The 54,982-nt window shown below is 65.2% G+C and carries 63 protein-coding genes and 1 tRNA gene (2 of these 64 only partly in view); 8 read left to right on the forward strand and 56 right to left on the reverse strand.

From position 1 onward, the window contains the following. From radA to BT183_RS02875, 8 genes are all read right to left on the reverse strand, one after another. Window positions 1-199, reverse strand: partial view of a DNA repair protein RadA gene (gene radA, locus BT183_RS02840; protein ID WP_072338878.1) — the 5' end (the start) only. It extends 1,190 nt beyond the left edge of the window; only the first 199 of its 1,389 coding nucleotides appear in the window; its start codon is at window positions 197-199; the stop codon falls past the left edge of the window. A 77-nt stretch (window positions 200-276) separates the two neighbouring features. Next, window positions 277-1,398, reverse strand: a complete 1,122-nt coding sequence (gene alr, locus BT183_RS02845; RefSeq protein ID WP_244545238.1) for an alanine racemase — start codon at window positions 1,396-1,398, stop codon at window positions 277-279. 2 nt (window positions 1,399-1,400) lie between these two features. Then, window positions 1,401-2,888 (reverse strand): replicative DNA helicase, encoded by a 1,488-nt coding sequence (locus BT183_RS02850; RefSeq protein ID WP_072338880.1) that lies wholly within the window; start codon window positions 2,886-2,888, stop codon window positions 1,401-1,403. Window positions 2,889-3,131: 243 nt separating this feature from the next. After that, complete coding sequence (gene rplI, locus BT183_RS02855) at window positions 3,132-3,701, reverse strand: 50S ribosomal protein L9 (protein ID WP_072338881.1); 570 nt, start codon at window positions 3,699-3,701, stop codon at window positions 3,132-3,134. Between the two features lie 140 nt (window positions 3,702-3,841). Then, the gene (rpsR, locus tag BT183_RS02860; RefSeq protein ID WP_072338882.1) at window positions 3,842-4,096 is read right to left on the reverse strand and encodes a 30S ribosomal protein S18; all 255 of its coding nucleotides are present in this window, start codon (window positions 4,094-4,096) and stop codon (window positions 3,842-3,844) included. Window positions 4,097-4,114: 18 nt separating this feature from the next. Continuing rightward, window positions 4,115-4,507, reverse strand: a complete 393-nt coding sequence (rpsF, locus tag BT183_RS02865; protein WP_072338883.1) for a 30S ribosomal protein S6 — start codon at window positions 4,505-4,507, stop codon at window positions 4,115-4,117. A gap of 259 nt (window positions 4,508-4,766) precedes the next feature. Further along, window positions 4,767-6,236 carry an ArnT family glycosyltransferase gene (locus BT183_RS02870; RefSeq protein ID WP_072338884.1) on the reverse strand — a complete coding sequence of 490 codons (1,470 nt, stop codon included), beginning with the start codon at window positions 6,234-6,236 and terminating at the stop codon, window positions 4,767-4,769. Continuing rightward, the gene (locus BT183_RS02875; protein ID WP_072338885.1) at window positions 6,233-7,729 is read right to left on the reverse strand and encodes an ArnT family glycosyltransferase; all 1,497 of its coding nucleotides are present in this window, start codon (window positions 7,727-7,729) and stop codon (window positions 6,233-6,235) included. The genes BT183_RS02870 and BT183_RS02875 overlap by 4 nt, the downstream gene beginning before the upstream one ends. Before the next feature lie 164 nt (window positions 7,730-7,893). On the opposite strand from BT183_RS02875, the gene BT183_RS02880 reads away from it, so the two are divergent. Next, the gene (locus tag BT183_RS02880) at window positions 7,894-8,211 is read left to right on the forward strand and encodes an ArsR/SmtB family transcription factor (RefSeq protein ID WP_072338886.1); all 318 of its coding nucleotides are present in this window, start codon (window positions 7,894-7,896) and stop codon (window positions 8,209-8,211) included. Between the two features lie 65 nt (window positions 8,212-8,276). Here BT183_RS02880 and BT183_RS20190 read toward each other — a convergent pair whose 3' ends face one another. Further along, complete coding sequence (locus BT183_RS20190) at window positions 8,277-10,544, reverse strand: OmpA family protein (RefSeq protein ID WP_084603209.1); 2,268 nt, start codon at window positions 10,542-10,544, stop codon at window positions 8,277-8,279. Between the two features lie 269 nt (window positions 10,545-10,813). Between BT183_RS20190 and BT183_RS02895 the strand changes: the two genes are divergently transcribed. Next, window positions 10,814-11,638 carry a sulfite exporter TauE/SafE family protein gene (locus BT183_RS02895; RefSeq protein ID WP_072338887.1) on the forward strand — a complete coding sequence of 275 codons (825 nt, stop codon included), beginning with the start codon at window positions 10,814-10,816 and terminating at the stop codon, window positions 11,636-11,638. 47 nt (window positions 11,639-11,685) lie between these two features. Here BT183_RS02895 and BT183_RS02900 read toward each other — a convergent pair whose 3' ends face one another. Further along, window positions 11,686-12,408 (reverse strand): SIMPL domain-containing protein, encoded by a 723-nt coding sequence (locus tag BT183_RS02900; protein WP_072338888.1) that lies wholly within the window; start codon window positions 12,406-12,408, stop codon window positions 11,686-11,688. A gap of 219 nt (window positions 12,409-12,627) precedes the next feature. On the opposite strand from BT183_RS02900, the gene BT183_RS02905 reads away from it, so the two are divergent. The 4 genes from BT183_RS02905 (at window position 12,628) to BT183_RS02920 (ending at window position 15,873) form a co-directional block, all read left to right on the forward strand. Further along, entirely contained in the window at window positions 12,628-13,752 is a 1,125-nt protein-coding gene (locus BT183_RS02905; RefSeq protein WP_072338889.1) for a fumarylacetoacetate hydrolase family protein, read from the forward strand. Window positions 13,753-13,769: 17 nt separating this feature from the next. Continuing rightward, complete coding sequence (locus BT183_RS02910; RefSeq protein WP_072338890.1) at window positions 13,770-15,209, forward strand: aldehyde dehydrogenase family protein; 1,440 nt, start codon at window positions 13,770-13,772, stop codon at window positions 15,207-15,209. Between the two features lie 4 nt (window positions 15,210-15,213). After that, the gene (locus tag BT183_RS02915; protein ID WP_072338891.1) at window positions 15,214-15,585 is read left to right on the forward strand and encodes a hypothetical protein; all 372 of its coding nucleotides are present in this window, start codon (window positions 15,214-15,216) and stop codon (window positions 15,583-15,585) included. A gap of 213 nt (window positions 15,586-15,798) precedes the next feature. Further along, window positions 15,799-15,873 (forward strand) — tRNA-Lys (locus BT183_RS02920). Window positions 15,874-15,958: 85 nt separating this feature from the next. Here BT183_RS02920 and BT183_RS02925 read toward each other — a convergent pair. From BT183_RS02925 to BT183_RS03075, 33 genes are all read right to left on the reverse strand, one after another. Next, window positions 15,959-16,246, reverse strand: a complete 288-nt coding sequence (locus BT183_RS02925) for a hypothetical protein (protein ID WP_072338892.1) — start codon at window positions 16,244-16,246, stop codon at window positions 15,959-15,961. Then, the gene (locus BT183_RS02930; protein WP_072338893.1) at window positions 16,246-16,836 is read right to left on the reverse strand and encodes a hypothetical protein; all 591 of its coding nucleotides are present in this window, start codon (window positions 16,834-16,836) and stop codon (window positions 16,246-16,248) included. The genes BT183_RS02925 and BT183_RS02930 overlap by 1 nt, the downstream gene beginning before the upstream one ends. After that, complete coding sequence (locus BT183_RS20655; protein ID WP_177282361.1) at window positions 16,833-17,006, reverse strand: hypothetical protein; 174 nt, start codon at window positions 17,004-17,006, stop codon at window positions 16,833-16,835. The genes BT183_RS02930 and BT183_RS20655 overlap by 4 nt, the downstream gene beginning before the upstream one ends. Further along, window positions 16,999-17,265, reverse strand: a complete 267-nt coding sequence (locus tag BT183_RS02935; RefSeq protein WP_072338894.1) for a hypothetical protein — start codon at window positions 17,263-17,265, stop codon at window positions 16,999-17,001. The genes BT183_RS20655 and BT183_RS02935 overlap by 8 nt, the downstream gene beginning before the upstream one ends. Then, entirely contained in the window at window positions 17,265-17,648 is a 384-nt protein-coding gene (locus BT183_RS02940) for a beta-sandwich lipoprotein (protein ID WP_072338895.1), read from the reverse strand. Before BT183_RS02940 ends, BT183_RS02935 begins: the two co-directional genes overlap by 1 nt. After that, entirely contained in the window at window positions 17,645-17,812 is a 168-nt protein-coding gene (locus tag BT183_RS20660) for a hypothetical protein (RefSeq protein WP_177282363.1), read from the reverse strand. The genes BT183_RS02940 and BT183_RS20660 overlap by 4 nt, the downstream gene beginning before the upstream one ends. Then, window positions 17,805-18,008: a hypothetical protein gene (locus tag BT183_RS02945; RefSeq protein WP_072338896.1), complete on the reverse strand. Its 204-nt coding sequence runs from the start codon at window positions 18,006-18,008 to the stop codon at window positions 17,805-17,807. The genes BT183_RS20660 and BT183_RS02945 overlap by 8 nt, the downstream gene beginning before the upstream one ends. 96 nt (window positions 18,009-18,104) lie before the next feature. Further along, window positions 18,105-18,641, reverse strand: a complete 537-nt coding sequence (locus BT183_RS02950; RefSeq protein WP_072338897.1) for a hypothetical protein — start codon at window positions 18,639-18,641, stop codon at window positions 18,105-18,107. Then, window positions 18,616-19,797, reverse strand: coding sequence for a tyrosine-type recombinase/integrase (locus BT183_RS02955; protein WP_072338898.1), 1,182 nt, complete (start codon window positions 19,795-19,797; stop codon window positions 18,616-18,618). Before BT183_RS02955 ends, BT183_RS02950 begins: the two co-directional genes overlap by 26 nt. 12 nt (window positions 19,798-19,809) lie before the next feature. Then, a complete protein-coding gene (locus BT183_RS20400; RefSeq protein ID WP_143145636.1) occupies window positions 19,810-20,121 on the reverse strand; it encodes a hypothetical protein in 312 nt (103 codons plus the stop codon). Beyond that, a complete protein-coding gene (locus BT183_RS02960; protein ID WP_072338899.1) occupies window positions 20,076-20,399 on the reverse strand; it encodes a helix-turn-helix domain-containing protein in 324 nt (107 codons plus the stop codon). The genes BT183_RS20400 and BT183_RS02960 overlap by 46 nt, the downstream gene beginning before the upstream one ends. Window positions 20,400-20,716: 317 nt before the next feature. Next, window positions 20,717-20,905 (reverse strand): hypothetical protein, encoded by a 189-nt coding sequence (locus BT183_RS02965; RefSeq protein WP_072338900.1) that lies wholly within the window; start codon window positions 20,903-20,905, stop codon window positions 20,717-20,719. Between the two features lie 73 nt (window positions 20,906-20,978). Then, a complete protein-coding gene (locus BT183_RS02970) occupies window positions 20,979-21,263 on the reverse strand; it encodes a hypothetical protein (RefSeq protein WP_072338901.1) in 285 nt (94 codons plus the stop codon). Beyond that, window positions 21,260-22,018, reverse strand: coding sequence for a hypothetical protein (locus BT183_RS02975; RefSeq protein ID WP_072338902.1), 759 nt, complete (start codon window positions 22,016-22,018; stop codon window positions 21,260-21,262). The genes BT183_RS02970 and BT183_RS02975 overlap by 4 nt, the downstream gene beginning before the upstream one ends. A 215-nt stretch (window positions 22,019-22,233) precedes the next feature. Continuing rightward, window positions 22,234-22,452: a hypothetical protein gene (locus BT183_RS02980; protein WP_072338903.1), complete on the reverse strand. Its 219-nt coding sequence runs from the start codon at window positions 22,450-22,452 to the stop codon at window positions 22,234-22,236. Between the two features lie 3 nt (window positions 22,453-22,455). Next, window positions 22,456-22,866, reverse strand: coding sequence for a hypothetical protein (locus BT183_RS02985; protein ID WP_072338904.1), 411 nt, complete (start codon window positions 22,864-22,866; stop codon window positions 22,456-22,458). Window positions 22,867-23,189: 323 nt separating this feature from the next. Next, entirely contained in the window at window positions 23,190-23,972 is a 783-nt protein-coding gene (locus BT183_RS02990) for a hypothetical protein (RefSeq protein ID WP_143145637.1), read from the reverse strand. A 1,074-nt stretch (window positions 23,973-25,046) separates the two neighbouring features. Continuing rightward, the gene (gene terL, locus BT183_RS02995; RefSeq protein WP_072338906.1) at window positions 25,047-26,951 is read right to left on the reverse strand and encodes a phage terminase large subunit; all 1,905 of its coding nucleotides are present in this window, start codon (window positions 26,949-26,951) and stop codon (window positions 25,047-25,049) included. Window positions 26,952-26,955: 4 nt separating this feature from the next. Further along, entirely contained in the window at window positions 26,956-27,231 is a 276-nt protein-coding gene (locus BT183_RS03000) for a hypothetical protein (protein ID WP_072338907.1), read from the reverse strand. A 168-nt stretch (window positions 27,232-27,399) separates the two neighbouring features. Then, window positions 27,400-27,672 (reverse strand): hypothetical protein, encoded by a 273-nt coding sequence (locus BT183_RS03005; protein WP_072338908.1) that lies wholly within the window; start codon window positions 27,670-27,672, stop codon window positions 27,400-27,402. A 10-nt stretch (window positions 27,673-27,682) separates the two neighbouring features. Then, complete coding sequence (locus BT183_RS03010; protein ID WP_072338909.1) at window positions 27,683-27,955, reverse strand: hypothetical protein; 273 nt, start codon at window positions 27,953-27,955, stop codon at window positions 27,683-27,685. Next, on the reverse strand, window positions 27,948-28,133 hold the full coding sequence (locus BT183_RS03015; RefSeq protein WP_072338910.1) for a hypothetical protein: 186 nt from the start codon (window positions 28,131-28,133) through the stop codon (window positions 27,948-27,950). The genes BT183_RS03010 and BT183_RS03015 overlap by 8 nt, the downstream gene beginning before the upstream one ends. A 32-nt stretch (window positions 28,134-28,165) precedes the next feature. Next, window positions 28,166-28,420 carry a hypothetical protein gene (locus tag BT183_RS03020; protein WP_072338911.1) on the reverse strand — a complete coding sequence of 85 codons (255 nt, stop codon included), beginning with the start codon at window positions 28,418-28,420 and terminating at the stop codon, window positions 28,166-28,168. After that, window positions 28,417-29,028: a DUF4376 domain-containing protein gene (locus BT183_RS03025; RefSeq protein ID WP_072338912.1), complete on the reverse strand. Its 612-nt coding sequence runs from the start codon at window positions 29,026-29,028 to the stop codon at window positions 28,417-28,419. The genes BT183_RS03020 and BT183_RS03025 overlap by 4 nt, the downstream gene beginning before the upstream one ends. Window positions 29,029-29,034: 6 nt before the next feature. Further along, window positions 29,035-29,712 carry a Gfo/Idh/MocA family oxidoreductase gene (locus tag BT183_RS03030; protein WP_072338913.1) on the reverse strand — a complete coding sequence of 226 codons (678 nt, stop codon included), beginning with the start codon at window positions 29,710-29,712 and terminating at the stop codon, window positions 29,035-29,037. After that, a complete protein-coding gene (locus tag BT183_RS20195; RefSeq protein ID WP_084603211.1) occupies window positions 29,709-31,694 on the reverse strand; it encodes a phage tail fiber domain-containing protein in 1,986 nt (661 codons plus the stop codon). Before BT183_RS20195 ends, BT183_RS03030 begins: the two co-directional genes overlap by 4 nt. 47 nt (window positions 31,695-31,741) lie before the next feature. Beyond that, complete coding sequence (locus tag BT183_RS03045; RefSeq protein ID WP_072338914.1) at window positions 31,742-36,022, reverse strand: hypothetical protein; 4,281 nt, start codon at window positions 36,020-36,022, stop codon at window positions 31,742-31,744. Between the two features lie 24 nt (window positions 36,023-36,046). Further along, a complete protein-coding gene (locus BT183_RS03050) occupies window positions 36,047-38,185 on the reverse strand; it encodes a glycoside hydrolase family protein (RefSeq protein ID WP_143145638.1) in 2,139 nt (712 codons plus the stop codon). A gap of 16 nt (window positions 38,186-38,201) precedes the next feature. Continuing rightward, window positions 38,202-40,652, reverse strand: coding sequence for a hypothetical protein (locus BT183_RS03055; RefSeq protein WP_143145639.1), 2,451 nt, complete (start codon window positions 40,650-40,652; stop codon window positions 38,202-38,204). After that, window positions 40,653-41,240, reverse strand: a complete 588-nt coding sequence (locus BT183_RS03060; protein ID WP_143145640.1) for a virion core protein, T7 gp14 family — start codon at window positions 41,238-41,240, stop codon at window positions 40,653-40,655. Beyond that, window positions 41,201-43,555: a phage nozzle protein gene (locus BT183_RS03065; RefSeq protein ID WP_072338918.1), complete on the reverse strand. Its 2,355-nt coding sequence runs from the start codon at window positions 43,553-43,555 to the stop codon at window positions 41,201-41,203. Before BT183_RS03065 ends, BT183_RS03060 begins: the two co-directional genes overlap by 40 nt. Beyond that, entirely contained in the window at window positions 43,555-44,154 is a 600-nt protein-coding gene (locus tag BT183_RS03070) for a hypothetical protein (RefSeq protein WP_072338919.1), read from the reverse strand. The genes BT183_RS03065 and BT183_RS03070 overlap by 1 nt, the downstream gene beginning before the upstream one ends. Before the next feature lie 65 nt (window positions 44,155-44,219). Further along, the gene (locus tag BT183_RS03075; protein WP_072338920.1) at window positions 44,220-45,209 is read right to left on the reverse strand and encodes a phage capsid protein; all 990 of its coding nucleotides are present in this window, start codon (window positions 45,207-45,209) and stop codon (window positions 44,220-44,222) included. A gap of 660 nt (window positions 45,210-45,869) precedes the next feature. Here BT183_RS03075 and BT183_RS03080 point away from each other — a divergent pair. Together BT183_RS03080 and BT183_RS03085 are read left to right on the forward strand one after the other, a co-directional pair. Next, entirely contained in the window at window positions 45,870-46,337 is a 468-nt protein-coding gene (locus BT183_RS03080; RefSeq protein WP_072338922.1) for a tellurite resistance TerB family protein, read from the forward strand. A gap of 122 nt (window positions 46,338-46,459) precedes the next feature. After that, window positions 46,460-47,407, forward strand: a complete 948-nt coding sequence (locus BT183_RS03085) for a calcium/sodium antiporter (protein WP_072338924.1) — start codon at window positions 46,460-46,462, stop codon at window positions 47,405-47,407. A 34-nt stretch (window positions 47,408-47,441) separates the two neighbouring features. On the opposite strand, the gene BT183_RS20405 is transcribed toward BT183_RS03085, so the two are convergent. From BT183_RS20405 to BT183_RS03145, 13 genes are all read right to left on the reverse strand, one after another. Then, window positions 47,442-48,320: a capsid assembly protein gene (locus tag BT183_RS20405; RefSeq protein WP_072338926.1), complete on the reverse strand. Its 879-nt coding sequence runs from the start codon at window positions 48,318-48,320 to the stop codon at window positions 47,442-47,444. Window positions 48,321-48,328: 8 nt separating this feature from the next. Continuing rightward, window positions 48,329-49,846 (reverse strand): portal protein, encoded by a 1,518-nt coding sequence (locus BT183_RS03095; protein WP_072338928.1) that lies wholly within the window; start codon window positions 49,844-49,846, stop codon window positions 48,329-48,331. Then, window positions 49,846-50,094: a hypothetical protein gene (locus BT183_RS20410; protein ID WP_143145641.1), complete on the reverse strand. Its 249-nt coding sequence runs from the start codon at window positions 50,092-50,094 to the stop codon at window positions 49,846-49,848. The genes BT183_RS03095 and BT183_RS20410 overlap by 1 nt, the downstream gene beginning before the upstream one ends. Then, window positions 50,045-50,449, reverse strand: a complete 405-nt coding sequence (locus BT183_RS03100; RefSeq protein WP_143145642.1) for a hypothetical protein — start codon at window positions 50,447-50,449, stop codon at window positions 50,045-50,047. The genes BT183_RS20410 and BT183_RS03100 overlap by 50 nt, the downstream gene beginning before the upstream one ends. A 40-nt stretch (window positions 50,450-50,489) precedes the next feature. Then, window positions 50,490-50,681: a hypothetical protein gene (locus BT183_RS03105; protein ID WP_072338932.1), complete on the reverse strand. Its 192-nt coding sequence runs from the start codon at window positions 50,679-50,681 to the stop codon at window positions 50,490-50,492. 63 nt (window positions 50,682-50,744) lie between these two features. After that, entirely contained in the window at window positions 50,745-50,936 is a 192-nt protein-coding gene (locus BT183_RS03110; RefSeq protein ID WP_072338934.1) for a hypothetical protein, read from the reverse strand. Beyond that, window positions 50,933-51,190 carry a hypothetical protein gene (locus BT183_RS03115; RefSeq protein ID WP_072338936.1) on the reverse strand — a complete coding sequence of 86 codons (258 nt, stop codon included), beginning with the start codon at window positions 51,188-51,190 and terminating at the stop codon, window positions 50,933-50,935. The genes BT183_RS03110 and BT183_RS03115 overlap by 4 nt, the downstream gene beginning before the upstream one ends. An 11-nt stretch (window positions 51,191-51,201) precedes the next feature. Further along, the gene (locus tag BT183_RS03120; RefSeq protein ID WP_072338938.1) at window positions 51,202-51,630 is read right to left on the reverse strand and encodes a hypothetical protein; all 429 of its coding nucleotides are present in this window, start codon (window positions 51,628-51,630) and stop codon (window positions 51,202-51,204) included. Beyond that, window positions 51,627-52,136 carry an HAD family hydrolase gene (locus BT183_RS03125; protein WP_084603214.1) on the reverse strand — a complete coding sequence of 170 codons (510 nt, stop codon included), beginning with the start codon at window positions 52,134-52,136 and terminating at the stop codon, window positions 51,627-51,629. The genes BT183_RS03120 and BT183_RS03125 overlap by 4 nt, the downstream gene beginning before the upstream one ends. Continuing rightward, window positions 52,100-52,933, reverse strand: coding sequence for a hypothetical protein (locus tag BT183_RS03130; RefSeq protein ID WP_280173924.1), 834 nt, complete (start codon window positions 52,931-52,933; stop codon window positions 52,100-52,102). The genes BT183_RS03125 and BT183_RS03130 overlap by 37 nt, the downstream gene beginning before the upstream one ends. Beyond that, window positions 52,930-53,157, reverse strand: a complete 228-nt coding sequence (locus BT183_RS03135; protein WP_072338942.1) for a hypothetical protein — start codon at window positions 53,155-53,157, stop codon at window positions 52,930-52,932. Before BT183_RS03135 ends, BT183_RS03130 begins: the two co-directional genes overlap by 4 nt. Window positions 53,158-53,168: 11 nt before the next feature. Next, window positions 53,169-54,920: a DNA polymerase gene (locus BT183_RS03140; protein WP_210185435.1), complete on the reverse strand. Its 1,752-nt coding sequence runs from the start codon at window positions 54,918-54,920 to the stop codon at window positions 53,169-53,171. 31 nt (window positions 54,921-54,951) lie between these two features. Next, on the reverse strand, window positions 54,952-54,982 hold the 3' end of the coding sequence (locus BT183_RS03145; protein WP_072338944.1) for a GIY-YIG nuclease family protein. 293 nt of this gene lie beyond the right edge of the window; only the last 31 of its 324 coding nucleotides appear in the window; its start codon lies off the right edge, out of view — the gene reads right to left on this strand; the stop codon is at window positions 54,952-54,954.

Genomic DNA, 54,982 nt, shown 5'->3' on the forward strand with positions numbered 1-54,982 from the left:
TCTCGGTTTCGCCCTTGAGCGGAACTAGCGGCACGGCGCGATTGCCGGCCTTGGCCGATTTCGGGCCGGCACCGATGCCGCTGTCGACCAGTTCCTCGACGATGGCGTTCCATTCGCCGCAGGCATCGCACCGGCCCTGCCAGCGCGTATAGGCCGCCCCGCAGGATTGGCAGATGAAGGAAGATTTCGCCCGCGCCATGTCACGCCGCTCCAGTCGTCAGGGTGCAGCAATAGCGCCGAAGCGTCTGGCTTTCAAGAACGAAAAGGGAACGTCGCCTAATCGAGATAGCTGCGGACATAGCGCCCGCGGAGGCCCGTAAGGATCTCGTAGCCGATGGTGCCGGCGACATCGGCGTGCTCGTCCACTCCGATATTGGGGCCGATGATTTCCGCCATTTCTCCGGGAAGCGGCAGATCGGGCCCGAGATCGGTGACGTCGACGATGGTGGTGTCCATCGAGACCTTGCCCAGAACCGGTACGAACCGGTTGCGGATCACCATGCGCGCGCCTTGCCGGTTCTGGCTCGAGGACAGCCCGCGCAGAAAGCCGTCGGCATAGCCGATGGCGACGATCGCGATACGACTGTCGCGCGAAAGCGTGCGCGCCGCCCCATAGCCAACCGATTCCCCGGTGCGCGCTTCCTTGACCTGGAGAATGGGCGCTTCGAGGCGCACCACGGGCTGCATCGGATTGCGCCGGCCATTGACGGCGCGGCCGCCATAAAGCGCGATGCCGGGGCGCACCATCTGGAAGTGCATCTCACGGTTGGTCATGAGCCCGGCGGAATTGGCCAGCGAGGCGGGAACATTAGGGAACTGCGCAAGGACGGAGGTGAAGAGCGCCAGCTGCGTGCGGTTCTTTTCATGGGCCGGGGTGTCGGCGCAGGCCAGGTGGCTCATGATCATCTGCGGCGAATAGCCGATCTGCGTGATCATGCGGCGAACGACCGACGCCTCGTTGAGGCGGAAGCCAAGCCGGTTCATGCCGGTATCGAAATGCAGCGCCGCCGGCAGCGATTCATTGCGCGCGAGGCAGGCCTGCAACCATTCCTCGAGCATGTCGAGCGACGAAAGCGCCGGCATCAGCCGCTCGCCCACATAAAGGGCCGCGGCGCCGGGGAAGAGTCCATCGAGCACGAAGATATGCGCGTCGGGCAGCGTGGCGCGGACGGTCACCGCCTCATCGGGGGTGGCGGTGAAAAAGAAGCGCGCTCCGGCGGCATAAAGAGCGCGGGCCGACTGCACGAGGCCCGTGCCATAGGCGTCGGCCTTCACCACCGCGCCGGTCAGCGCGCCCTGGCTTACCCTGTTGAGCGCCTGCCAGTTGCGCTTCAGCGCCCCGAGATCAACGGTCAGCCGTGCGCCCAGCCCGGTCGTCGCGATCGCGGGGACCTGCATTCTCATTCCATCCTCTCGGGAAGGTAGTCGGCATGAGCAAGGTTTCCGAACCGGGTGAACTGCGCCTCGAAGCTCAGCTGCACGGTGCCGGTGGGCCCGTGGCGCTGCTTTCCGATGATCACTTCGGCCTTGCCGTGCACCTGCTCCATCTCCTCCTGCCACTTCAGGTGCTCAGGGGAGCCTTCCTTCGGTTCCTTGTTCTTGAGGTAGTACTCCTCGCGATAAACGAAAAGCACCACGTCGGCGTCCTGTTCGATGGAGCCCGATTCGCGAAGGTCGGCAAGCTGCGGATGCTTGTCGTCGCGGTTTTCCACCTGTCGGCTGAGCTGGGAGAGCGCGATGATGGGCACCTCGAGCTCCTTGGCGAGCGCCTTCAGCGTCGTGGTGATCTCGGTCAGCTCCTGCACCCGGTTCTCGTTGCCGCGCTTCGACGACCCCGACAGCAGCTGGAGATAATCGACGATCAGGAGGTCGAGCCCCTTTTGCCGCTTGAGCCGGCGGGCCCGCGCCGCCAGCTGGGCGACCGAGAGACCACCGGTGTCGTCAATATAGAGGGGCACCGTCGACATGAGGTTGGAGACTTCCACGAGTTTGTTGAACTGGCTCTCGTGGATGTTGCCGCGCCTGATGTCCGAGGACGAGATTTCCGCCTGCTCGGCGAGGATACGTGTGGCGAGCTGCTCGGCGCTCATTTCGAGGCTGAAGAACCCGACCTGTCCGCCTTCTTCGGTCTTGCGATGGCCATCGGGCGTGACCGTTCCGCGCCAGCTCTTGGCGACGTGGAAGGCGATGTTGGTGGCAAGCGAGGTCTTGCCCATGGCGGGGCGGGCCGCGAGAATGATGAGATCGCTGCGCTGCAAACCGCCCATCAGGCGGTCGAGATCATTGAGCCCGGTGGCCGTGCCCGAGAGCGTGCCATCGCGCCCATAGGCCTCGCCGGCCATGGTGATGGCATGCTTGAGCGCCTCGGAGAAATTGAGGAAGCCGCCGCCATAGGCGCCTTTTTCGGCAATCTCGAACAGCGCTTTCTCGGCCTCTTCGATCTGGCGGGCGGGGGTTGCCTCTACATCGGCGTCATAGGCGGTCGCCACCATCTCCTCGCCGATGAGGATCAGGTTTCGCCGGATCGCAAGATCGTAGATCACCTGTCCGAAATCGGCGGCGTTGATCACGGTGGTGGCGTTGGCGGCCAGCCGCCCCAGATACTGGTAGAGCGACATGTCCGGCAAAAGCTGCTCGGGGAGAAAGCTCTTGGCCGTCTCGGGCTTGGCGACCTTGCCGGCGCGGATGATCTTGCCCATCACCTCATAGATCTGGCGGTGGATGGGCTCGTAGAAATGCTCGGGCAGAAGGAAGTCCGAAACGCGGTAGAAGGCCTCGTTGTTCACCAAAATGGCGCCCAGCAGCGCCTGCTCGGCCTCTATGTTTTGCGGCGCGAGGCGGGTCGGCTTGTCTTCGTCCGGGCGGACGAGGCGAAGTTGTTCGGCCATGGGGGCGGTCGACTCGCTGGCTGTGGAGAAAAATGAACAAACATAGTGGCAGCCCCGTGGCCAGCCGCAAACACGGGCCGGCCCGGCCGGGGACACGTTTCGACCCTGGGCTGTGGCTTATGGGGACAACGGGGAAAACCCGCGATTCCGACTCGCCTCCGGGGAATCGCCCATGGGCGACTTTCCGGCAAACAAAAAGGCCGGGATCGCTCCCGGCCTTCGAACCCGTATCGATCGGCCTGATCAGGCCTCTTCGGCCTCGGCTTCGGCCGCGGCGGCCTGCTGGGCTTCGATGAAGGCCTGGTTGGCCTCGTCGTCATAATTGACGGCCGTCACGTCCTCGCCACGCGACTGGCGCTCGGCCTCGTCCTCGGAGCGGGCGACATTGACGTTGATCGAGACTTCGACTTCGGCGTGGAGGCTCAGCGGCACCGCATGCACGCCCACCGACTTGATCGGGTCGGCCAGGGTGATCTGCGAGCGGGTGACCTGGAAGCCGTCGGCCGAGAGCGCATCGGCGATGTCGCGCGAGGACACCGAGCCGTAGAGCTGGCCGGTTTCACCCGCCTGGCGGATGATGACGACCGTCTTGCCGTTGAGGCCTTCGGCGATGCCGGCAGCGGCCTCGCGGCGCTCCTGGTTGCGCTTTTCGATGTTGGCGCGTTCGCTCTGGAAGCGGGCGCGGTTGGCATCGGTGGCGCGCAGCGCCTTGCCCTGCGGCAGGAGGAAGTTGCGGGCAAAGCCGTCCTTTACGGTGACTTCGTCGCCGATATGGCCCATGCGGCCGACGCGCTCGAGAAGAATGACCTTCATGATCTCAAATCCTTGCTGTCCCGCCTCGACGGGCGGTTAGACGCAGCCGGACCATTCCGGTGCGCCAGCGGCAGGCCGGCACGGAGCGCCGGCTGCCCTTGAGGTCACTCCGAACAGTGCCGGAGCGACCTGAATGTGGCTTACTGAACCGCGTAGGGCATCAGGCCGATGAAGCGGGCGCGCTTGATGGCACGGGCCAGTTCGCGCTGCTTCTTGGCCGAGACGGCGGTGATGCGCGAGGGCACGATCTTGCCGCGCTCGGAGACGTAGCGCTGCAGGAGGCGCACATCCATGTAGTCGATCTTGGGCGCGTTGGCGCCCGAGAACGGGCAGGTCTTGCGGCGGCGCTGGAAGGGGCGGCGCGCCTGGGCGACGGTCAGGTCCTTGATGGCCATTTCTGTCTTCCTTCTCGATTAGAACCGACGGGGACGGCGTTCGCCGCCGAAGCGGTCGCCACCCGGGCGATCGCCGCGCTCGTCGCGGTCGCGCTTCTGCATCATCGCGGAGGGACCATCCTCGAGCTTGTCGACGCGCACGGTCATGAAGCGCAGGATGTCTTCGTTGATGCGCATCTGGCGTTCCATCTCGGCGACGGCAGCCGGGGGCGCGTCGATGTTGAGGAGCGAGTAATGCGCCTTGCGGTTCTTGCGGATGCGGTAGGAGAGGGACTTGAGGCCCCAATATTCGTTCTTGGTGACCTTGCCGCCGCCCGAGGTCAAGACGTCGGTGAGGGTCTTGGTCAGATCTTCGACCTGCTGGGCGGAAACGTCCTGCCGGGCGAGGAAGATATGCTCGTAAAGGGCCATGTGGCGCCTTCCTTCCATGAGGGTTTCACTCTCTATCCGCCCGGCGCGGAGCCCCTTTGAAGCCGGAAAGGCACCAAAGCAGTCTTCTAAAGAGCGGGAACACGGGAGGACGGGACATCCGTAAATGCCCTTTCGGCAATAGCCGACCCTCCGTTCAGCCCCCGGCCGAACGAATGCCGGCTCAATAGGCCATTAACGCCTGAGGCGCAAGGGGCTTGGGGCGCAAGGGCCTTGGGACGCGGCCCTTGGGCTCAGCCGCTCAGGGAGAGGGTGGCCGGTAGTTCTGGCCCAGGAATATGATGGGCGTGTAGACCACCCGGCCGAAGCGGACAATCTCGAGCCGGCGCAGCGGCGTCAGGGTCTCGAAGCGTCCGGTCGCGTAGCTCTCGCCCTCCATCGGATCGGCCACCACCAGCGCGGACCGGCCGCGATGGGCCTCGGCATCGAACCAGTAGTCGAACTGGTCGGTGCGGGCGGCAATCGCCGTGACGTCGGTGCGCTGCATCGCCCAGCCCAGCTGCGCGGCCGTCGTGTAGCGCGTCGCGGCGATGAAGGCGCCGGGATGCTCGGCCTCGAGCTCCGTGATCGCCTCGGCCACCTCGGGCCAGCCCTGCATGGACGAAATCGTCCAGTCATAGCCGCCCAGAAGGTTGGTGATCGGAATGACGGTGAGGTGGAAGGCGAGGCCAGCTCCGAAGACGAGGCCATAGATGGTATGGCCCCAGAACGCCTTTCGCCTGCCGATCACCGAAACCAGAAGCGGCAGCATCAGGAGGAAGGCGACGATGTTCCAATAGAAATAGACCTCGACGAAGAGCGCCATCAGCGACATCGCGACACCGGCCGCGGCAAAGACGCAGATGGCGAGTGTCCGCGCCACCGTGCCGAAACCTTCGGGCACGGGCCGGCGCAGAAAAGCGATGATGGGGCCGACAAGGAACGGTGAGACCACGATCAGCGTCAGCGCGACATAGCCCAGGAACAGCATGGGTTGCAGCGAGATGCCCCCGCCGCCCCAGCGATCAACCATATGGAAGCGGTAGGACGCCATGCCGCCGGCAAAGTTCCAGATGAACACCGGCGCCTGCATCGCCATCGACAGCGCTGCCGCCGCCCAGAGATTGACGTCGGCCAGCATCGCGCGAAGTTTCGGGCGGACGAGGAACATGAAACCGATGCCGATACCGAAGAGCACGGCATTGTATTTGGTCAGCGTCGCCAGCCCGAGCAGCACGGCTCCGCCATAGAGCAGCTTCAGGCTGCGTCGCCCGCCTTCGTAGCGCTCGGCGAACAGGATGAAGCAGTGCCCCGACCCCAGGCACAGCGCGATCAGCAGGTGATCGTGAAAGCTGATGGTCGTCATGGCCAGAAAGAGCGGACTGGCGAGATAGATCGCCGTGGCCGGCCAGAACCAGTTGTGCGGTTCTGCCGGCGCCAGCCGCTTCGACCAGTCCCAGACGATGGCCAGCGTCGCGCCCAGCGTCACCCAGGTCAGGATGCGCAGGCTCAGGAGGTTCCAGCCGAAGAGCTTCTCCACCCCCCACAGCAGCCAGGCATGCAGCGGCGGATGGTCGAAATAGGAGAGGGCGGGCCGCTGCCCCCAGAGCCAGTAATAGGCCTCGTCCCCGATCGGGGGCATGGTGAAGTCGACATAGAGGCGGAAGGCGATGAGCACGCCCACCACCGCCTGCAGCGGCCAAAGAGGCCGCCCGGCCCATGGCGAGGTCATGTCGCGCTCCCGGCGGGCACAAAGCCTGTGCAATGATAGAGCCGATAGGTCCAGACCCTGATCGAGAACCGCTCCACCACAACATCCCGCACCCGTTCGCAAGCGGCGAACTGGCGCTGCGCAAAGTCGATGGGGAATGCGGCATCGGCCAGCACGATGGCGTCGCGCCCGGCATAGTCTGCCTCGTCGAGCCAGTAGTCATACTGGTCCTTGAGGCTGTTGAGCGGCAGGATTTCGGTCTCCCGCAGCTGGAAACCGAGTTGAGCGGCGTAGGTGTAGCGGGTGGCCGACAGGAACGCGTCGGGATAGGTCGTCCGCAGCGCGTCGACTTCAGCCGCCACCTCCTCCCAGCCATAATTGGCCTGTGTGCCACTGTCCTGCGCGCCGACGGCGAAGGCTGCCGGCAGCAACGCGAAATTGGCGGTGAGGATGAAAGCCATCACCGCGCCGAAACCCAGATGCAGCCGCATCAGCCAGCGTTGGCCCAGATAGCGCAGGGCGATCGCCATTACGGCCAGATAGCCGACGATATTCCAGTAGAAGTAGACGTAGAGAAACAGCGACAGCACCAGCATCGCAGCGGTCGAGACCGCAAAGATCGTCAGTCCCAGCGCCCGCGCCCGCTCCTCGAAGATAGAGCCCGAGCGGTCCTTGAGCATGCGGAAAAGCGCGATGAAGAGGAACGGCCCCAGCACCAGCCCCGCCATGTTGGCCACAAAATCGAGCGGATGGAGATAGTGCAGGTTCGTGACGCTGCCGGTCAGCCGCGTGCCCATGTGGAAGCCGAACGACGCCATGGCGTTCGCCACGTTCCACACAAGCACAGGGGTCTGGATCGCCACGCTGAGGAGCGCTGCCAGATAGAGATGCGGATTGCCGAGAAGGCTCCGTAGCCCCGGTCGCAGCAGCACCAGGAGCCCGAAGCCGAAGCCGAGCAGGGCGGCGTTGTATTTGGTCAGCGTCGCGAGCCCGAGAAACAGCGCCCCCAGATAAAGCGAGCGCACTCGGCTGCTGCCCCCCTCCCAGCCATCGACGAAATCGAGAAAGAAGTGGAAGGCGAGGATGCATAAAAAGACCATCAGATAGTCGTGGAAGACCATGGTGGTCATGAGGAAAAACACCGGCGTCGCGAGATAAAGCGCGGCCGACGGCCAGAACCAGCCCTCCGGATCGTGCGGTTGGAGCCTTTTGGCCCAGAGCCAGAAGACCCATCCCGTGCCCAGGAGGCAGACCCAGGTCAGCGCGCGCAGGCTCAGCGCGTTCCAGCCGAGGATTTTCGACACGAGTCCGAGCATCCAAGCGTGGAACGGCGGATGGTCGAAATAGGAGAGGCCGGGGAACTGCCCCCACATCCAGTAATAGCTCTCGTCGCCCATGGGCGCGACGGTCAGATCGAACCAGATCTTGAGCGCGATGAAGTAGGCGATGAGCAGTTTGTAGCCGAGATGGCGGCCTTTGCCGTCGACCTTGCCGGCCGTTTCCACGATCGCCATGCGTGTTCCGCTCATTCTCGCAGGCTGTGCGCGCCCGGGTGAGGCAGGGATAGCGGAATCGCGCGCCAAGGCAAGGCCGCAGCGTTGATGGGGAAGGCTGCCTCGTGGCGATTGCCTCGAATCCCCGGTTTCAGCAGAGTGCCGCCGAAGAGCCGGGGGCAGTGATGAGTGAAGTGCAGCGAGATGCGGTTTTCAGGGCGCTGGCCGATCCGACGCGCCGGCTGCTGCTCGAAAGGCTCGCCAAGCGCAACGGACAAAGCCTCGTCGATCTGACGCAGGGGCTCGAGATCTCGCGCCAGGCGACCAGCAAGCATCTGGCATTGCTCGAGGATGCGGGCCTGCTGCTGACGCAGCGGCGCGGGCGCACGCGGCTGCATTTCCTCAATCCGGTTCCCCTGCATGCCGAGGCGCAGCGCTGGCTCAAGCAGTTCGACAGCCTCAGCCTGACGGTGCTCGAAGCATGCGCGGTCACCGCCGCCTGACACCGGCGGCATGCAAAAAGGGGCCGGATGTTTCCATCCGACCCCTCGCGTTCGATTGACGCTTCTTAGCGCTGCGCGACGCTGATCAGCGGGGTGATGCGCTTGATGGTGACGCGGCGGTTGAGCCGCTCGGCCGCCTGCGTCTGTACCTTGAGATACCGTTCGCCATAGCCCTGCGTCACGAGGTTCTCCGGCGGAATGCCATAGAAGTCGGTAAGGATGCGGGCAACGGTTGCAGCGCGGCTGTCCGATAGCTGCAGGTTCGAGATATCCGAACCCACGGCGTCGGTGTGCCCTTCGATCAGAAACACTTCGGCCGGATTGTCGTCGAGCATCGCGAGCATGGCATTGGCGACGTTGGAGAGCGCCCCGACCTGGTTGCGCGAAATCGTCGCGGCACCCGTGTCGAAGGTGAGCCCACCCACTTCGAGGCGACGCACACTGTCACGGATACGGGCAGAGCGCTTGACCTCGTCGATGGTGTAGATACGCCGCACCTGCTCCACCGGCGGCTGCCGGAAGAACTGCTCGACCTGCTGCTCGTCGGCACGGTCGGCATCGAGCACATATTCCGAAACCGGAATGCGCAGGCGCAGCGGCGGCAGTTCGCGACCCGGATCGCTCCAGCGGTCCTCGCGACCGTAACGGTCCTCGTCATAATAGGCGAGGATGATCTCGCGACCATCGGGCGTGATGCGCGAACGGCGCAGCACTTCGCCATCGCGGCTATAGACCGTGATGATCTGCGATCCGTCAGGCCGCTCAATGGTCTCGCGGACATTGCCGTTGCGCAGGCGCTCGTAATAGATCTCGTCCTCGGCCTCATCGTAGAACCGGTCGCGTTCCTGCCCCGGATTGTTGATGAACAGCTGAGTCCCGATCTGGAACACCGTCTGAAGGTTCAGGAAGTTGTTCTGAACGTTGGTCTGGTTGTTGTTGGCGGTGTTGTTCTGGGTGTTGACCGTCGTATTGTTGGTGGTGTTATTCACCGTATTGTTGACGGTGGTGTTGTTCACCGTCGTGTTGTTGTTGACGACAGTCTGGTTGACGATCGTGACATTGGGCGGGGGCGCCACGTCGAGCGTCACCTGCGAGGCATCGATGCGATCGCCCTGCTCCTCATTGACCGACACAACTTCGGCTGGCGCGAGGTCGGCCTGGGCTGCGGCATCGCTCTCGGGCGGCGGGGCAACGGGCTCTTCGGTTGCCGGCGGAGCGCGACGCTCGGCCGGTGCGCCATCGGCAGAGGGAGCCTGCTCGTCCTTGGCGCTGTCGAGCACAGGCGCAGCTTCCTGCGCCGAAACGCTTTCCGGCAGCGGCTCGCTGACGCTGTCGTCGATCACCGGCTCGCCATCGACGGTCGGCTGTTCCGGCGCAACGACGGGCTCACCCGCGATCGGAGCGGTCGAATCGGGCGGGGTGGCATCGGGCGCCACGGCACCGATGGTGAGGCCCAGTTCGGCCACGCAGACATTGGGATCGGCATAGCCGAGATCCTGGCAGAGCGTGTTGAGCTCGGCGGCAGCCTCGGAGGTTGCGGCCTGGCCGGCATCGTTCTGGCCGGCCTCGATCAGCCCCAGACCGCGATTATAGCGATCCACGGCTGCGGCAACGTCGGCTTCGAGCGCGGCGCGCGTATCGGCATCGAGCTCACCATCGCCAGCCTCGGTCTCTTGGGCGGGCTGCTGGGTCGTCTCGGGCTGCTGGGCGGGCGCAGGCTGCTCGGGCTGGGCCGGCTGCTCGCTGGTCGCGGGCTGCTGGGCCGGGGCCTGTTCCTGGGTCTGCATCGGCTGCGGAGCGGCTTCCTCAGCAGGCGCTTCCTCTGCCGGAGCTTCCTCGGCGGGAGCTTCCTCCACAGGAGCCTCTTCAGCCGGCGCCTCCTCGACGGTCTCTTCCTCTACGGCCTCGGCAGCCGGCGCAGTCTCCTGCACGGGAGCGGGTTCGGCGACAGGTGCCGGTTCGGGGGCAGGTTCGGGTTCCGGAGCGGGCTCCGGCTCTGGCGCAGGCTCGGGCGCCTGTTCCTGCACGGGGGCGGGCTCGGGTTCGGGAGCCGGCTCGGGCTCGGGTTCGGGCGCAGGCGCAGCGGCAGGCTCGCCACCGCCCGAAAGCGAAGCGATACACTGATCGATGCTGGTGAACCCGCCCACGATGCACAGTTCGGCGAAAGCGTTGCGCGCCGCCTCGGTGGCTTCGGCATTGCCCGATGACTGGGCCGAGACATAGGCCTCATAGGCTGCGCGCAGTTGCGCATCCTGTGCCTGGGCTGTGCCGGCCGGCATGAGGGCGATGAGGCCGATGCTGGTTCCGGTCAGAAGCCAGTTGCGAAGGCTCATGTGTCTTTCCTTCTTGTCGTTGTTGCACCATCGGCCCTTGGAGCAGACCGCTGGCAGTTATACCCAGTGTGCAGAGGGTGCCTGAACCTCAAATGAACGCCGGTCGAGGCTGCACGCAGTTCTCTTGGAGAACGGCAACGCGATGACCTGTGCCCGAGTTGCGCCGGCTCCGTCGGCATCGAGAAATTTTATCCAACTGGACCATCCGCCCCGTCGCGGGGCTTGGTGGGCGCCGGTGGGCAGGGGTATGTGGAGCCAAGGAGTGCGCCATGGATACCTTGCTGACCTATCTTCCCTTCTTCCTCGGGCTCGTCGCCACGGGAGCGGTCTCTGGCGTGCTCGCCGGGTTGCTGGGGGTCGGCGGAGGCGCCATCATCGTGCCGGCGCTCGCGCTCGTGCTCGATCTGCTCGGATATGACGATGCCATCATCCAGCACGTGGCGGTGGCGTCTTCGCTCGCCATCATCATACCGACGGGCATCGTCAGTGCGCGCTCGCACCACAAGCGTGGCGCGGTCGATCTGCGCGTGTTGCGGCTCTGGGCGCCCTTCATCCTCGTGGGCACGCTGATCGGCGGGCTCCTGGCCGGCTTTTTTTCGGGCAATGTGCTGCGCGTCGTCTTTGGCGTCATGGTCTATCTGGTCGCCGCCAACATCGTTTTCGATGTGCTGCGCAAGGTCATCGGCCACCTCCGCGACTCCAGCCTGTCGCACCGCGCCTTCGCCTCGGTCATCGGCTTTCTCTCGGCGCTGATGGGCATTGGCGGCGGATCGCTGAGCGTGCCGACGCTGTCGGCGCTGGGGCTCACCATGCATGCGGCGGTGGGCACGGCGGCTGCACTGGGCGTCGCCATCGCCATAGGCGGCACCATCGGCTTTATCGTTTCGGGCTGGGGCGTTGCGGGCCTGCCGCCCTTCAGCCTCGGCTATATCAGCCTGCCGGCGGTGGTCGCGGTTGGCGTCATGGCGGGGGTGACCGCGCCGCTCGGGGCCGCGCTAGCCCATCGGCTCGACCAGAAGACGCTCAAGAAGGTCTTCGCCGTCTTCCTCGTACTGGTCGGCACGCAGATGCTGTGGAAGGCGCTGGTTTCGTAAGAGAGAAGTGCCCCGGCACGGTGGCGCCGGGGCGTCGGATTCGCTGATCAGTCCTCGATGTCCCAGCTCACGGTCACGCCGATCGAGAAGGTCAACTCCCCGGCTTCCACCGGCACCGCTGCGGCGCTGTCGAAAGCCTGTGCCCTTGCCATCATCGGCTGGGGCGGGGTGTAGACTTGGCCCTCGCTGATGGCCATGAGATCGCCCAGCGAAACCCCGGCCGCCCCGGCATAGAGCTCGGCCTTGCGCCGCGCATCGGCAAAGGCCTGCTTGCGGGCCGCGTCGTAAAGTTCGGTCGTGTCGGCCACCGCAAAGCTCACGCCATTGATGGTGTTGGCGCCCACCGTCACCGCCCGGTCGAGGATCGCGCCGAGATCATCCAGCGCGCGAACCCGCACGGTGACCGTGTTGGAGACCTGGTAGCCGACGATCTTGGGGGGCAGGGTGTAGCCATTGGCGTCCCGCGCATCGGAATAGACATAGTTCGGGTTGACCGAGAAGTTCGAGGTCTGGATATCGCGCCGCTCGATGCCGGCGCCGGTCAGCGTTTCGATCAGTTCGGTCATTGCCGCGCTGTTGGCGTCGAGCGCCTCGCGCGCGGTGGCGCCCTGGGTGGTCACGCCCGAGGTGAGATAGGCCGTGTCCGGTGCTGCGGTCACCTCGCCCTGTCCCTCGATGGTGATCCGGGCGTCCGCGAGGGCCGTGGTCGAGGTAAAGGCGGCCGCAAGCAGCGCGAGGGCGAGGGGGGCGAGGGCGTTTGTCGCACGCATGACTGTTTTCTCCGTTTGGTGGCCCTAAGCTATGGCCACATTTGAGGTGTTAGTACGGCACGGATGAACCGGGCTTGAACGAGGCCCGGTGGGTTCCGACCGCTCCGGACCTCCGACGCCGCCCGATCTCCGATCCTTGGGTCGGGGTCGGGCTCGGCGCTGGACAGCAACATATGTCAGAGGTTAGTGAGGGCGGCGATTTCAGCAGGGGTAAAGAGCGTGAACGCGGATTTTCTGCCCACAGGTGGTTGTCTTCTGGGTCGGGCCTGGCCCTCTGGCGCGCCCCATCCGCTGGTGGTGACGGTGCGCGATGGCGAAGTCTTCGACATCACCCGCAAGGGCTTTGCCACCGTACGCGATATCTGTGAGAGCGAGGATCCGGCCGGCTATGTCGCCAGCGCCCCGGGCCGTTCGCTTGGCAGCGTAGCCGCACTTGCCGAATCCGGCGCGCTGCTTTCGCCCATCGACCTCCAGGCCATCAAGGCCTCCGGGGTCACCTTCGTGGTCTCGCTGCTCGAGCGCGTCATCGAGGAGCAGGCGCGCGGAGACAAGAGCCGTGCCGAGGCGTTGCGCGGGGATATCCTCTCGCTCGTGGGCACCGATCTCTCGGCCCTCGTGCCGGGCTCCGAAGAGGCCGCCAAGGTCAAGGCCGCCCTGATCGCGCGCGGCGTGTGGAGCCAGTATCTGGAGGTCGGCATCGGCCCCGATGCCGAGATCTTCACCAAGGGCCAGCCGATGTCGAGCGTCGGCCACGGCGCCGATGTCGGCCTGCATCCGGTCTCCGAGTGGAACAATCCCGAGCCAGAAATCGCCGTGGTGGTCAACAGCCGCGGCACCATCGTGGGCGCAACGCTCGGCAACGACGTCAATTTGCGCGACGTCGAGGGCCGGTCCGCGCTCCTGCTGGGCAAGGCCAAGGACAACAACGCATCCGCATCGCTGGGCCCGTTCATCCGGCTCTTCGATGCCAGCTTCGGCATTGCCGACGTCAAGTCCGCCGAACTCAGCCTCACCGTCACCGGCGAGGATGGCTTCAGGCTCGAGGGATCGAGCTCGATGAGCCAGATTTCGCGCAGCCCGGAATCGCTGGTCGCCGCAACCATCGGCAAGCATCATCAATATCCCGACGGGCTGGTGCTCTATCTCGGCACCATGTTCGCCCCGGTCAAGGATCGCGGCGGCGCCGGCAAGGGCTTCACCCACCGCATCGGCGACGTCGTGACCATCGCGACCCCCGCCCTTGGCAAACTCACAAACACCGTGAGGCTCTCCCCCGACTGTCCGCCCTGGACCTATGGGGCGAGCCACCTCCTGCGCGATCTTGCACGCGCCGACCTCCTCTAGAACGAACGGGAACGACCATGAGCGAACTGCACCGCAACCTCATCGGCGGCGAATGGATCGAAGGCGAAGCCGTCGACAACATCAACCCCTCGAACACCAATGATGTGGTGGGCCGCTACGCGCGCGCCACCGCCGCCGACACCGAAAAGGCCATCGCGGCCGCCAAGGCGGCTTTCCCGGCCTGGTCGCGTTCCGGCCTGCTCGAGCGCCATGCCATTCTGTCCAAGACCGCTCAGGAAATCCTGGCGCGCAAGGAAGAGCTCGGCCGCCTCCTCTCTCGCGAAGAGGGCAAGACCCTGCCCGAAGGCATCGGCGAGGCCACCCGCGCCGGACAGATCTTCGATTTCTTCGCTGGCGAAGTGCTGCGGCTGGCCGGCGAGACCGTGCCCAGCGTACGCCCCAATATCGGCGTCGAGATCACCCGCGAGCCGGTGGGCGTCGTCGGCATCATCACGCCGTGGAACTTCCCCATCGCCATCCCGGCCTGGAAGATCGCGCCCGCGCTCTGCTACGGTAACACCGTGGTCTTCAAGCCCGCCGAGCTCGTGCCGGGCTGCGCCTGGGCCATCGTCGATATCCTCCATCGCGCCGGCCTGCCCAAGGGCGTGCTCAACCTCGTGATGGGCAAGGGCTCGGTCGTCGGCCAGGCCATGCTCGACAGCAAGGATGTCCACGCCCTGACCTTCACCGGAGGTACCTCCACCGGCAGGCGCGTTGCCGAAGCCTCGATCAAGGTCAACCGCAAGTTCCAGCTCGAGATGGGTGGCAAGAACCCGGTCATCGTGCTCGATGACGCCGACCTCAAGGTCGCCGTCGAGACCGTGGCCCAGTCCGCCTTCTTCTCGACCGGCCAGCGCTGCACCGCGTCCTCGCGCGTCATCGTCACCGAGGGCATTCACGACAAGTTCGTGGCAGCCCTTGCCGAACGCGTGCGCAACCTCAAGGTCGGCGACGCGCTCGACCAGGGCACCGAAATCGGCCCCGTGGTCGACGAGAGCCAGCTCAAGCAGGATTGCAACTATATCGAGATCGGCAAGTCCGAGGGTGCCAACCTGGTGGTGGGCGGCGAGCGGGTTTCGCGCAGTACGCCGGGCTTCTATCTCCAGCCGGCGCTATTTACCGAAGCCACCAACCAGATGCGCATTTCGCGCGAAGAGATCTTCGGGCCGGTGGCCTCGGTGATCCGCGTGAAGAACTACGAGGAAGCCCTCGCCACCTCCAACGATACCGAATTCGGCCTGTCCGCCGGCATCGTCACCACCAGCCTCAAATACGCCACCCACTTCAAGCGCAATGCCGAAGCTGGCATGGTGATGGTCAACCTGCCGACCGCCGGCGTCGATTTCCACGTGCCCTTCGGCGGGCGCAAGGCCTCGAGCTTCGGGCCGCGCGAGCAGGGCCGCTATGCCGCGGAGTTCTTCACCGTCGTGAAGACCGCCTACACGTCAGCGGGGTGAGCCGATGAACGAGTTTGAGGCGCCAGTTCCGGTGCTGAAGCCGGCCAACGATCCGGTCGCGGTGGAGCGGCTCGTGACCGAGCTCATCGCCACCGGCGAAATGAACGCGGATACGGTCGCCGATCTCGAGCGCATCCGGTCCGAATGGCAGGCCGGCACCCTCGATCCCGACGACTCCGCCTATCTCGTGGCCCTGCATCGGCGCCTCATCGGCGCCTCGGCCGGGCTGGTCGAGGCGAGTTCGGCGCCGGCCAGTCCTGAAGGCAATGACGCCCTGCGCCAGGCCCTCGCCCGCGCCGAAGCCGCCGAGGCCGAGGTGGAGCGCCTGCGCGCCGAGCTCGCCATGCTTCGAGGCTCTCAGGAACCCAGCGCCTGAGCCACATCATCCGCTGCCCCGCGAACCGGGGCGGCGTCCTGCCAACCTTTGTGATTCTCGAGCGTGCCTCGGGCGTGGCCGATCCTGCCAGGCCTTGACCCCACGACGAAGCACCCTGCACAAGCGCCGCTATCGTGCGACGCAATAGCGGTTGACAGTCCCAAGCCAGCCACTATGTTCCGCCCCGTTGGCGGCCCGGTGCGGGCGCCCGGCGTGCCGGTAGCTCAGCGGTAGAGCATCCGACTTTTAATCGGATGGTCGAGGGTTCGACCCCCTCCCGGCATACCATTTTTCTTCAATGATTTCAGTACGTTAGAGCTGATCGTTGAAGCAGTCACTAGTCTAGTGAGTTACGCTATGTGACGAAATTGGGTCACTGTGTAAGCGCCTCCAGGCGGGCGCTCAGCGCGGCGATCTGGTTGCGCAGCTCCTCAGCCTCAACCCGTTTCGGGTCCGGCACCACGGTCAGGGCGCTGAGCGGGATGAAGGCGGTGCGGCTACGGGGTCTGCCCTCACGCGGCGGGAAGGTCACCCGCATGCAGGGGACGGGGCCGCCGGTGACCTTTCCTTCGCGGTCGAGGTAGCTCTTGAGCGCGGCCAAATGCTCACCCGGGTTGGTGACCCGAACCTGCTCGTCGATGTCGGGGATGTTGTCGTCCATTAGGCTGCCTTTCCAAAGCTGATGATCTGGGCGTGGAACCGCTGCTCGGGGAGAGAGCGGGTGTCGTAGCCCTCAGGGTTGCGGAGCGCGGCCTGGATGCGGGCCGTGCGGTCGGGTTGCTGCAGCTTGAGGATGCGGTCCATCAGGTCCGACACGCTCTCCTCAGGGATGACGATGGGGTTGTTCCGCACCAGTGGGGCCGGCGCGAAGTGGGCGAAGTCCTCGAGACGGGTGCGGCGGGTCTCCACCATTTGTGGGATGGCGTCGACTGCGCCCCACGGCTGGTTCCAGAGCGCCTCGACGGGACCCTGATGGTGGACCATCACGTCCTTGCCGAAGCGCATCTGGGCGGGGAGGCGATGCAGCATGCCGAACCGGTGCTGGTCCTCCATGAACTCCCACGACATCATCGCGGACATGCCATAGGCGACCCCGTGGGGCGCCCGGAGGGCGATGCCCATCTGCATCGTGCGGATGTCCTGCTGGGCGCTGATGTCCCAGCCGTTCTGCTGCAGGGTCATCGTGTCGGATTTCCATCCCGCCCAGTGGAGTTCTACCGGGCGAGACAGGATGCGGCGCTCGTCGATCACGCGCCGATGTCCCGAAGAAGGATTTCATGCTCCTCGCGCAGGTTGCGGAGGATCGCCTCGGCGTTAGCGATGCGCTGCAGGCTGGCCTTGATCTTGCCCTTGGCGATCTTGCCCCGCTCCTCGGCGAGTTCAGCTCTGGCCTCGGCCTCAACGGTCTTGATGTCAAACATTGGGGGTCTCCGTGGGATGAGGGATGCGGATCACCGAGCCGTTCCAGTAGGAACCGCCGCGCCCGGTCGGCTTGGCCTCGGTGGTCGTCGTGGTGCGGATCGTGTGGGTGCGGCTTGCGCCGTACCAACGGCTGCTCTGATCCTTGATGGGGACGATCTCGGTGATGGTCCCGACACGGACGGCGTTGACCACGCCCCAGCAGACGCGGTCCCCGACCTCTATGGGCTGCCCGATCTGGTCGAGCGCGGGGGTGCGCATCACCTGATCTCGATGTCCGGGATGATCGTCGAGGGCTTGAACACCACGCGGTAGTGGTGGGCGCTGACGTGTGCCGCGTCCAGCTGCTCGACGAAGTACGTGACGTTGTCGGACAGGCCGAGGAAGTGCTTCTTGTACTGCCCGTCGCCGGTCTTGCAGGTCACGGTCAGCTCACCCGGGTCGTCGGCGTTGCCCAGCGAGCAGCGGCCTTCGATGGTCAGCATGTAGTCGGCGGTGATCCCGTTGTAGAACACCACGCGGCGGACGATCTCGAACTGGTCGGCTGCCTGCGACAGGTTGCGCGAGGCGACGTTCGCATCGCTGCTGCAGGCGGCGAGCGAGATGGTTGCCGCAGTGGCGGCGAGGAGCAGGAGCTTCTTCACTGGTCTAGCCTCGTGATGGTGAACTTGAAGGGGAACAGGCGGCGCCAGAGCGAGCGGCCCTGACGTTCTCGGAGGGTGGCCTTCCTGGCCTCGACCGCAGCGCGGTGATCCTCGGCGTCGATCTCGGCCTGGGCCTGAGCGACGAGGTCGTCGAGCTTAGGCATCGGGCTTGGCTTTCGCCTTGCGTCTGGCCTTCGGCACCGGTGCGGGTGGCGTGGTGATCGGACGGGTCTCGCCGGTGGCGCGTCCCTCACTGTCGCGAACGGCCTCGTGACCCTCGGGGATGACGAAGGTGTTTCGCTTCTGGGATGCGGCTGCTGCTTCAGCCAACTGGATGCGGGTCAGGACGGTGTCTTTCATGGTGCCTTGGGTTAGAGAGTTGCGCATGTCGCGGGGCAAAGCAGAACGCCCGGCCACGAGAGCCGAGCGCTTCACCGGGAGGGACTATGGGTTGGCTTAGGCGGCTTCGACGTAGACGCGCTGGACGTTGGACACCGAGCCGGTGGTGATCCAGGTCGCGGCCACGGACGGGTTCGTGGTGATCTCGCCGCGTTCGTTCTTCCAGCCCACGGTGCGGGCGTTGGAGTTGGCCGCAGGTGACGGAGCGGCCGGCTTGGGCGCGGGCGCCGCCGCGTCGACCGGCTGGAACGAGGTGGCGCGGAAGGCCTCCCTGATCCCATCCAGCTTGATCAGGCCGAGTGACCGGTTGATCGCCACGATTTGGTAGACGCCGCCCTCGACGACGCCATTGTGGCCGGCCTTGATGCGGCGGACGAACATCCCGAGCTGCCAGCTGGGCGGCACCTGAGCCTCGAGCGTGAAGGCCGAGCCAGCAAACCAGCGGCCCATGACGCCTTCGAGCCGGATGTCCTGATTGCTCTCGCCGTCAACGGAGCGCACCGAGCGCACCACGTAGAGGCGGCCACCCACGATGACCTTCCCGAGAGAGTAGGTAGCGCGGACGGTGTCACCGATCTGAAAGAGTTTTGTCATGCTTGATAGGCTCCCGGTAGGTGGTGGTGATGGTGTTCAGGATAGCGACGGCCTCGACCGACGCTTCGTGGACCGCGAGGGCGGCGTACTTGGCCGTCATCACGGGTGAGGCGTGACCGAGCAGCGGCTGCAGCCGGTCGAGACCGAGGCCCCGCTTGCGGAGCTTGGTCGCAAAGGTGTCGCGGAGCGAGCGCACGTCGCGCCGGCCCCAGATGGCGATGTTGTCGGGGCTGTTGATCCCGATGTCCGCCATCGCCTTGCGGAGCCCCTTCGTGCTGCGCGACTTGGCGCCCCGGTTCACAGCGAGGTCGCTGTTCGGGAACACGAAGGGGCTCGACGCATCGCGCTCCTCCCACCGCTGGCGCAACATGATGCGGCTCCGGGTGGGCAGGGCGATGATGTTGAAGTTGCCGACCTTGTGCCGGTTCAGGTGGAACGTGGCGAAGGTAACGGTGTCGATCTGTGCCCACTGGAGCGAGGCGATCTCGCCGAGGCGGGCGCCGGTATCGAGGAGCAGAACGGCGAGGTCGAAGTTGTCGACCCGTTGGCGCTGCGCATGGGCAAGAGGGTCCACAAAATAGCGGGCGCCCTTCTGGACGAGGGGCTGCAAGGGGTTGAGCCGCAGCAGCAGGGCCTGCTCCTCGTGCTCGGTGAGGGGGCGCGGCTTGCCCTTGTCCCGCTCCATCGGGAACTTCATCGCCACCGGCATGCGGTAGGCGGTGCGCAGCGTGTGGTAGGCGTTCGACAGGTACGCCATTTCGCGGTCGATGGTGTTCGGCCGGGCGCCCATCGCCTCGCGCTCGGCCCGGTACTTGGCGAGGTCGAGTTCGTTGAGGCGGTGAAACTTGGTCTTGCCGCCGAGGCCCTTTACGCCTGGCACCTTGCCGGCCAGCAGTTCGCAGCCCCGCTTGATCGCCGGATACCCGCGCAGCTTCTTCTTGAGCGGCAGGTAGTGGATCAGTAGGGCTTCCTCGATGGTGACCTCGGGGAGGATGCCGAACATTTCAGCGTCACGCGTCAGCCTGATTTTCTCGGCCGCGATGCGCTCGGCTTCCCGCTTGTCCTTCACGCCGGTCGAGAGGCGGCGCCGCCCGGCATCAGTGTTCAGGTTGAAGTACCAGTAGTCGGACCCTTCGCGCTTATAGACGAGTGACATTCTGACGTCCTCCTATGCTTGGTTGAGAACAAGCTGAGCGACGGCCGCAGCCTCGGTGAGGTCATGCAGCTGCGTCATCGGGCCGTTCTCACGGGTGATGATGAGGCCGTACCGCACCCCTGCCGGTGTGACGAGGAGCGACGTGCCGTGGGACATTTCGACACTGAGGTAGGCGGTGTGCGGGCCTTCCTCGGCGAAGTCGATTGACCAGTTATCGAGCAGCCCGGCCAGCAGCGCGATCCTGTGCAGCCGCGTCGTCGGACTGTCGGGGAACTGGACTACCGATCCTTCTCGCCCTTCTCCGCGTCCTTCCCGAACAGGCACTCCCACCCGTACGGGTCGTAGTACTGCATCAGCCGCTGGTAGAACGCGCGAGGTTTCCACCCCAGCCGCTGCGCCACGATCATCGTCTTGTCCGGCGGCAGTCGGGCCTTGCCCGCCTCGATCTGACTGATAATCGTGTAGTACTGGGCGCCGATGGCCTGAGCCAGTTCCATCTGGGTCACCTCGGCGTCCGTCCGAGCCTTCTTCAGGAAAGCGCCCGCTTGCTTGCGCAGAGCCGCGCCATCCGGGTGTCCCTGAAGCGGATTTGATATGCTCATAGAGGTAGCTCTCCAGCGGCGTTCGTTGCGGTTTGATTCGGTGTGACAATATAGGTGGCCCCTCGGTGAAGCGCAACTCAATCACTGCTGAGTTGCGCAACGTGTAGATGTTAGTCAGGTTCCGCCGGTGGAACTCAACGCGATGCTGTATGCGAGTGATTGTGTTGCCCTCCGTTCTCATTCTGTTCACGGTAGGGATACGATAGGACCGCCGTCCTGTCGATAGGAAAATTATCCTTTAGGCGACTGTTGATGACTCCCCCATGAGTCCCGTGAGTCGCCCTGTCCACTCACAACCTCGTGTGTCCAGCCGGCCGTTAGCCTCTGTCCGCTGCGCGTTCGGCAATCTGCCGTTTCACCTCCCAGATGCGGTGGTCGATGCGGCCGATGGTGCCGTTTGTCATTGCGAAGTCGGACCACAGGAAGGCGTCTTCCCGCTCCTGCTCCAAGTCGGCGAGCTGGAACCGCAGGGCGGCGAGTGTCGGGCGGGCGGTGGTCATGGTCATGGTGGGTGTCTCTCATGTCTCGGTGGGTGTCACCGCCTCGGCCGGACGCACGGGGCGCCCGGTCGACGGAGTGTCACTCGACGCGGCAGCCGAAAGCGAAGCAGCCGGGGTGGGTGGGGTCGGACTGGCAGGCACAGACGGGCGCCGATATGTCCCACGCTTGCCCCGGCGGGTGCGGCTCGACGTTGATCACCTCAAGGGCGTCATCGCCGCCTACCCATAGGTCCGCCTCGGACAGGGCCTCGAGGAGCATTTCGACGCCAGCCTCGCGAACAAGCTCCTCGGCCACGCTTTGCTCGGAGAGGGTGTCGAAGGTGAGCGTTCCGGTGAACCGGACGGTGACGCGGTGTCGGGTCATGCCAGTTCCTCCCCGTTGGCGAGGAAGGACGCCCGTGCGAAGCCGCGCGGCGTCTCGTTGCGGATGTTCTTGGTCTTGAGGCTCTTGCCCCCGAGCAGCCAGAACTGCCGCGACCCGCGCAGGGTCTTGCCCTTGCTGTTGACCCGCTCGATCACCTCGGGCTCGACCGGCTTGGCCTCGGGCATCTGGAAGCCCTTGCTGACCCACAGCCCGGTGCGCTTGGTGTAGGCATCACGCGGCGCGATGTAGCGCGGGTGACGCGGGTGCTGGTCATCCTCCGGCAGATACCCGCCGAACTCGTTCGGGTTGAAATAGTGGTCCGGCTTGCGCCAGAGCGTGGAGAGCACCGAATTGGGGTTCTCGATGACGTAGGGTGCCTCGATCTCGTCGGCGAACTCGGCGACGTGCATGGCCATCTCAGCGGCCTTGCGCTGGAAGTCGGCGCCCTTCTCGGCAGCCTTGCGGGCGAAATGCTTGGCCCCGGACACCGCCATGTCGTCGCAAGGCGGGAAGGCGTAGATCAGGCGGATGTCGCCCTTGCGCCACGCCAGCTTGATCCAGCCCCAGTCCTCGGAACCGGGCGTAAGGTCCGCATGGCGATAGTGTATCCAGCCGGCGCCGACCCGCTCGGACCGGCCCCTGCCGGGCTCGTGCTGGATGTCGTAGCAGATGCACTCGGCGCCGGCCTCGGCCCAGTCGCGGACCGCGTTGCCGGTGTAGTCGAAGAACGACAGGATGAACGTGGGCGCAGCCATCGCGGCTACCTCCTTGCGTGTCTCTAAGTGAGGTGAGTTGTGCAACCCTGCGGGCATGGCTCCGCCGGGCTCGGTGGTGTCACCGCCTCGGCCGGCCGCTCGCGGCGACCGGTCGACGTAGTGTCACGGAATGAGGGAGCCCCACGACAGCAGGGCGAGGACGAACAGGGTCACCGCGATCAGCGCGGCACCCTCCCGGAGGTAATCACGCAGGGTCATAGGTCGCACCCGCAGCCGACGTGGTGGACGCCCTCAGGATCATCCTCGCAGGGCGGTTCGTCGTCGGAAAAGGCAAGCGCCCGGATCGCGTCGAGCGACGGCAGGCCGGCGCGGGCCAGCGCCTCGTCGCGGTAGACGTCCCAGCCATTCCGGTGGTGCCCGAAGGCGTCCAGCAGGTCGTAGGCCTGTTGAGGCGTCAGTTTGAGCGTGGCCATGGCTCAGGCCTCCTCGACGATGCGCAGGACGCTGGTGACGAATTTCCGGCTGGCTCGGTCACCGGCAATGGGCCGGGCACCGCGCTGATCAACCATCATCCCGCCCTTGCAAATCTGGACGTGGCCCGTGGTGCGGATGATGTATCGCCTCGTCGGGTCCAGCCGCTTGGCGAGGGCATTGAGGGTCATCCGGTTGACGTGGATGCGCTCAACGCGCACCCCGAGCTTGGCCAGAGCGGTGAGCCGTTCGGCTTCCGTGCTGCGGCCCTTCCATGTGGCGCCATGTGCCGGAGCCATCAGCGCCCACGCGGTGGCGAACGGAACGCCTGCCGCGACGGCAACCGCAGTCACCCCGCAGTTAGGCCCGATGCGGGCATCTTGGGGGAGCGCGAGGCCTTCGATTGTGGGGGCCATGGTCAGCGCCCCCGGCTCGAGACGACAACGCGACCACGCCACCCGGCCAGCGCCCGGCCGACCGTGACGGCAGCTTTTCGGGTGCGGTGGATGCCCAGATTTGTGCCGTGAGGCGAGCGCAGCTGCCAACGGTCGGCCGCGATACGGTCGACGATGTAGGGAGCGGCGAGAGACCGGCCGGCGCCGGCAAAGTCGACAGGGTTGCAACCGGTAGGCAGGTTCAGCGGGCAATCTTGCATTTGATGGTTCCTCTTTCAGTCGGGATGATCCCGCCTTGTCCGACCCGCCTTGCACGGATCGGACAACGTAGGGTCACGCTTGGCTCAGGCCGCAATTCGGCCGTTGAAGGCGTTCACTTTCGGCGCGGCGCCATGCACCACAATCGCAATGTCCGCCTTGGCCTTTGCCGACAGCCCTCCGCATGCCTTGCAGGCCGCGCAATTCGTCTTGGCGCCAGCCTCGGCCGATGCCGGGCACACCACTTCACGGGGCTGCAGGGTCTCGTCGGCCGACCGGACCCGGAAGGTCCGCCATCCGTCCGCCTTGGCATCGGCATGGTCCGCAGCGCTGTCGCATGACGCCATGCAGAACTCGCGGAACTGCGGGAACTGGCGCCACTGGTGGGTGTAGCCCGTGCAAGCTTTCCGATCCGCAAGCAGGTCCGCCCAAATGTGGAACGGCACCGCCGCAGGGTCGCCATAGGCGCCGAGACGGACAAGCCGGCCGGCCAGCGCCTCGCGCCCCTCTGCGACCGACAGCCGGGCATATTTCGGCAGGGTCTTGTAGACCGACAGCGGCGCCTGAAAGACCGTCACATAGCAGGAACGCCCGACATTCTGCCCGTCGACCATCCGGCCACGATGCGGGCAATCCCCGCAGATGGCGCTATCGGCACCCGTCTTGACCGCCTCCACCGGGCTCATGTCCCGGCGGATAATCCACGTCTGCACGATGTCGCCCGTCTTGGCATTCCGCGACCGCTTGCCCAGCCCGGTTGCCACTAGGGCAATCGGCGAACCATCAAGAGCCGAACGGCCTTCCCACAAGATTGCGCTTTCCATGTTGCCTACCTTTGCAGTTGTAGAGTTGCGCTTGGTTTCGGACATGCTTGTCCCGTGACCCCGGAGGGTTCGTCAGCCCGGCAGCATCAGCCGAGGACCATTCGCGTCAGTCATGCTTCACGATGTCAAAGATCGGACCCCTTTGAGCGGCGTCCCCGGCACCGGTCGGCAGCGGCTAGGCCGTCGTTCGGTGTGACCAGAGATAAGCACGTCGGGCTGATAGACGTCAAGTTATTAGTTGGAGAGTTACGCATGGCGCCTGAAAGGCCGGGAAACGCTGGGGTTTCAGCCCGTTTTGGGCATGTGGAAAAACAGGGTCGGTGAAAAAAAGTTTGGGCCGATTTGCGGATTGTTCGGCCGGAAAGGCCTGCACCAGGTGCGCACCCTAAGCCGGACGTGGCGCCGATCCTGCCCGATGCCGGACCGATGCCGCCACGATTGCCGGCGGGGCAAAAAACAGGGGCTGGCATGTGGGCGCCGGGTTTCACTCCCGCGACCCATCGGCTGGACCGTCAACCCATCGGCGCCCGTGCCGTCGACCCATCGGCGCCCGTGCCGTCGACCCATCGGCGCCCGTGCCGGCTTAGGGTTGCATCCCCTTTGCAATCGGATGGCCCAAGGTCGACGCATGCCCGGATTGCCGGGCTTTGCGCGGCGATGGTCAGGGCAGGGTGTGCCGAGATTGTGCCAACCATAGGCGGAAACCGCACGTCGCGCGGACGGTTGTGCTACGCTTGCGCCTGGGTGACGCGGGCGCATGCGCGAGGCTGGCATTCGATGGGGGGCCAGGGGGGGCGGGCGGCTCGCGCGGGGGGTGACATCCCCTCGTAAATCTGGCTGCAATTTTTAGTCCGACCACTCGGGCACACGTCCCGAAACCCCAGCGTTTCCAGGGCTTTAATTTTCTGGACCCTCTTGAAGATCAGCCCACTCCGCCCCCGTTCAGATATACATTAGGTCATACATTAAGTGTGACATCACGAGGGACGTCACGAGTTTCGGAAAGGGGTACCCAGATACGATGATGGGTATATCCCATCACGAGGACGAGGCATCAGGTGAGACGGTGGGACCGAAGGATGACCTGATGATCGTCCCCCGGTCCCACTCCCCGGCCTCCTACCGGTCGGAGCTATATTCCCACAGGCTGTCCCACTCCTCGGGCATGTCGTGCAGATCGTCCACACGGAGCCTCCGGCCACGCCAGAGAGACGCGCCGCCCTCGAGGGCATCGACGAAGCTGTCGATCAGCTCCTCCTGCTCGGCTTGCTTCTGGGCCTTGGCGGCGGATACCTGATCCATACCCATCGAGCGCAGGAAGTGCGCCACGCCGCCGGCCACGCTGTCGAGGCGGTCGTCATGCCGGAGGGAGTTCCGGTCGCGGGTGATGTGGGTGAGCTGGTAGATGAGCGAGTAGTCCCGCTCCTCGGTCTTGACGTCCTCGCGGATGACGGCCTCGTTGACGATCAACCGGTGTGCCGAGAGGACCGGCTCGAGGGTGTCGATGATCCGCGCTTCCTTCTGCCCCTTGGCCCACTCGCTCTCCTTGACGGCACACTTGCCGGGGTAGACGCGTTCGAGGATGGGACTGAAGGCAGCGACCCACATGCCCTGGCCGTAGTTCGGCTCGACCAGCACCTCGCGGACGCGGTACTTCTTCACGTCGAGCGCGATGCGCTGCATGGCTGTCGTGGGGTCGCCGATCTCGGCCTGGTTGTCGATCAGGTAGATCATGCCGTTGAGCTGGCCCAGGATCGACCATGAGGTCTCGTCCTTGCCACGCCCGGCGGGATCGACGAACAGGATCAGCTGGTCGTAGTCGACCCACTCGCTGTCGACGAACAGCGGACGCAGGAGGTGGTCGCCCGAGAACCCGAGGTTCGGGATGTCGTTCACGAGGTTCCGGCGGTTGCTGTCGAGCCCCCACTGGACGGTGCGCGGCGCCTTCGCCACATTCGTCGCAAAGATGATCAGGTCGTGCGTCTTGAGCGGATACCGCTCGGCGTCCGACAGGCTCGTGTCGAGCATCATCTGGAGGGCAAAGTGGCTCGCGCCCTTGGCCTCCGCAGAGATCAGCTCCTCGTGCCCGAAACGGGTGTCGGTGGGGACGCCGTGGGTGATGAGCCCTCGGTCGAACTTGGCGATCAGGTAGGGGGCGAGGATGTCAACCACCGCCCTGCCGGGCGTCTGCATCCGGTAGTTCTTGAGCTTCTCGGCAGATGGGAAGCGCACCGGCAGGCACCAGCAGCGGAAGCCCATTTCGGTGACCAAGACGTTGTAGACGGACTCCTCGGTCTGGGGAGTGCCGAGGAAAATCTGGTCGCCCTTGCCGTGCTCGGTCTTGGTGATCGGGTCGAAGTCCGACCGGACCGTGTTGAGGATCGAGGTGCGGGCCGCCTCGGTCTTGGAGTTCTTCGGGATTTCGATGTCGTCGGCCACGATGAGCGTGGCGCGGCTACCGGTAATCTGGCCGTCGATCCCTCGGGCCTTGACGGAGAACGACTGGGATAGATTGGCCCCGGCCACGTCGAACTCCTCGGCCGTGTCGCGGCGTACGGCGCCATGCTCACGGTCGCCGTCCAGCAGCCACATGACCATCGTCATGGACTGCAGCAGGCCCTTCACCTGGGCCACGAACTCCTTCGCCTTGCCGCCGGTGGCCGAGACCACCAGCACCTTCTCGTCGCGCGGGTTGCGCATGAGGCGCCAGATGACGAACGCGGCGGTGATGTAAGATTTGCCGAGCCCACGGAAGGCCCGGATGATGTCCTCTCGAGGACGGTCGAATAGTGCGAGCGCCTCTTGGGGCGTCAGCACTGTTTTTTCGGCGCTGTCGTATCCGTACTGGAGACGGTGCGCGATCTCGTACTGGGCTTCGGTCGGTCGCGGCAGCCCGAGGTGTTCCCACACCCTCTCGAGGAAGGTGGGGAAACTCTCGTAGCTCTCCCAGTCGTCCTCCGGGCGGAGGAACCAGTGGGGGACTTCGACGTCGGCGCCATCCGGTCCGGTGATCCAGACCGACATGGGCTTAAGCATCTAGCTTGGGGGAGCCTTGTGTGATGTCGGGGCGGCGCCGGTTCAGGAACTGGGCCAGCTTCTCGACCTTCTCCTTGTCGGCTGCGTCCTTCTCGATCTCGTCAGCCCAGTCCTTGACGAACTTGGCGGCGACGGCGAGGAGCGGGGCGCCCGGAGGGAGGACGACTTCGTTACCCTCCTTGTCGAGAGCGGTGACGCCATTGGTGATCTGCGTCTCGAGGCTGTCGAGCAGTGCGTCCTTGAGGGTCTTGACGGTGGCCTTGGTCACTTCGTCAGCACCTTTCGCACGGCGCCCAGCTTGGAATGGCAGTCCGAGTAAGCGTCATGTAGATCGACAATATAGTTTGCGACCTTCTTGGAGTTTGAAGTATCCGCCGGAACTGCGGGATCGTCGCGGCACACGAGCAGCGCCGGTGCAACGGTCGGGCCGGGGCCTCTAGCGGTTGCGCAGCCCGTCAAGAGCAGCGCGGATGTCAGCAGGAACGCTGCCCCCAGGGCTCGCATTGATGGTCTCCTTGATGTGGTTGGTCTTCTCGGCCCGCTGGCGCTCGATCTCGAGCTGCTCACTGAGGGCCTTGGTGTTGCGCTCGGCGATCTGCCGGGCTTCGATCTGGGTCGCGAGGTTCGCCTTGAGGCGGGCGTTCGCGTCCTGCAGTCCGCTGACGTAGAGCCAGCCGCAGGCGAGCAGCACGAGTGCCGCAGCGCCCACGGTGACCCGCCTAACCAGCGGGTTGGTCAGGAGGGAGAGAAGGTTCAGTGGGGTCTCCGAGGATGGTGCCGGTTTTCCACTGCACGAAGCGGCGCCACGCGTAGAGCGAGGCGGTCGTGAAGAAGGCCAGCAGGGTTGGGAGGTCGACGGGGCGGCTCGTGAACAGCGCGACACCCAGCCCGATCACGCACAGCCACATGGCCGTCTTGGTGATCGAGAGGATGCGCTTGCCGGGCTCGAGGAGGTTGAGGAACCGCACTACGGCAAGCAGCCGCTTAGTCACGGCGACGGACTTCGATCAGCTTCGCGACGATCTGGATGACCAGCCAGAGCACACCCAGGATTGGGAGGACAATGGAGGCGATCTCGGAGACCGTCTGGAGGGTGGGGAGCCAGATCGGCGAGGCGACAGCGGCGCCGGCCGTGGCATTGGTCAGGGAGTTCTGCATATCCTTGTTCATGCGCTCTGGCGCATATTTCGCGCCTATGCGGTCTAGCGCATAAGCAGGGCGTGTCTCAGAAAGAGGAGAGCCCCGACAGTGCAGGTGGCGAGCACTGCGGGGACGGCGAGTTCCCAAGCCCCGACCATGGCGAAGCATCGCCCGAGGTCGAGGTTGGAGATTGCCCAGATGGTCCAGTCGCCGGGGTGGTCGTACCAAGTCCGGTCGTGCTGGACGCAGCACTGGTAGAGGTCGATGCCGCGCCAGCTGTTGAGCCAGCCGGTGCAGCCATCGGTCTCGAAGGTCACGGCCAGCCGGTCGTGATGTCGATAGCGTCGAGCGCCTCGGCGTCCCCGGCGGCCATGATGGCCTCGGTCAGCTCGCCCTCGCGGTCGAAGCAGGCCTGGACGTGGGCACGGACTGCCGTGGCGATTGCGACAATGGTGGGCGCGTCGAGCGTCGTGAAGACGCCATCTGCCACTTTCCAGCGGATGGTGTAGCCGGGATCAGCCAGGGCCGTCACGAAGGCGGCGGTGAGGATCGAGGCGGTTTGCCGGTCGGTCTTGATGGGCGTCCCCGCGATGACCGTCCCGCCCTCTTCAAACCCACGCCGCGTTGCGTCAAGAGCGGCCAGCTTTCCCGCTCGGAGGGCGCCGATAGGGGTCGCGGCAAATTCCAGATATTCGTGGGGGAGGCCTTCTCTTTCGCCCAACGTCTCGGAGACGACGTGGTGGCCGTCAGGAACGGGGTCTCGGGTGATCTGGACGAGGCCGAAGGTCGCCAGCACGTCGGCTGGATAGACCGCGCCCGCATTCCGAGGGAGGGCGAACAGCTCGTCGATCTTACCCTGTCGGGGGCGTGGCTGGCCCGCCCAGACCTCCCACTTGTCGGCGTCTTTGAATGCAATCTTTGTCATGATGTCTCAAACAGGTTGGATGGCGACCGTGCGCGTTACGCTTGCCGAACTCGCGGCAAACGAGAACGGCGTGGGGTCGAGGCTCGGCGCCTTCAGCTCGGCCTTGGTCAGGACCGTTCTGGAGCCGTTGTTGCTGGTCGTGCTCGCCTGTCCAGCGTCGGTGAAGCCGTCCGGGACCGCCGTAGGTGCCGGCGAACCTTCCTTGTGGACGATGGCCAACCACAAGGTTGCTTTGCTGCCCCAGGCGGGGCTCAGCTCTGGCGGATTTGGAGAGCCTGTAACTGCACTGCCGGCGACGCTAACCTGCGGCTGGCCTTGGGCGCCGGAGACCCGCGCAGTCAGTACGCTTCCCCCGCGTGGAGTTCCGCTTGCGGACAAGCTGACGGAAGAACCCTCGCTGCCGGTCGCGTACCTGTAGTAGCAGGCGGCGTCTCGCAGTGCCCCGCCGCCGCCCGAAGCGTACAATTGCTGCCACCCCGAGGGGGCACTGGAAGTTCGCACAGTGGCGGCCTCTACCAATGTGGTGACGAGCAGCAGGAGGTCGCCAGCAACTATGCCGCTGGGAAGCGGCACAGAGGTTGTCGCGGCCATGGAACCGACATAGCTGGCTACACCCTCCAAGATCGGGAACGCCTCAGCACCGGCCCCGCTTGCCTCCTCCTCGAAGTATCCGGGGAAGCTCATACGGCGGTCTCCGCCACCGAATACACCCGCACCTTACCGTTTCGCACGGTTCCGGCGACCTTGTAGATGGCGAACACTGACGAGGGGACGCCGCCCACTTCCGCGAAGTCGAAGTACGTCGTGCTCCAGGAGTGGTTGTGGTTGCCGGTGAACACGATGATGAGGGGCAGACCATCCTTCAGGTTCTGGGCCGAGATGGTCCGCGCGGAAGCCGTGGTGACCGTGAAGCGGCACCCGTTGTTGTGGTTGACGGTGATGGTGGTTCCGTCCGCCAACGTGGCCCATGCCATTGCGGCCTGTGCCGTCGCAGCGTCCACCAGCTTGGCAGCCGTGCCTGCCCGAAGCCCTGCGGTATCCGCAATCGTTGCTGCGGCGAGCTTGGCGTAGGTTACGGCGCCGTCCGCGATACGCGCCGCGCTCACCCAGCCGTTCGCGGTGATTGCCGCAAGGGCCGAGGCGATCTCGGATAAAGTGTCGAACGAGGCCGAGACGCCGTTGCGCAAAGCGTCAAAGGCGGTATCGACGTAGCTGGTGGTCGCCTTGGCATCCAGAGCGGTCTGGAGGCCCGAGATCGTGGCGATAGCCTGAGTGCCCGTGTGGTTGGAGCGGGCCTTGAGGTTGGCATCACTGTCGTTTGCCGTCGCGCCTGCCGCAATGCCTGCCAGCTTGGTGCGCTCGGCCGAGGTCATAACCTTATGGGTTGCGGTCTCGGCAATCTGGTCAGCGGCATAGTCTCCCGACTGGGGCGACACGACGCCACCCCGGCCATTGAAGGACGAAACACCGCCGCCGGCCGCAGCCATAGCCTCATTGGCACTCTGGGCCGCCGCCGCAGCGTGGTCGAACGCATTGCTCTCGGAGGTCGCCGCCGCAGTGGCAGAAGCTGCAGCTGCCGTGGCGCTGCCCACAGCCTCGCCTGCCTTCGTGGTGGCCGTGGTGGCTGACCCAGCGGCAGCCGTGGCGCTGCTCGCCGCTTGGCCGGCCTTGGTCGTCGCCGTGGTGGCGTGTCCCGAGGCTTCGCTGGCCTTGGTTGTTGCAGTCGACGCGTGACCCTGAGCGGCCGTTGCGTGACCCTGAGCGGTAATCGCCGAGCCGGCCGCAGCCGTCGCCGAGGTGGCGGCCTCGCCAGCCTTGGTCGACGCGGTAGTCGCCGAGTTGGCCGCAGCCGTCGCCGAGGTGGACGCTTCGCCGGCCTTGGTCGACGCCGTGGAGGCAGACCCGGCAGCCGCCGTCGCTGCGCCGGCCGCAGCAGTTGCAGAGCCCTGCACGGTCGAGAGGTAGCCCGAGGCAGCCGTGGCGGAGGAGGCAGCCTCGCCGGCCTTGGTGGCCGCCGTCTGGGCCGAGGTGACGATCTCAGCGGCCTTGGCGGTCGCCGTGCTGGCCGAGCCTGCCGCTGCCGTAGCAGAGCCAGCAGCGTCGGTCGCCCTGTTGCCCGCGACGACGGCAGAGGCCGCAGCCGCAGCAGCCGAGGCGGCAGCGTTGATCGCGGACTGTAGCGCTTCGGCGGCCTTGGCGATTGCCTGCGCCACCGGGGAAGCCAGCGCGGTCAGCACCCAGTTCTTAGTGGTCGCGTCCTGATTGCCGATAGGGTCGGCGAGGTTCACGATCCGCTTGTTGGCAGCGGTGAACTGGCCGGTTGCCGGGTCGTCGCCCACGCCAGCGTTCGCTTGGTCGTTGGCCTCCTGCGCGAGGTAGAAGCCCTGCAGGCTGTCGGTGTCGAGGTCGTCTTCGTTCAGGCTCGAGGGCGAGACGTAGTCGACCAGTCGTGAGTTCGGGGAGGTCAGGCGCTTGACGAGCACCACCGCGCCCGCTCCGGGTGCCGTCGTGATGCGAATGTGGGAGGGGTCGATCCACGTCCAGGCCGTCGTGAGGGCGCCGTTGACGTAGACCTGAATGTGGCTTCGGTCGAGATAGGGGAAGTCGACCGGGAAATCCTTGGTGGCCCCATCACCGAGGTAATAGGACCGGGAGAGGTAGGCCATAGGCTCCTTGCTCTGGTGGGTGGAGAGCGGGAGCCGAAGCCCCCGCCCTATTCGTCTTTCAGCCCGGTCAGTCGACCGAGCAGGTTTGCCTGCATCTTGTAGGGCATGAGTGCCATGACCTTGCGCATGACATCCGGGTCCGGCTCGTCGGAGAACATCCCCGCCACAGCCGATCCCGCCTTCTGCACGTCCGAGCCGAGGGCGAAGTTGATGCCCAGCAGGCTCTCCGCCCACCCGTTGCGGGCGTAGCGAGACCCGCCGCCGAACCCGGTGATGCCGGAGGTCAGCTTGAGGGTGCTGTCGATGTACGGGCTCATGTAGCCAAGCATGCCGGTGCGGTCGACCAGCTCGTAGACCGTGTTGCCGATCTTCTCGCTGGTGAAGCGCTCGGACGGGTCGCGGCCATTGATCAGGTCCTTGGCCACCATCACCGCCATGCCCGAGCCCAGCAGCATCCCGAGGGCCGTGATGGCTCTCTTGTCCTGGAAGTGCGTAAGCCTCTGGGCCAGCGGGTAGCCGACCTGATTGGCGAACGTGAAGGTGAACGTCTGGAATGCCAGCAGGAACCGGGCGAGCGGCTTCGACATCAGACGTGGGGTGTCCCCAACGTCAGGCGTCGTGATCGCACGGTTCATGTCGCGCAGCAGAGCAAGCTCCACGTCACGCGCGGCTTCCGCCCCGTCGCCACCTTCCCACCGCTCGAGGTGGGGGTCGAACCGCCCGTTGGGCAGGGTCTCGCCATGCTTCTCGAGGAAGCCCGCGATGCGGGTCGCCTCCTTCCGGCCGATGCCGAGAGACGCAAGGTCAGCCATTTCGAGAGCGGTTAGTTCGCCCTTCTGGCCGGCCGGGATCAGAGCCCGACGCGTCAGGGTGTTGAGGTTGTCCATCATGGCCAGCCCCGCGATGACCTTCCAGCCACCGTTCCAGATGCCTAGGCCGCCGATGCGGTGACCGATCTCGGTCCCGATCTCGAGCCCCTTGTCGACAGCGCCGGTGATCTTCTTGGCCGCCCCGATGCCGATCCCGTAGCCGCGAAGGCCACCGGTGGTGACATCCTCGACGCCAAACCGGGCAGCCGAGGCGTGGGCGCCGGACAGCTCAACGGCGGCGATCAGGGACTTGAAGTGGGTCGGATCGTCCGCCTGCGACTGCCGCATGATCTCGGCCGCCTGCTTGCCGTACTTCGCCAGCAGGGCCGCAGGGTTGCCGTGCCGAAGCGCGACAGCCGCCACGTCGGTCATCGACGAGACGGTGAAGCCGGAGTTGTAGCGGAGGAGGTTCAGCTTGGTGAACTTCTCCATGCCCCAGTTCATCCAGCCCGTGGACGTCCCGTCGTCGACGAAGTTGCCGCCCTTGTGCCGGGCGCGGGCCTCCTCGATATTGGCGAGGGTGACCTTCTGCTCCTGATTGAGGGCGTTCTTCTCGGCCTGATCCTTGGCCGCCGCGATGCGCTCGCTGTAGTCGTACTCGATGGTCTTGCGGACATCTTCCCAGCTGCTGAACCTCTGGCCCTTGCCGATGCCGAGAGCTTCGTCGAACGACAGGTCAGAGGCCAGCTGGTCGTACTGCATGCGCAGGATCAGCGAGAGGTCGTCACGCAGCCAGCCCTGCTGGATCGCCTCGGCCCGCTGGTCGCGGGTGAGAGACAGGACGCGCTCCTTGATCCGGCCGCTCTCGCGGTCAGAGATTTCGAGCGCCCTCTCCATGATGCCGTGCGGGGCAACGCCCCGGCGGGCAATGTTGTCGTAGACCTCGTCGATCACCTCGCTGAGCGGGGTCTTGCGCTTCGCAGCGCGGAGTTCCCGCACGGCGGCCTTGGCGGTCTTTGCGGTGATGCCCCGTGTCTCCTTGGCGGAGCGCAGGGCGAGCGTGAGGTTCTGACGTGCCTTGGTGACCCCCTCGTGCAGGGCATCAGCCTTGCGGTACGCCTCATCAAGCTGCTGAGCGATCTGCTCCAGTTCGAGGGCTTCTCGCTCCAGCTGACGCAGCCCTACGGCCGCCTCGCGGGCTTTACCCTGCTGCCGGGCAGTCTCAACGCGGACGTTGTCGATGTCCTGCCGCGCCGTAGCGTCGGCACGGGCGAGCTTCTCGGGCGCCTCTGCGGCGGCTTTCTCGGCCCGGACATAGTCACCAGCGTCGAGGACGCGGGGATTGCCGGAGGCGTCGACCGGGGTGGCCGGGTCCGTCAGCAAGTCCTCGATGGTCGCGTCCAGCTTCTGCTGGGTGACCTCGACCTTCGTGGCCCGCTGCATCTGGGTCCGCTCGAAGGCGGTCTGGATGCCGGCCTCAGTGCGAGCGGTGCGGTCGGCCGTCGTCATCTTGGCAGCCGTGCTGGCCTCGATGAATGCCCGGACGTCCTTCTCCCACAGGGCCTTCTTGGTCCTGTTGGCCTCGACACGGGCATGCAGCGCGTCCCGGCGCTTCCGCGCTTCGGACAGGGTGATGTCCATCTCGTCGCGGCGGGCGATGCGTAGGTTCCGCATGGTGTCCATGAGGTCGAGCTTGGCGGTCTTGTCCGCCTGGAGCGCGGCACGGACCTGATGCTCGGCCTGCTCGATCCGCCACACGACGCCATCGCCGGCCCAGTCCTCGCGGATGGCCTGCTTGGCCGCATCGTCCAGGGCGTCGAACTCGGCGAGCCCCATGTGGTGGTTGGCGATCAGCCACTCCTGCTCCGGCCGGGCGGCCAGTATCTTGTGCAGGAATGCCTTGGTGCCCGCCTCGTTCTGCACGACGGCGTCCCGGTTCCATAGCTGGGCATGACCATAGTCACGGCCGAGGGGAACCGGCTTGCGGGCCTCGTTGGCGTAGAGCTTGGCGATATGGTCGCGCTTGGCGCGGAGCGCTTCGACAGCCTTGACGTCGGTCTTGTCGGCCACCTTCACCGCCTCGCGGGCGGCTACCAGCTGGGCCTTGAGATCGGCGGTGACCATGGGGTCCTGCAACTTGCCCCACTTCTGGAGCCGGGCAGTCCACACATCGTTGAGCGCATGGACGCGCTCCGACAGCTCCTTGGCCTTCGCGTCGAGCTTGGCGAAGTGCTCGCCGTACTTGGCTTCCAGCTTCTTGACCTTGGGGTCGTCGAGCGTCGAGTAGAGGTGCCGCTGGGTCAGCAGGTAGAGGTCCGACTGGCTGATCCCCTTCACCGCCTTGCCGATCTCCATCTTGAGTTCGCGGGTCGTCGTCTCAAACCGGTTCGCCAGCCGCTCGAACTCGGACGAGTAGAGGGACTTGAGGGCGGTCGCCGTGCGGGCGTTCCCGACGAACTTGAGATTGCTCTCGAGGATGATCCCGGCAGGGTCGAAGATGCGGGCGCCGACCGACCGGGCGACCGGGGAGGCAGCGCGGAGCACCTGCCCCTTGATGGTCGCGGAGTTGAACAGGTCGCCGGCCTTGCGGACCAGGCGACCTACCGGCCCCGTGGGCTCGCTGCGGGCAATCGTGACGCTTGTCTCGTCGAGGGCCTTGGCGCCCGCCGAGGCGCCGAGCATGCGGTCGTGGACCCGCTCCAGCGCGTCCGCATCGTTGATGAGGTCGGCGATCTCCTCGCCGGACAGTTCGTCCCGCGCCCCGTGGGACGTGGTGGTGATCTCGCCGTCGCGCCGCAGGTTCTCCCGCTTGAAAACGAGGTCGGGGTTCTTGGGGTTGAGCGCAGAGCGCGGATGCAAGGCGCCCGCGAAGATGCCCAGCCCGCCCCCCACGGCAGCACCGATGCCGATGTTCATCAGGCTCTCCTCGAGCGTCCGGGAACGCTGGGTGGACTGGAGGATGCCTTCGGAGACGGTGGTCTGCAGGGCGGTGTTGAACGCCAGCAGTCCCGCTCGGCCGACCATGCCGGCTTTGGATGCCACCCCGATCAACGGGATGTAGGTCGTGGGGTCGGCAAGTGCGCCGAAGATGTCGCCGATGAAGGCACCCACGACGTCCCCCTCCATTTTGCCGAGCAGGTCCTGCTCGTAGAGGATGTCGTCGACCACAGCTTTCAGCTGCCGGTCGGAGCGCACACCGTCGAAGTCGCCATCGCTGATGGCCCCCTTGATCTTGCCGAGGGTCTCGGTGTCGTATTGGTCCTTGAGGGCGGCGTAGGGATTGTAGCCCGCCACCTCCTCGCCCTTGCGGGCATCGTCGCCATCGGTCAGCTCATGCCAGATCGAGGCCAGAATGTTGCCCCGCTGGAAGGCAGCGGTCACCGCCTCCCCGAATGCGTGGGGATTGTCCTCATGCGGGACGGACCGGATGACAGCGCGGTGAAGCTCACTCAGAGCTGCGCCCTCGAAGCCGAGGTTTGAAGCGGTGTCCTCGGGCAGAGGGTCATATGCGACCGTCATCCGGTCCTCCGTGGTTGGTTGTGGTTAGTAGAAGCGGTTGGTGTCGGCGTCGTAGCGCGACCCCGTGGGGTTGTCGGAGTTGGCTCGAGCCCGGTCCGCTGCCGCCTGATTGGCCATGTCGTAGGACTGAGCGGAGCTGTAGCCCTGAGACCGGTACTGATCGACGACGGTCATCGAGCGGCTTGTTCCGCCACCCGAGCCGACAGACGCCGATCCGCCGTGGTAGGACGACCCGCCACCCCCGGAGGAGTTGACGGCCGGCCGCGCAGCGGAAGGCACCGGTAGGCCCATCGCACCGTTCCCGGTGGTCGCCGCAGCTGCCGGCCTTCCGGCGAGCGGGGAGCCCTTGGCAGCGGCCCCCATGATGACGGGAGGCACTTCGACCTCAGGACGCTTCTTGCCGTCGATCCCGAAATAGTCATCGAGCATCTGGGCCGCCGGCAGGTTCGGAAATGCAGCCGCTGCGCCTTTCGGCGTGTTGGCGCTTGCCGTAACTGAGCCGACCGGCATGCGGAGGCCTTGAGGGGGCGGCTGGATCGGCTTGACGTCCGTGGCGCCGACCTTGGCCGGACCGAGGATTTCCCGCTCCACCCTCGCGGCGAGCGCCGGGGCGCCCTGAGCGTTGGCCATCACGCTGGGCGGCTTGGCCAGTGGGAACGGTGTGTCCCCGGTTGCCTTGGCGCGGGCGGCGAGCTTGTCGTCGACCGATGCCGGGAAGGGAATCGCGGCGGCCCTTCCGGGGGCCGAGCCGACAACAGCCAGTGCCGTGCCCACAGCGGGCATCGAGCCCGGCGGGACGAGGCCGCGCATAACGGCGTCGGGTGACAGGGCGTATTGGGTCGGGGCCGTCTTGCTGGTCAGGGTGGCCCGCATTTTCGGGTCTTCCCCACCGTAGAACCAGAACCGGCCTTCGCCCTGGCCGAGCGGCGTTGAGCCGGGCACAGAGCCTCCGATCAGGTCGAGGTGGAGGGACTGCGTCGAGCCGTTCGTCGGCAGGCCGACCGACCCGATGTTCCGGGCGATCCAGTCCTGCGCCAGCGGCTGCATCTGCGCCGCATTCAGGCGGTTGCCGGCAGGGTCATGGATGTAGATGTCGGCCGCCGTCATGGTGTCATGACGTCGCGAACCGGTCCTGCCCGTCGATCCGTCCTGCCCGCCACTGATAACCGACACGCGGTAGTCCGCGCCGTAGACCGCCGTTACCGAGGCCCTGATCTGGGCTTCGAGATTCGGGTCGACGGTCAGGCTGCGCGTGGCCGATTTGTTGTCGTAGGTCAGGGCGGCGAGGTTGTCGGTCGGGATGTCCACCTTGAGCGCCCCGGACCCATTGGGCACGAAGTTCATCTGGGTGTTGGTCGGGGTGACCTCGCGGCCGGCGACCGTCACTCTCCCGTCCCTCACCGCGACCGCGTTGTAGTAGTCGGCGAACTTGGGCATCAGCTTGGCCGCGTCGGCCGTGCCGTTGAACATCGAGGTCTCGATGTACCGGCGCTGCTTGATCGCCTCGACCTGGGAATGGTTCGGGTTGAAGGTTTGGGTGAGCAGCGCAGCGGTGATCGCCGCGTTGTCGCCGGACCGCAGAACGGGGGCGAGGTCGGACAGGCGCTTGGGGGCGTTGTAGGCGACCGACACGAGGGCCAGTCGCTGGTTCTGGGTGACCGCAGTGCCGCCCAGCGCCCGGTCGACAACCTTCTCGTAGTAGAGGATGTCGTTGTCGAATAGGTGCTTTGCCTGCGCGGTCGTGATCGTGGACTTGCCGCTGTAGACGGCGTCGAACGACACGGTGTTGCCGAACGCCCGGCTCCACACGTCGCGAGCGCCTTCCTTGTCCATGTAGAAGCCGAGGCCGACAGAGCGGCCCCCGGCGTCGGGATAGGACTTCGTGCTGATGCTTTCGAGGGACGCGATCATGGCGAACCGGGAGGCGGTATAGGTCTCGGTGGATGAGCCGTACCGGTCGAACGCGCGGGTGCCGAACTGGGCCGATGCGCTGTCCATCTGGGCCATCGCCTCGCCGGCAATGTCGTGGAAACTTTCCGCCACGCGGACAGGCTTGGTGATGCCTGCCGACATCGGGATGAGGCCCTCGGCCTTCAAGGTGGCGGTCAGGCTGGACTGAAAGGACGAGAGCAAGTCGGCGCTCGTCATAGCCTTCAAGGCCAAGGGGTTCTCCTATTGGTTATTGGGTGTAGACGGGGTCGATGATGCCCATCGGGAGGCCGACCGGAGCGGGAGGCTGCGGAGGCTCAACTGGAGCCGGCGTGGACTGGAAGGCAGCTTCCTGCTCGTCCAGCGTCTTGCCGGCCTGATCGCCGAAGTTCGGGCGGTAGCCCATCTGCCAGACGACGCCGGCAGGGGTGTCGACGCGGACCCATCCGAATCCTTCGGGGAGGTCAAACAGCTTGCTCATTTCGGCCGCGTTGGCGGGGATCGTGACCGCCTGCGACGGGGTGTTGGGCGCGAGGCGGACGCTACCGACCACCCCCATGGCGGCAACTGCCATCGGCGCGACCGTCGAGTCCTTCGACTGCAGGGTCACGGTGTCGCCAGCGGCGAAGGTGAGAGGCATCGCATCCGGCCCGCGCACGTCGAACATGCCCCGAGCCTTCATGTCCGGGTTCATCGGCTCATTGAGGTAGATGTGGTCGGGATTGCCCCCGGGCAGCAGTGCGGGGAAGGCCCTGCGCAAGCCTTGCTTTGCCTGCTCGAACACCGCAATGGTGTCGACAGGGCGGCCGGTGACCGGGTTGATGACCTCGCGCCCCATGCGGATGCGCGTGTCGAACTGGCCGTCGTCATTGACGTACTGGCTGTTCCGTGCGGCGTTGGGTGTCAGCCGGGTCTTCCCGTTCGCGACGGGCAGGAGGTCATAATTCGAGACCACCTGATCGACCGCAGAGCGGACGCCCGCCTCCCAGCCGAGGCCGGAAGCCTCGAACTCGATGGCCTTGAGCCGCGCGCGTTCCAGCACCGTGCTCGTGAGGTCGAGGGGCAGTATCACCTCTGCCTGAAACCAACCGCCAGTGCCGAGCCGGTCATTCAGCTGTGCCTTGACGACGTCGTTCACCCTTGTGTCGGCCGCCTTGGCGTCGGGCTCCTTGGTGATCTTCTGCCACGTCACGTCCCAGTCCTTGACCTTGTCGCGAGCCTCGTTGACCCGCGCCAGGATCGCGTCCAGCGGCTCATGGGGAGAAGCGGCCTGGATCGTGTAGGCGTGGTCGTAGAGGTTCTTGGCGGCGGACGAGAGGTAGGCCGACGCAGCTTCCTTGCCGGTGGTGGCCGACAGGATGTTCAGCGTCTCGATGGCTCGGGCCTGCATTTCGGGGCTGCGGGTGTCGAGGATCGCGGCGGTGAGGACCGCACTGGCCTCCTCAGGCACCAGCCCGCCCATCCCGTTGAGGATTTGAGCAGCCTGCTTGGGCTCGGCGTCGAGGATCGTCGCTAGGCCCATCTGCTCGAGCATCTTGGGGAAGCCCTTGCGGACATCGGAGGGGTCGACCGATCGGTCGCCGCCGATCCACGACATCGTGGACGCTGCGAGGTCTAGGTCCTTGGCGACATACCCGAGTGCTGTGTCGATCTGGTCGAGCAGCGTATTGATCCGGCCGGGGTTGCCGAACTGCTGGCGGTGCTTGAGCGCGTCGACCGTTACCGACTTGAGGTCTTCGGCAGACTTGGCCTCACGGATGCGATCCTGCAGAGACGTGAAGCTCTCCAGCTCGGCCGCAGAGTTGATCTCGTTGTAGGCCGCGACTGCGCTCGTCTGGAATGACGCGTAGGCGTCGGGGAAGGACTGCGCGAAGGACCTGCCGTTCACGCCGGTGCCCTCCTGAGAGAGCATCTTGGCCACCGCGAGCATCTTTTCGGGGTGGTTGTTGGCCGCCACGAGCAGCGCATTGACCACTCGAGTGGGCGCCTCGGCCGCGTTGAGCGGATCGAGCGTCCTGGCCTTGTTGAAGTAGTCGGTCAGCTTCTCGGGCGTGATCGAGCCAGAGGCCACGTCGGCCTCAACCAGCTGGCCAAGGGCTTCGATGCCCCGGTCGGTCTGGTACTTGATCGCCGCCTTCATGTGCTCGGGCAGCAGGCCGTCCGTGCGGTCGAAGAAGCTGGCGATCAGCTGCCCCTCGTAGTCGGGATCGTCCGAGCCCATGAGGTTCTCGAGCGCCCACTGCTGGCGGGCGGCGGCGAGGTCACCCGTGGGGTTCCCGGGCAGCCACTCGCTCATGTACCATTCGGTGAAGTCCTGAGCGGCGTCGAAGCCGTCGCGCTGTGCCCGGACCGAGCGGAAGGCGGAATAGTAGTCGTCGTCCCCGACGAGATCGGGGTCCATTTCCTTGCCAGCCAGAGCATCCCCTAGGGCCTGCTGCTTCTGGGCTTTGTTCTGCTGCTCGATCTCGGCGAGCTTGCCGCGCTGATAGCCCTCCTGCACGGAGGCCAGGGCGTTTACCCCGGCCCCCATGAAGCGGGAGATCGAGTCGTTCAGGGCATAGAGGGCATCGCTCTCGGTGTCTCGGTACTGGTGAACCTCTTGGCCCACCAGCTGCGAACGTTCCGTGGGCACACCGGACTGAGCCAGTTTGCCCGCGAATTGCGTCCGGGCAACGCGGACTGACTTACCGGTGTCTGCCATTTACCATCCTCGGTTGTTTTGCGCAGCGCTGAGCTGCGTGTTCTGGTTGTAGAAATTGCCGGCGATCTGCAGCCCGGACCCGGCAAAGCCGAGCCATGCCGAGGTGGTCGCGGCGGAGGCCTGATTGGCGGCGATGTTGACGCTCTCGATGAAGCCGTTCTTGGCCGACCGCTTGGACGCCTCGCCAGCCGCGATGTTGGACAGCCGGTTCCGCTCCATGCGGGCGACGTCTGCACCGTCGAGGTAGGCGATGTTGCGGATCATCTGCGACATGGTCGTGCCGGAGACGCCGCGCTCCATGCCCGACATCCGGGCACCGGCGAGGTCCGTATTGGCCTGCCGGATGCGGTCGGACTTCTGCTCGTTGGCAATGCGATTGACTTCGAGCTGCTGCCGAGCGACCTCGAGGAACACCTCGGCGGTCTGCTTTTGCGCGGTATCCTTTTGAGCCCGCTCGGCCTTCTTGGCGTTGTTCGCCTGAGTTAGCGCACCGATCCCACCGATGACCAGCTGGCCAGCGGCGAGACCCATGCTGATGGGGTCACCCATTATCCTTGCCTGCTGATCTCGTTGAAGAAGCCGGTCCACGCCGCAGAGACGATGGAGAACGGCATGAACTTGTCGGACCCGATGCGGATCACCACGGTCTCGGCATGCGACTTCACGGGGAACGCGAAGCTGCCTCCGAGGATGGAGAACTTCTGCACTTGGTTGTCGCTCGAGCCGAGGACGCGACCGTTGTAGACGGAGCGTTTGGTCGGGCGGCCCTGAGGCGTCACGTCGACCGTGAAGTAGCCCGTGTCGGTGTAGCGGACCGACATGCGGCGCAGCTGCAGCCGGCCGTTGATGATGGCCGTGTTGTTGTCGTTGCGGAGGAACTGCTTGGACAGCTCGACGAAGGCGTCGAAGTTCTCGCCGATCATCACCGGATAGGCCGACCAGTCGCCGGTCGCATAGACCGTCGTGCCGGTGACGGTCAGGGGAATGGAGAGCATCCCCTTGTTGTTCGGGAACAGCTTCGAGGTGATGGCCACCGGGTCGGTGGCGTTGAAGCCCAGCTCCCACGTCGTCCGGTTGTTGAACGCGGAGTAGACGCCGGTCACGAACTGGTGGTTGTCGATCCGGGGCACCCACTCGTAGTCGGAGTAGATGTCCTCGACGCTCGGCAGCTCAAGGAGCCAGACGGCACCCTTCCACTCGGCGAGCAGGATGATGACGCCGTCGAGCATCTGGATGGACCGGATGACGTGCCCGGCAAAGCGGTGCCGGGACCAGGACGACTGCACCCTGTCCGTGCCCTGATAGTAGAACTTGTGGACGAACAGGTCGCTGGCTGCGGCCGAGCTGCGGGCAATCACCACGCCCCGGATGGGGTCGCCGATGATCTCTCGCACGGGCGCCGGAATGAACCCTTCGACGTGCTTGGTGACGTCGTTGGCCGTCTCCGACACCGTGGCCTCGTCATAGACGTAGCTCAGGATGGTCGCGACGTTGCCCACCTCCGCCGGGAAGTAGAGTTCGTCACCCACGCTGACGGGGCGGCAGACGGTCGAGGCCGAGTAGGTGGTCGCAAGGTCGATCGAGGCGAGGCTCGGGGTGAGCAGGGCGCCGCCGATCTCGAATTGGGCGTTGTCGCCCATGACGAACGTCGAGCGCCGGAACGGGACCGCAAAGAAGAACCGCGAGACCGACGTGGTGGTGTTGGTCAATCCGAACGGATCGGTGTCGAGCAGCTCGGTCGCGCCCTCGGGCCAGAAGTTGAAGTAGTCGCCGGCCGCCGAGAAGAACACCGTCTCGCCGGCCACGAGGCCGAGGCGATTGCGGATGAACACGAGGTCCATCACGCGCTGCCCCACGAAGTCGGGAGCAGGACTGTCCTCCTCGCCGCCCGAGGGCCGGGCGTCCCACGTCAGGGTCGCGAGGGTGAACGTGCCGTCTTCGTTGCGCGTCAGGGCGCGGGGCATGGTGTTGGCGTCGAAGGTCGTCCGGGTGCCCGGGGTCAGACCCTGCGCCCAGATGCCCTCTCCGGCCGTGCCGTCATTGGCGGTGAACTTGATCCAGTAGCCATTGCCCACCGTGTTCTTCACGTTGAGCATCATGCCGTGCAGGGCGCGGGCCGGGGCCTTCGAGGGATCGGAGACCGTGTCCTTGTAGGAGAGCAGCGCGGTGTCACCTCGGGGGGCGTCGGTCGACACGGTGAAGGCCGTGTTGTCGTCGCGCTTGATGAACACGAAGGAGCCCGAGCTGGTGACCGTCCAGCCGGAACCGAGCGCCGTGACGAGCTTGGCCTTGAGGCCCTCGGCAATGGTCAGGGTGGTGTCGCCCGTTGTGCTGTCAGCGCCGGTCGTGCCCCCTGCGATGGCCGCCTTGTAGGTCGCCGTCTTGGTGCTGCCCTGAGTGATCTTGACGATGTAGCTCGACGCCGCCGTCACCTCGGGCACAGCGGCCACGTAAAGGACCAGCATCGAGGGCGCACCGGGGGCCACAGCTGACCCCATCGTGACCACGTCGGTCCGCTTGACGATGAACGTGTAGTCCAGCGCCGAGAGCAGGATGAAGTCGTCGGGGTTGGCGTTGAGCCACGCGAGGTTCGGGGCGTCCGCGTTGACGACGCGCTCGTCGTAGTTCTCGTCGTAGACCCGCAGGCTGCCCTGCGAGAGCACCACGCGGTAGCGCTCGTCGACGTCACGGTTGATAATGTGGAGTTTGCGGGTGCTGCCAGCCGACAGGCCGGTCAGCTTCTTCTTGATCCGGGTGCCGTAGCGCTTCGAGAAGCCGCCGGTCTCGACCGAGAAGATCACGTTCTCGCCGTCCTCGACCTGCCCGGGGAACCGGACGGAGTGGGGCTGACGCGAGACGCCATTGAAAATCTGAGGGATTTGACCCTCGACGAGGCGGCCCATTACATCCTTGCGAGTGGGTTGTTCCGCCCCGTGACGATGCGCATGTAGGCGCTGTCGGTGAGGACATTGCTGTCCTCCTGCTCGGCCTCGTAGTCCTGCAGCATCGCGAGCGCCTCCTTCTCCTGCCGGACAGTGAAGCTGTCGAGGGCAACGGAGCCCATGGAGCTTTCCTGGAAGACGCGGGCGGACTTGGCGGCGATGTAGTTCTGCAGCGGGAACGGCAGACCGTCGATGTCGAAGTAGTAGACGACTTCGGTCAGGACGGGGGCGGTGAAGATGAAGCTCTGGTCTTTGATCGCGAACAGCTTGTCGATGCCGTCCGTGTCATTCCGAACTGTCACGGCGAGGCGCTTGTCGCGGCCCACGGTGTCGACCTTGATGACGTTCGGGGGGATTTTGATGACGCCGTCCAGATCGGGCGACAGGGTCTTGACGACCGTGTTCACCACCCAGCCGGGCTCTAGGACTTCCTTGGTGATCCGGTCGATCACGCGGGAGGCGTCTTCGGCGTCGGGAACGCCGGACTTGTGGGAATTGACGGGGCTCTCACCGATGGCATCGAGGCACCGGTTGATCGCGTCGAGGCGGTAGGTTGCCATTGGAAAGGGTCCAATCGAAAAAACAGACCGAACCCCGAAGGGTCCGGCCTGCTGTGGTTTGGGGATTAGGCGGTCTTGAACTCGACCGCCGTCTCGTGGCGCAGGGCGCCGTTGCCGGTCAGGCTCGAGGCGACCATGAAGTTCTCCTGACGGCGAACGTCACGGGTGTTCTCGAGGGTGACCTGACGCATCTTGACCGAGGCCACGGCCATCGGGGTCCAGAGGACGCCAGTGGTCTTGGAGAAGTCGGCCCGGTACTTCGAGTAGACCGTGTTCAGGGCGCTCTCGTCGGCGGTCGGCAGGTTGCGCGTCTTGATGACGGTCACGCCGTCGATCTGCAGCGTTTCATCACGGCCGGCGAGGCCCTGGCCCTGCGAGCCGATCAGCTGGCGGTCGAGCACGAGGTAGCGACCATTGCTGTCGGTCGCGTACTTGATCGCGTCGAACACATCCCAGTTCACCGCAAGGTAGCGCTGCTCGGTCTCGGGCACGTCCTTGTTGAACAGGGCGCGGTTGGCGGCCTTGATGCCGTCGATCCAGGCCTTGCCGTCGATCACGCCGGAGTTGGTGAGGGCCGCGTCGGTGATCACGTTGCCGCCGGGGAACGGACCATCCGCCTGCTTGCGGGCAGCGAGGACGATCTGGCGGGCGACGTTCTTGTCGTTGATCCGGGCGAGTGCCTGACCGAGTTCCTTGGCGAACTGCGAGCGCACGTCGAAGTGCGACAGCATGTCGTCGAGGTCGTAGATCGCGGTGTGCGACACGAGCAGCTCGTCGGGCGTGATGGTGATCTCGCCGGTCTCGATCTCGTTGCCGAGCAGTTCCTTACCGGCGGTGTGGTATTCACCGCTGGCCTTCCAGATTTTCGGGAAGCGAGCGGAGCGGGCGCCGCCACCGAGGGTGCGGCTCTGGACCTTGTCAGCGAACTGCAGGGCCATGTCGTAAGCAGTCAGGACTTCACCGCCGAAGATGTCGAGGGCGAGCGTCCGCATGTCGTTCAGGGAGGTGCCAGAGGCCTGACCCTGGAGGAAACGGCTGGGTGCCGAGTCAGTCATAGATAGTCGATCCCTTGTTGGGCTTTTGGTTTTTTTGGGCGGATGTTTCGGCTCGGGATCGTTCCGCCAGTGTTGTCCGCCGTAGCGGGCACTGGGTACTTGAGGGTCACCAAGGGATGTCTTGCGTGTCGCCGGATTAGCCGTCCGGTCTTACTTGCAGGCTCACACCTTTTCCTCTGGCGGCTAGACCGGAGGGGTAGAGGGACTGCTCGGGGTGCGCGTCATTGAGAGGCGTGAGCAGTCAAAGAGAGCCCCGGCTACGACCCGTGAGGGGAGCCAGGGGCACAGCTGCCGGAGGGAGGGACAGCAGCTGATGGGAATGGGATGGCGGGGGTGGCGGGGTTCAAACCCGCAGCCTTCGGTTTTCGGAGACCGATGCTCGTTCAGCATAAAGAAGGGCAGCGTCTGCCGTCTTCGCCGTGGCGCTCAAGGTCAAGGGATTGGCGAGAGTGATCGACGAATGAGCGGCCTATCGGAAGAAAATAGAGCCGGCCCACACTTGTCGCCTCGTGATCGCGCACCCAAATCAACGTTGTGTCCGGGCCCCTCTGGCACCGTCCCAAAAGTCGGTGCGATGTCGGTTCACAGTCAGGAGGGCTTGGCTGTAGGACCGGTATTCGCCGGTTCCCGGTTCTCCTGCATCGAGAGGAGAATCTGCGGATGGCCAAGTACACTGATGTCGATGGCGCAATGTTCTCAAAGCGGCCGATCAGCCGGAACGACTCTGAACGGCTTGATGTCGAGGCCGGTGATGACCCGCATTTGAGTGTCCACATCTCCTTCATGGAGGCGGCGGTCGCAGCGGGCATGATCATCGCCCATGCCGATGGGAACGCGTCCATCTCCGAACACCGGCGAATAATCAACCTCTTCAAGCAGCACCCGGTGCTGAGGTCGTTTGCAGTCGATGATGTGGCACGCGAGATGGAAACGCATGTGATCGCTTTCGCCGCTGACGAGGCCACAGCAGACCAGAATGCGGAACGCCGGATCGCCGACGCTAACCTAACGGCCGCTCAATTCGACGCGTTGCTTGGCATGTGTCGATCCGTACTAGAAGCAGACGGCGTCTCCAACCCCAAGGAGGTCGCTGCGCTCGTACGAATATCCACCATGAGGGCGGTCTGAAGGCGACATACACGCGGGCGAGCTATCACATTAGATTTGCGTTTGCCCCATAATCCCTGCCAAGTGTTGGAGCGCGGTACTCTACACGCGCTCCACAAACTGCTGATCGAGGACCCGGGAAGATGGTTGCGATTGAAATCCTGATTGGCCTGATCTTGCTGGCTCTGGGTGGCGACCTGTTGGTAAGGGGCGCCGTGACAGTGGCGCAGCACCTGAGGGTTTCGCCACTGTTGATTGGCCTCACGCTGGTCGGTTTCGGCACCTCTACCCCAGAGCTTGTCACCAGTCTGGAAGCAGCGCTCAGGGGCGCTCCGGGGATCGCAGTTGGCAATGTCGTAGGATCCAACATCGCAAATATCCTGCTGATCCTTGGACTTTCCGCTGCTGTGCTGCCCCTCGCCGTTGATCCGAAGGCCTTTAGGCGCGACGGTCTGGTGCTTTTTATTGCAGCCTTGGCGGCAGCCGCAGTGATACTCTTCGGCCGGATCGATCGGCTTTCAGGGCTGCTCCTCGTCACCGCGCTCATTGTCTACGTGGTGTTCACATTTCTCTCGGAGCGTCGGCAGCCTGCACCAGCGGGCAACGTCCACACGCTTGACGAGGCGTCCGCGCCACGCATCGGTCTGATGCTTGCTATTGGGCTCACTATTATTGGTTTGGTATTGACCATATTCGGCGCCCGCCTTCTTGTCTCCGGCGCAGTTGCCCTTGCATCTCTCGCAGGCGTTAGCGAGACTATTATTGGCCTGACGATTGTCGCAGTTGGGACGTCTTTGCCCGAACTGATTACGTCTATCGCGGCTGCGTTGCGAAGGCAGGCCGACGTTGCATTTGGGAACATCGTCGGGTCAAATATCTATAACATATTCGGCATCTTGGGGGTGTCGGCGATCGTCACCCCGATCGATGTGCCCGCGGAAATAGCCGGCTTCGATCTTTGGGTTCTGCTTGGGGTGACCGCTGTACTAGTGGTCTTTGCAACGACGGGTCGTCGCGTTTCACGCTGGGAAGGGGCCATCATGCTGACAGCTTACGTCGCGTATGTATCGGCCTTGATAGCCCGCAGCTGAAGAAAAGGGCGGGGGCCTAAGCCCCCACCGTGAGTTAGCGACGTCGATACGCCGCGTACTGGACCTTCGTCTGGACTTCGCGTCTGTACGTTTCGCCCACCGGGTCCATTTGGAAATAGCGCGGGTCCCGCATGGCGGCATGCATTTCGCCCTCGGTCTGGAAACCGACAGTCGACCCGCCGCCCACATTGGGGACCGTTGCGTTGAGGTTGGGCTCGCGGCTGGCCGGATTGGCAGCAGCCTTGAGCGACTTGAGGGTGTCGAGGGCGACCTTCCAGTTCGGCCCTGAGAGCATCTGGTTGTAGGCGGCCTTCTGGTCGTCCGGCAGGTTCGCACCCGCCCACTTCATCAGGTCGGTCGCCGCCTGCTCGCCACCGGCGTAGCTGTAGGCGTCCTGCAGTGCCGCTTCGTTGGCGCGGCGCTGGCCGGCGACGATCCCTTCGACCACCTCACGGGCAAAGCCGATCTTCTCGAGGGCCGCATAGTCGGCGTCGTCGATGTCGCCACCGCTGGCGATCTTCTGGCCAAGGGCGTTGATGTCCAGCCCAGCAGCGGCCACGGCGTTCTGCACTTCGGCATTCGCCTCGGGGGTCGCAGCAGCGGCATTGGGGTCCGGGGTCTCGACGGCAGGCGTCTTGCCCTTCTCGAGTTCCGTGTAGGACTTGAGCAGCTCGTCGGTGCGGACGACGCCCTTCTCGGCATCCCAAAATTTCTCCGGGACGTTCTCGGGGCGGGCCGGCTTCTCGACATCTGCCGGGGCCGGAGGGGTCGCCTCGGCATTGCCGAACGCGGCGAGGAGGCTGGTGTCCGCGACGGAGTTGCTGTCGCGGAACTTCGACGCCATGGCGGCATCGTATTCGGGGGAGCCGGGAACCGGGGCTTGCGCCTCGGCTCCGGTATTGGTGTCAGTCATGGGTTCCCTTATTGGGCCGCAGCCGCCTGAACGGCAGGCCCGGCGGCATTCTTCACGGCGTCAGCCATCATCTGCTGCTCCTGCCTCTGCTGGCGGATCGCGTTGGCTTCGTCCTCGGTGTTCACAGCATCGGCAAGGCCCAGCCCGCCAAAGCCCTTCTTGAGCATCACCGGCCACTTGACGTAGTCCTGATAGGCCTCGGGCGGGTAGCCCTGCAGCAGACCAAGAGCCTGCGCCACGTTGGCCGTTTCGGCCTCGCGGCCGAGCGCTTCGAGACCCGTGAGGATCGTCGTGTCGATGACCGTATCGTCCCACTCGGGGAGCTGCCGGTTGTTCCGCATTTGGTAGATCAGCCGATCCACGCGAGCCCGCAGCATGGCGCCGGAGAGGGCCGAGAAGGCACCACCCTGGACGCTGTCGAGTTCCTGCCCGACACGTCGGACTTCCTCGGCGGTGACACGCTCGGCGTTACGGACGCCGGCAGACGTGAGCATGAAGGCGGCGCCGAGTTCCCGGCGGAGGCTTTCGAGTTCGACCTGGACGATCTGCATGCCGGTCAGGTTGGTGAACTGCAGCATGTTCACATCTTCGGGGTTGCCCGTGATGATGTCGCCGTTGTTGGCACCAGAGACCTTGCGGCGCAGGTTCACGCCACCAGCGGCGCCGGGGCGCAGCATGATGATGTTGCGCGATGCCATGGCAGCACCGTCACGCATGGCCTTGGAGAGGCCGTCGAACGTGATGAGGTCGGCGATGTGGTCTTCGACCTTCCCTCGGCCGTAGCTCTCGCCGGCGACCGCCGTCCAGCGGAGGGCGAAGAACGGGAGGTACTTGGCCTCGTAGACACCGGCGGAGTTCGGGACTGTCTGGTCCTCGAGTTCCTGATGGACATCCCACTGGCCGTCTTTCAGCACACCCCAGGTGTAGAGGTGGAGGCGGACATTGCCAGCGGCGGCGTCGGTCGATCCGGCAGGCACGAGAGCCTTGAGCTGGTCGGGGAGTGACGCGGGGTCCAGCAGCTGCTCGATGATGAATTCGATCAGGTTGCCGGCAGGGTCGCGAACGACGACGAAGCGGTCGAGCGGATGCGTGATGATCCGGTTGTCGGGGAGCATCTGCTCCAGGACATTGCCACCGACGATCAGGTGCTGCAGCGAGACGGTCGTCGGGGACCGCCAGTCGCGCAGGGCGATCTCGTTGTGGGGGATCTTCTCGATCTGCCCGAGCTTCAGCTCGAGGTCGGGAGGAGCGGCATTGTTTGGAGATTTGAGGAGTACCGCCGGGGTAACTCCAAGTCTGAAAAGATTGCGTCCCGGCGGGAGAAGGGCCGACGTAAAGTAGGAGGCGAGGTGGACGATAAGCCGAGCGCCGAGACCCTGATTGGGTTGCGGGAGGTCGGACATGCCGTTGTGCCCTTCGGGGGGAATAAGGCTCGGGATCGTCAGCGATGAGGCCAGACGAGCCCGGCGAAGGAATGGATCGCGCAGTACGGCAAGCGCCTGATACCGCGTCTTGGCGCCTGCCATTAGACGGGGATCGCGATGCCGCTAGTCGCGCCTTGGGCGGACCCCAGGGGAATGCGGAGAGACGAGCGGCCCTTCTTGGCCTTCGCCTGATCGACCCGGCGCTTAACATTGGCGAGCGCGTCGGGGTCGGAGAGGGCCATGGCGATCAGCGGAGCGGGGGCCGGTGCGGCCGGGCTCACGCCCGCCTGCAGTTCGGCGCTATCGCTGTTCGAGGCGGCCTGAGTGGTGTTCTTCTTCTTGTTGCCCATGTGGTTCGGTCCATAGGTTTCGGGAGAAGCCTTGGTCCTCCTTCTCGAAACCGAGCATGAGCAAGAACCGGTCGAGCGGCTTCCGGTTGGGATTGAGGGTGTGAGAGGTGACGACCTTGTCGGCGCCTACGGCGAACGCAAGGCGGCACAATTGGTCGACGAGGTCGCTCGTGAAGAACGGCAACCGGGCGCCTTTGGCGGCGCATCCGTGGAACCTGAGAATGCCCGGTTCGTCCCAGCTGCCCCACGCGACCCCGAGTAGGGAGCCGTCCGGGGACAGGATGTTGACGCGGAGGCAGTCTGCCAGTTCGTCGAGGGACCAGAAGAACGGGTAGCCGTTTATCTGGAGGAACATGAAGAAGGCGCCTGGGTCCACTTCGACCCTGCACAGCGCCCTACTCCTCGGTCGCATCCCGAGCTTGGCTCAAGAGGTTGATGAGTTCGTCCACCAGCTCGCGCTTGGCGGCGCGTCGGTGAGCGGCAATGATGTCCTCGTCGGGCCGGATGCACTCGTGCGGGTAGGCCTGGTCGAGCAATTCGATGAGGCCCTGAGCGTTCAGCTGGGGTAGATCGGCTGGGTCAATCATTTCGGTTTCGGGGGTTCAAGAGGGTCCAAAAAATAGGGACCCGCCGAAGCGAGCCCCTACTGGTCAGTCCTCCGTCTCTAACGCGCTGGCGGCGTCGGGGAGGTTCATCGTTGCGTCAAGGCCATCCTCGTCGAACTCGTCGGGCCAGTCCTTGCGGATGGCCGTCAGGAAGTCGACGTAGTCCGGAGGATTGCGCCAGACGTAGAGGTAGTCGTCACCGCTCTCGGTGGTGCCGGAGACGATGTAGACCTTCACTTGGCGGTCAGAGCGCCTTCGAGGCGACCAGCGAGACTGGACAGCTTGCGGCTGTAGTCGCGGGTCGACTGCGACTTGACGATCAGGGTGGCGGCAGCTTCCGTCAGGGCGACCGAGTGGTCGAGAGCCACGCGGGCGTCGGCGTCGATCCGGTTGATCAGGGCCGTGGCCTGATCCTCGTAGGGGCGGATCGGCTTGGCAGGCACGACGCGGTCGATGATGGCGGCGACGAAGGCGAGGAGACGAGCGAGCATGGTGATCTCTTTCAGTCGATCAGGATGAAATTGGGTTCGGTGGAGGCGGCAGGTGCCGGTTCGGCTGGGGCGGCGGCTAGGTTTTGCTTCGCCCGCTCGGCCTTGAGATAGACGTCGTAGGCACCCATGACGTTGAACAGCATGGCCGCCAGCGTGGTCGGATAGTCCTCGACGGCGAGGTCCGCGTAGCCACGGTGGTGGAGCCACAGGTCCTGCCAATGGCGGGCCAGCGACTTCATGTAGGCATCGACGGGGATGCCCTTCTGCCAGTTGTCTCCGTCCCGTAGCGAGCCATCGGCCAGACGGCGTTTGCCGTGCATGTAGACGGCATAGTCCTGCAGGACGAGCGGAGACAGGAAGGCCTCGAAGTCCAGCTTGTTCTCGTCCAGGTCGCGGTTGGCGCCGGTGGCGAAGGTGCGGACGACAGGCTTGTTGGTCATATGATCCCGAGTTGTCGAAGGGTGTTGATGGAGGTGTGGGCGCCGACGTGCAGGACGAAGTTGCCCATCTTGTTCGCCCAGGCTGCAGCGTTGACGGCGCGGTCGTCGACCAGAATGTCACCCGGCAGGCAATAGGCAGGCTTCTCGCTGGTCAGGCAGGTGATGACGGGGACGTCGGTGCCCAGCTTCTCAGCCACCCATGCCCGCTTCTGCTGGTCGACCGAGGCGCTGTCGCGCTTCGGCAGGGCCGTAAGGATCGTCGGGTGGAGGTGCGCCACGGCGCCCCACAGGACGTCCGCATCGCGCGTCATGGGGAGGTGGTAGAAGAAGTTCGGGTCGGCGTTCAGGGCGGTCCAAAAGGCGGCAGGCCCATGTATCCACTCCCACTTGTAGGTGTTCGTGGTGCCGATGGCGCGTTCGGCGCCCGCGTCGAAGTCAGCGAGGACGCCATCGAGGTCGAGGTAGAGTGTCAGAGGGGTAGCTCCTTCGGGCCATTGGGCGTCCACAGGCGGACGGTACGAGTGTCTTGGTTCCAGTCGCCGTGCCGCAGGATGCGGGCCAGCTGTGCCTGCGCGACCAGCTCGGCCTCGGTCAGTCCGGCCCTAGCGGCGCGGTCGACCATTGCCTGCCAGACGCTGCACGGCTCGCCCTCGACCCACTTTTCGACGGGCTTTGGGTTGCGCTTTCCGACGTACTGGACGGTCTTGCGCAGCCGGGTTGGGTTCAGGATGAGGTTCTGGGCGGTGACCGGGCCGACCTTCGGGATACCGGGGTAGCCGTCGACCGCATCTCCCACCATGGTCTGCTTCATCCACATCTGGTCGGCCACCGTGGGCCTGATGCGGGTCGGCTTGTCCTCGTGCATGGGGTTCAGCACGAGTGTCGGCAGGGTCTTCATGTCCTTGTCACCGGACACGACCACCACCTCGGCGCCGGGCTCGGTGCCATAGATGCCGAGGAGATCGTCCGCCTCGAGGCCGGGCTCGGCCAGCACTTCCAGTTCGTCGGAGAGTGCGGCGCGGACGGCGTTATAGGCGGCCGGCTTCTCGGCCGTGCGGTTGGCCTTGTAGGCTGGCCAGAGGCGGTGACGGAAGCTGTCGGACTTGACCGCCGACAGGACCAGAACCGGTTCGGTGCAGCGAGCGAGCTTCGTCCACTTGCGGACGAGGCGCATCGCTTCGGCTATGGCTTCATCCTCGTCCACGATGGGCGTGTTCCCCAGACCGTCGCCGAGATCGACGGTGGTCTGGGAAGCGAACGCGGCCCGGTAGATGAGCATGTCGCCGTCGAGGAGAGCCCTCAGTTCGGCTTCCGGGGGAACGGGGTGACGTTGTCGTCGGACACGACCTCAACCTCAGGCTCGCTGTCCAGATGCTCACCGGTCACCTCGCCGGTGGTCAGGAACGTGTCGATGCCCTTGGCGATCTGCAGGGTGCAGACAGGACAGGCCAAGCCGATAGCCTGCGCATGAGCCTGCGCGTAGGCGACGGCGGTGAGCCGACGCTGGACGGTGTCGTTGTCGATCAATTGGTTCTCTCTCAGTGGGTTTCGTGCCAGTTGGCACCGATGTCGAAGGAGCCGGCGAGCGGGCAGCGGATGCCGAGGCGCTCACCCGCTTCGCGGATGCAGTCGGCCAGCTCCGCCCCGATGGCCTTGGCCAGTTCGGGGACACACTCGACCTGGACTTCGTCGTGGACGTTGGCGAGGTAGGCGAAGTCGCGGGCGTGGACCCAGCCTCTGGCGGGGACGCGCTCGAAGTGGAAGATGTTGAGGGCCACCTTCATCGCGATGGCGCCCCCACCCTGGAGCAGGAAGTTGAATGCCGAGTGCGACGAGCGGACCTTGATCTTGCGCCCATCGATCCCCTTGACGTAGCCCTGCTTCTTGGCCGTCTTGACCACCTGCTCGATGAGCTTGGTCAGGCCGGGCGTTCCCTTGCCGAGGGCCTCACGGAGACGCGCTCCGTGCAGCTTCTGGTTGCCCACCGGCCTAGGCTTGCCGGCCGCACGGGCATCGTCGAACACGGTCTTGCCGAGGGTCGGATCGGCCGCCCCGTAGATCAGGGCGTAGATCGCGGTCTTGGCGCTGTCGCGCAGGTACAGAGACCCGGCCCGCTGGTTCAGCGAGTGGATGTCGGTGCCCTTGGACTTGTTGCCGTTCAGCACCGTGTCGGTGGTGCGGCCCCCATCGAGCCGGGCCATGTAGTGGGCCAGCATGCGGAACTCGAGCCCTTCGGCATCGCAGCCAACCTGCACCCAGCCCTTGCGGGGCTCCCACGGCTCACGCAGTTCCTTGTCGGCCTGCGCCACGTTGGGCTTGAAGTGGGTGCAACGGCCGGTGCCGGTGCCGAGCGTGTTGACGGCGCCGTGGATGCGGCCCGTCTCGGCATCGACCAGCTTGAGCCAAGCGTTCTTGCCGTCCGACATCTGCCCGAGCATCTTGGCGATGCGGGCATAGCGGAGCAGCAGCCTGGCCTCCGGGTACTTGAGACCCGCCATGACCTGTTCGTCGGTCGCGGGGATGCCGCTGTCGGTGAACTTGGTTGGCTTCCAGCCGTACCGCTCGGTGAGCCGGCGGGCGACCTGCTGGCCGCTCCCGGGGTTGAACACCTCGATCTTGTCCTTGAGGCGCTTGCCGGTCTTGGGCGAGTAGCGCTCGTGGATGATCGGCGGGAAGGCGGCCTGGAGCTGCTGGGTGAGGTCGTGCTGCTCTTGCTTGAGGTCGCCCACCTTGGCCGCCACCTTGGCGACGTTGAGGGGGAAGCCGTTCTGCTCCTGCAGCCCGATGACGATGGCAAACAGGTTCTCGATCTGGAGCGACTGATCCCATTCCCAGCCCTCCATCTTCTTGAGCAGGTAATGGTAGAGTGCCCGGCCGACGCGGATGTCCTGCGCCCCGTAGACGACCATGTCCTCGTTGAAGGTCTCGAAGCCGCCCTCGTAGTCGAGCTTCTCGATGCCGAGGCGTTTGCCCCACGCCTTGAGGCTGTGCTCCTTCTCCTCGTTGAACAGCAGACGGGCCGCGAGCAGCGTGTCCCAAATCTGTTCCGGCCGGAGGGTGCCCGGGTAGACCTTGTTGATGGCGTGGAAGTCGAACTTGGCGCCGTTGTGGAAGACGACGCGGTCGGCGGCCGAGAGGCGATCAAGCCCCTCTTGAATGGGTGGGTAACCCGGTTGGTCGGCGTAAACGTCGACATCGTCGCCGTCCTCAGTGCCGATCTGCAGCATGTGGACGCACGTCATCTGGCGGAGGAACCCATTGGTCTCCGCGTCAGCGATCAGGGTGAGCATGAAACTCCATGAAGCCGCGCTACGGCGGGCGTCAGGAGCGAGGATCGAACTCCTCGTCTGCC

This window comes from Devosia enhydra, assembly GCF_900119845.1.
Lineage (GTDB): Bacteria > Pseudomonadota > Alphaproteobacteria > Rhizobiales > Devosiaceae > FPKU01.

Coding starts and splice junctions, on each gene's coding strand:
- BT183_RS20410 (WP_143145641.1), bottom strand. CDS start 50,094: ATGGGCAACAAGAAGAAGAACACCACTCAGGCCGCCTCGAACAGCGAT.
- alr (WP_244545238.1), bottom strand. CDS start 1,398: ATGCAGGTCCCCGCGATCGCGACGACCGGGCTGGGCGCACGGCTGACC.
- BT183_RS03055 (WP_143145639.1), bottom strand. CDS start 40,652: ATGGCAGACACCGGTAAGTCAGTCCGCGTTGCCCGGACGCAATTCGCG.
- rpsF (WP_072338883.1), bottom strand. CDS start 4,507: ATGGCCCTTTACGAGCATATCTTCCTCGCCCGGCAGGACGTTTCCGCC.
- BT183_RS02875 (WP_072338885.1), bottom strand. CDS start 7,729: ATGGCGATCGTGGAAACGGCCGGCAAGGTCGACGGCAAAGGCCGCCAT.
- BT183_RS02870 (WP_072338884.1), bottom strand. CDS start 6,236: ATGACCTCGCCATGGGCCGGGCGGCCTCTTTGGCCGCTGCAGGCGGTG.
- BT183_RS02900 (WP_072338888.1), bottom strand. CDS start 12,408: ATGCGTGCGACAAACGCCCTCGCCCCCCTCGCCCTCGCGCTGCTTGCG.
- BT183_RS03070 (WP_072338919.1), bottom strand. CDS start 44,154: ATGGCAACCTACCGCCTCGACGCGATCAACCGGTGCCTCGATGCCATC.
- BT183_RS03105 (WP_072338932.1), bottom strand. CDS start 50,681: ATGATTGACCCAGCCGATCTACCCCAGCTGAACGCTCAGGGCCTCATC.
- BT183_RS02925 (WP_072338892.1), bottom strand. CDS start 16,246: ATGGACGACAACATCCCCGACATCGACGAGCAGGTTCGGGTCACCAAC.
- BT183_RS03100 (WP_143145642.1), bottom strand. CDS start 50,449: ATGTTCCTCCAGATAAACGGCTACCCGTTCTTCTGGTCCCTCGACGAA.
- rplI (WP_072338881.1), bottom strand. CDS start 3,701: ATGAAGGTCATTCTTCTCGAGCGCGTCGGCCGCATGGGCCATATCGGC.
- BT183_RS20405 (WP_072338926.1), bottom strand. CDS start 48,320: ATGACTGACACCAATACCGGAGCCGAGGCGCAAGCCCCGGTTCCCGGC.
- BT183_RS03095 (WP_072338928.1), bottom strand. CDS start 49,846: ATGGCAGGCGCCAAGACGCGGTATCAGGCGCTTGCCGTACTGCGCGAT.
- BT183_RS02850 (WP_072338880.1), bottom strand. CDS start 2,888: ATGGCCGAACAACTTCGCCTCGTCCGCCCGGACGAAGACAAGCCGACC.
- BT183_RS02935 (WP_072338894.1), bottom strand. CDS start 17,265: ATGCGCACCCCCGCGCTCGACCAGATCGGGCAGCCCATAGAGGTCGGG.
- BT183_RS02970 (WP_072338901.1), bottom strand. CDS start 21,263: ATGACCCGACACCGCGTCACCGTCCGGTTCACCGGAACGCTCACCTTC.
- BT183_RS02960 (WP_072338899.1), bottom strand. CDS start 20,399: ATGAGCATATCAAATCCGCTTCAGGGACACCCGGATGGCGCGGCTCTG.
- BT183_RS03045 (WP_072338914.1), bottom strand. CDS start 36,022: ATGACGGTCGCATATGACCCTCTGCCCGAGGACACCGCTTCAAACCTC.
- BT183_RS20190 (WP_084603209.1), bottom strand. CDS start 10,544: ATGAGCCTTCGCAACTGGCTTCTGACCGGAACCAGCATCGGCCTCATC.
- BT183_RS03085 (WP_072338924.1), top strand. CDS start 46,460: ATGGTTGCGATTGAAATCCTGATTGGCCTGATCTTGCTGGCTCTGGGT.
- terL (WP_072338906.1), bottom strand. CDS start 26,951: ATGTCGGTCTGGATCACCGGACCGGATGGCGCCGACGTCGAAGTCCCC.
- BT183_RS02955 (WP_072338898.1), bottom strand. CDS start 19,797: ATGTCACTCGTCTATAAGCGCGAAGGGTCCGACTACTGGTACTTCAAC.
- BT183_RS20195 (WP_084603211.1), bottom strand. CDS start 31,694: ATGGCCTACCTCTCCCGGTCCTATTACCTCGGTGATGGGGCCACCAAG.
- BT183_RS03115 (WP_072338936.1), bottom strand. CDS start 51,190: ATGCTCGCTCGTCTCCTCGCCTTCGTCGCCGCCATCATCGACCGCGTC.
- BT183_RS03080 (WP_072338922.1), top strand. CDS start 45,870: ATGGCCAAGTACACTGATGTCGATGGCGCAATGTTCTCAAAGCGGCCG.
- BT183_RS02975 (WP_072338902.1), bottom strand. CDS start 22,018: ATGGCTGCGCCCACGTTCATCCTGTCGTTCTTCGACTACACCGGCAAC.
- BT183_RS02910 (WP_072338890.1), top strand. CDS start 13,770: ATGAGCGAACTGCACCGCAACCTCATCGGCGGCGAATGGATCGAAGGC.
- BT183_RS20660 (WP_177282363.1), bottom strand. CDS start 17,812: ATGCCTAAGCTCGACGACCTCGTCGCTCAGGCCCAGGCCGAGATCGAC.
- BT183_RS03075 (WP_072338920.1), bottom strand. CDS start 45,209: ATGACTGACTCGGCACCCAGCCGTTTCCTCCAGGGTCAGGCCTCTGGC.
- BT183_RS02990 (WP_143145637.1), bottom strand. CDS start 23,972: ATGTCCGAAACCAAGCGCAACTCTACAACTGCAAAGGTAGGCAACATG.
- BT183_RS02980 (WP_072338903.1), bottom strand. CDS start 22,452: ATGGCCACGCTCAAACTGACGCCTCAACAGGCCTACGACCTGCTGGAC.
- BT183_RS03030 (WP_072338913.1), bottom strand. CDS start 29,712: ATGAGCTTCCCCGGATACTTCGAGGAGGAGGCAAGCGGGGCCGGTGCT.
- rpsR (WP_072338882.1), bottom strand. CDS start 4,096: ATGGCCATCAAGGACCTGACCGTCGCCCAGGCGCGCCGCCCCTTCCAG.
- BT183_RS02945 (WP_072338896.1), bottom strand. CDS start 18,008: ATGAAAGACACCGTCCTGACCCGCATCCAGTTGGCTGAAGCAGCAGCC.
- BT183_RS03065 (WP_072338918.1), bottom strand. CDS start 43,555: ATGGGCCGCCTCGTCGAGGGTCAAATCCCTCAGATTTTCAATGGCGTC.
- BT183_RS02950 (WP_072338897.1), bottom strand. CDS start 18,641: ATGACAAAACTCTTTCAGATCGGTGACACCGTCCGCGCTACCTACTCT.
- BT183_RS02895 (WP_072338887.1), top strand. CDS start 10,814: ATGGATACCTTGCTGACCTATCTTCCCTTCTTCCTCGGGCTCGTCGCC.
- BT183_RS02880 (WP_072338886.1), top strand. CDS start 7,894: ATGAGTGAAGTGCAGCGAGATGCGGTTTTCAGGGCGCTGGCCGATCCG.
- BT183_RS03025 (WP_072338912.1), bottom strand. CDS start 29,028: ATGACAAAGATTGCATTCAAAGACGCCGACAAGTGGGAGGTCTGGGCG.
- BT183_RS03015 (WP_072338910.1), bottom strand. CDS start 28,133: ATGAACAAGGATATGCAGAACTCCCTGACCAATGCCACGGCCGGCGCC.
- BT183_RS20655 (WP_177282361.1), bottom strand. CDS start 17,006: ATGTTTGACATCAAGACCGTTGAGGCCGAGGCCAGAGCTGAACTCGCC.
- BT183_RS02965 (WP_072338900.1), bottom strand. CDS start 20,905: ATGACCATGACCACCGCCCGCCCGACACTCGCCGCCCTGCGGTTCCAG.
- BT183_RS03140 (WP_210185435.1), bottom strand. CDS start 54,920: ATGCTCACCCTGATCGCTGACGCGGAGACCAATGGGTTCCTCCGCCAG.
- BT183_RS02915 (WP_072338891.1), top strand. CDS start 15,214: ATGAACGAGTTTGAGGCGCCAGTTCCGGTGCTGAAGCCGGCCAACGAT.
- BT183_RS03120 (WP_072338938.1), bottom strand. CDS start 51,630: ATGACCAACAAGCCTGTCGTCCGCACCTTCGCCACCGGCGCCAACCGC.
- BT183_RS02985 (WP_072338904.1), bottom strand. CDS start 22,866: ATGGCCCCCACAATCGAAGGCCTCGCGCTCCCCCAAGATGCCCGCATC.